The organism is Streptomyces sp. NPDC032091 (assembly GCF_055580265.1).
In genome coordinates, this window is the sequence record NZ_JBVILR010000003.1 from 340,603 (window position 1) to 395,251 (window position 54,649).

Genomic DNA, 54,649 nt, shown 5'->3' on the forward strand with positions numbered 1-54,649 from the left:
TACTGGTCGATGCAGGAGGACACGAACTTCTTGCGGGAGGCGTCGGTCTTCGCCGCGTCGCTGAAGTACTTCGAGTAGGTCCAGCCGCCGATCGATATGTTGATCTTCAGGTTGGGGTACTTGGCCTTCAGCTGCTTGAACTGGTTGAAGACGCCCACGACCGGCTGGTCCCACTTGTCGGCGGTCCCGTTGACGCTGTCGGCCGCGCTGAAGGACTTGCTGTAGTCGGCGTACGAATCGCCCGCCCCGTCACCGGCGTTGGGGTTGTTGTCGTCGCCCGCCGCCTTGTTCGCCTCGAAACAGGTGAGGTCGGTGGGGTGGATGTTGCCGAAGGAGTAGTTGATGACGTCGAGCTTGCCCGCGATGCCCCGGGTGTCCAGGTGCTTGGGGTAGAACGCGTTGCCGTACACGCTCCACTGGTCGTAGTAGGCGATCCGCACACCGCCTGCGGCGGTTCCGGAGGCGGTGGCCGCGCCGGCGGCCTGGGCGGTGCCGATCCCGGCGAAGGCGGCCAGCGCCCCGGCTGCCAGCGCGGCCGTGGCGGCGGCCGCGACGAGGGGTTTACGGATGTGCATGAACTGCCTCCGGGGGGTGGGAGGGGAGGGCATCAGCTTTCGGGTGAGAGAAGTGATAGCGATCACGGCGCACCCCAGTCAATGGTTTGGACCAAAGAAGGACTAGACCACTGGCCCGGTAAATCCCCTCGTCAGAGGCATGGGAGCACAGCAGAAACCGCCCGCCACCCCGGGTGACGAGCGGTTTAAGGCTGCCTTGAGTCATGCTCCGGCAAGCTTTCGGCAACAAACCAGCCAAACCCCGTTCTCCTGGGTCCTGGCGGATCCGGGCCCTCGGACTAGGCCGCCGCGGGCATGCCGTACGCATCTGCGACGAGCCCGTACGAGCGCACCCGGGCGGCCCCGCCGTGCGCGTTGGCGGTCAGCATCAGCTCGTCCGCCCCCGTCCGCTTCACCAGCGCGTCCAGCCCGGAACGGACCTCGTCGGGGGTGCCGTGGACGATGTTCGCGAGCCAGCCGTCCACGAACTCCCGCTCCGGCGGCGTGAAGGGGTACGCGGCCGCCTCCCCGGGCGTCGGCACCAGCCCCGGCCGGCCGCTGCGCAGCCGCAGCATCGACAGCGCACCGGTGAGCACCTGCGCACGGGCCTCCGCCTCCGTGTCGGCGGCGAGCGCCGAGACCCCGATCAGGGCGTACGGGGCGTCCAGCACGGCGGAGGGGCGGAAGCTCTGGCGGTAGAGGTCCAGGGCGGGCAGGGTGCCGGCGGCGGAGAAGTGGTGGGCGTACGCGAACGGCAGCCCGAGCTCCCCCGCGAGGCGGGCGCTGAAGCCGGAGGAGCCCAGGAGCCAGATCGGGGGCCGGGCGGCGGGCCCCTGCACCGGTCCGGGGACGGCGTGCACGCGGGCGTACGGGTGCCCGTCGGGGAAGTCGTCGTCGAGGAAGCGGGTCAGCTCCGCGAGCCGCCGCGGGAACTCGTCCGCCGCCTCGTCCAGCCGCCCGGGCCCGCGCAGCGCGGCGGCCGTGCGGGGGTCGGTGCCCGGCGCCCGGCCGAGCCCGAGGTCCACCCGGCCGGGCGCGAGGGCCTCCAGGGTCCCGAACTGCTCGGCGACGGCCAGCGGGGCGTGGTTGGGCAGCATCACCCCGCCCGAGCCGAGGCGGATGCGGGAGGTGTGCGCGGCCAGGTGGGCCAGGATCACCGCCGGGGAGGAGCTGGCGACCCCGGGCATGGAGTGGTGCTCGGCGACCCAGTGGCGGTGGTAGCCGCGGGACTCGGCGAGCCGGGATATCTCCACGCTGGTGCGCAGGGAGGCGCGGGCGGTGCTGCCCGCGCCGACGGTGACCAGGTCGAGGACCGACAGCGGCACCGGCGCCGCGCCCCGGACGGTCCCGCGGACGGGGCCGTCCGCGGAGCCGTTCGCACCGGAGCCGTTCGCACCGCCACCCGCCGCGCCGGGTCCCGTACCCTCGGGGCCCGTGGCCTCGCTGTCGCTCATCGTCGTCGCTCCCGTTCCGTCCGGCTCGTACGCCCCACACGGCGTCCGTACGGAGAAGGGGAACGGCGGGCGCCCGCGGGGCATTCCCGGCAGACCGGGACAGGTCCATGACCTTGGCATATGCCAGGCGAGTAGACCCAGGCCGAGGGGTCTGATTAAGCCATCAATCTCCTCAACAGACGCTCCACGTGGGCTCCTTGATGGCTATCGTGGTAGAGCAAGCGGTAACAACCTGGTAGGGGGAAACCGTGGCGCTGAAGCCCGAGCCGACCGCGCCGTTCCACTCGGTGCAGTACGCCCTGCGCGTGCTCGAAACGATCTCGCGGCACACCGGCGGTGTGACCGACGTGCAGATCGCGCGTGAGACCGGCCTGCCCGCGGTCCACCTCGCCCCGATGCTGCTCATGCTGCGCCGCGAGGGATACGTCCTCCAGGTCTCCGACGGCGCCTACGCCATAGGGGACTCCCTCGTCCTGCTCGGCTCCGGCAGCGACCGGCAACAGGCCCTCCAGGAGAAGCTCCAGGACACCCTCGACCGGCTGCGCGACTCGGTCGGCGCGGCCGTCTACATCAGCCGCTACGTGGACGGCGAGGTCCGGATCACCCAGTTCGCGGACAGCCCGCGCACCCCGAAGGTCCACGAGTGGGTCGACTTCCGGTCGGCGGCGCACGCCAGCGCGGTCGGCAAGTGCCTGCTCACCCAGCTCGACCAGAACGGGCGCCGCGACCACCTGTCCCGCCACAAGATCGCCCGGCTGACGTCGAAGACGATCGTGAACGAGCGGATCCTGTTCTCGAAACTCGACAGCCAGCCCGCCACCGTTCCCGTGCTGGACCTCCAGGAGTACGCCGTGGGCACGGTCTGCGCGGCGGTCCCGATCACCGCCGGCGCGGCCGTGGGCTGCCTGGCGCTGTCCATGCCCGTCGAGCACGCGCACCGGCTGCGGGCCGCCGCGGACGCGTTGAACCGGAAGGCCGCGCCGCTGCTGCTGTCGCTCACGCTCTGAGGACGGCGAGGCCGGCCGGGGCGGCGAAGGGGGAAGGGGGAAGGGGGAAGGGGGCGAAGGGCCCGGAAAGCACTTCGGGCGGTTCCCGGTGAACCGGAAACCGCCCGAAGATCAGGTGCGCCGCCAGGGACTCGAACCCCGGACCCGCTGATTAAGAGTCAGCTGCTCTAACCAACTGAGCTAGCGGCGCTTGCTGACAGAGAAAATACTACCTGGTCCCGAGGGGTGCTCCAAACCAGCTCCGCCGGTCACCAGGGGAGGGCCGCGATCTCGGTCCCGTCGGGGGTGTGGACCCGGACCGTGCCGGTGTCCCCGTAGACCTCGTGGCGCCACTGGGCGAAGACGTGCGCGAGCCGGCGGGCGTCCTCGGCGAGGCCCTTGCCGACGCTTCCGGTGGTGAAGGAGATCCGGGCCTGCCCGGTCCCGCCGTCCTTGCGGACCCGCACCTCCTGGGCGCCCCTGGAGGGCATCAGCCGGTCCGCGTCGTCGCGGTGGCGGGCGTAGTAGGCGTTGAACTCGCCGGTCATGTCGTACCAGCCGTCCACGACCGGGCAGGGGCGCGCGGGGCCGCCGCCGTCGGTGGGCGGGCCGGGGGTGCCGGTGTCCTGGTCGGTGGGGGGCTGGGGGATGCCGGTGTCCTCCTCCGTGGGGGGCTGGGGCGTGCCGGTGTCCTCCTCCGTGGGGAGGTTCGGGGTGCCCGTGTCCTCGTCCGTGGGCGGCTGCGGGGTGCCCGGGTCCTCCTCCGTGGGGAGGTTCGGGGTGGCCGCGGCGCAGGACGGGGAGAGCGGCGGGGGCGGGGGCGGGGCCGCCCGGCCCGCCGGGTGCGTGCCGCAGGCCGCCAGGGCGAGGCTCAGGAGCAGGGCCGCCGCGGCCGCCCAGGCCTTCGCCGCCGACGGCGTGGCGGGCGGTGTGGCGGGCGGTGTGTTCGTCATGGGCGTCGTCGTCATGGGAACCCCCTCCCGGGGGAAGAGGGTTCCGCGCTCCTTCCGGTTCCGCTCAGCGGCCCAGGAGGTCCCGGCGGCCCTGGGCCCCGTACACCGACAGCAGCGCCTCCAGGGCCGGTGCGTCGAGCGGGCGGTAGGCGCCGGCGACGCGGTGCCAGACGGGCTCGGGGCACAGGAAGCCGGTGCGGCGCAGGGCAGCCCGGTGGACCTTGTTCGTCGCGGTGACGGGCAGGGCGTCGAGGATCCGGACGTAGCGCGGGGCCATCTTCGTCCCCAGGTCCGGCTGCGCGGCGAGGAAGCCGGCGAAGGCGTCCGGGTCGAAGGCCGCGCCCTCGCGCAGGGCCACGGCGGCCATCACCTGGTCCCCCGCCACCTCGTCCGGAACCGCGTGGACGGCGACGGCGGCCGCGGCCTCCCAGCGGGCCAGGATGTTCTCGATCACGGCGGCGGCCAGGTTCTCGCTGTCGACGCGCAGCCGGTCGTCCGTGCGGCCCGCGAAGTAGAGGAAGCCGTCGGGGTCGCGGAAGAACAGGTCGCCGGTCCAGTACCAGCCCTCCCGGGTGCGGGCGGCCTCGGCGTCGGGGTTGCGCCAGTAGCCCTCGAAGTGGCTGCGGCCCCGGTTGACCAGCTCGCCTATCGCCTCGTCGCCGTTGCGCAGGCGGCCCCGGGCGTCCAGGACGGCCGGCGGGCATGCGCGGCCCGTCTCCGGGTCGACGACGGCCAGGTCGTCGCCCGCGCCGGCCCGGCCGAGGGCGCCCGGCGGGGTGTCGGCGGTCCGCTGGACCGAGGCGCCGCCCTCGGTGGCCCCGTACCCCTCGACCAGCCGGACCCCGAACCGCTCGGCGAAGCGGGCCGCGTCCACGGCGCCGGCCTCGGTGCCGAAGCCGAGGCGCAGGGTGTGCTCGCGGTCGTCGGGGCGGGGCGCGGTGGCGAGGAGGTACTGGACGGCGCGGCCCACGTAGGTGAAGTAGGTGGCCCCGTACGCGCGTACGTCGTCCAGGAACCCGGAGGCGGAGAAGCGGCGGCGCAGCGCGACGGGGGCGCCGGCGGCGAGGGCGGGCAGCCAGCAGGCCATGACGGCGTTGCCGTGGAAGAGCGGCATGCAGACGTAGTGGACGTCGTCGGGGGTGACGTGGAAGTGGCGGGCCAGGGAGTGCCCGGCGGCGGCGAGGCGGCCCTGGCTGCAGACGGCGGCCTTGGGGGCGCCGGTGGAGCCGGAGGTGAAGTAGAGGAGCAGCCGGCTGTCGGGGCGGGGGCCGCCGGGGCGGACGCGGGCCTCGCCGGGCTCGGCGGCGGCGTAGGGGGCGAGCAGGGCCTCGTACTCCTCGGTGCCGGTGACGAGGATCCGTACGCCGGGGAGGTCGAGGCCGCGCAGGAGCGGGAGGTGGGCGGGTTCGGTGACGAGGAGGCGGCAGTCGGTGTGGAGGACGTCCCGGGCCAGTTCGGGGCCGCGCCGGGTGGGGTTGATCCCGGCGACGGCGGCTCCGGCGAGGGCCGCCGCGCCGAGCCAGGCGGGGAACTCGGGGGCGTTGTCGAGCAGCACCCCCACGTGCGGTTCCGCTCCGGGCGGCAGGAGGTCGGTGAGCAGCGCGGCGCGGGCGGCGGCCTCCTGGGCGGCCCGGTGGCGGCTGAGGACGGTGGCCGGCGTCCGGGTGGCCCCGGGGCCGGCCTCCGCGCCGTGCTTCAGGCCGGGCCGGTGGTCGCCCCACTGGCGCGCGATGAGCTCCGCGACGGTTCCGGCTTCGGTCGTGGTCGTCGTCCGCATGCCGCCGGAGGGTAACTGACGTTGCGTCAGAACTGAACGTCGGAGCAGGCGTAGAACGCCATCGCGGTGTCGTTGACCGTCCAGACGGCGAGGATCATGTGCCGCCCGGTCTTGCCGCCGGGCATGGTGCCGCGGTGGATGGTGGTCATGTCCGGGCGGCCGCCGTTGTAGGGGACGACGAGGAAGGGCTGGGGGTCGAGGGAGGCCCGGGTGAGGGGCTTGGTGGGGTCCCAGCCGTTCTTGGTGACGTAGTACCTGAAGTCGGTGGTGGAGTGGTTAGCGGTGAACTGCCAGCGGAAGTCGAAGGGCTGGCCGGAATTCACCTTGGTCGCGGGCCAGGTGCCGCCGCGGGGGTCGTCGAGCTGGGCGAATTCGCCGTGGCCGCCGGAACAGATCTGGCCGTCGGCGGGGCCGGCCGCCGGGAAGCCCTTGTAGCCCTCGACGCTCTGCGGCTCCCACTGGATGGGGCCGCAGTCGGGGACGGTCTTGTTGGCGCAGAGCTTCTGGCGGCTGATGGGGGTGTCGGTGTAGCCGTGGCCGCTGGCGGTGGGCGCGGTGAACAGGGTCGCGCCGGCGAGGAGGGCGGCACCGAGCGCGGTGGCGCCGGCGGCGCGTCCGGGTATGCGGAAGGGACGCATGATGCTCCTTGGGTGTGGGGGGAGGCCTGGCGGGGCGTGCGCACGGGTGGGGGGTGCGCTGGGGAGGGTGGCGAGCTGGGGAGGCCCGGGCTTCCGGCGGGGGGCTAGGTCTAGACCAAGTCCCACAGTATTGACGGGAGTTGGCCATGTCTATACCAATGCCGAAACGGGCGGTCCGGTCGTTGCCGGCCGCCCGTTTCGGCTGTTGGGTGTCAGGTACGGCTGTTACTGGTCGGACCTGCCGGTGTAGAAGGCGACGGTGAGGTCCTTCACGAGGGCCTTGCGTTCGTAGTCGTCGAGATCGACGATCCCGCGCGAGGTCAGCCGGTGGACGGTGTCGTCCACGGCGTCGACGACGGCGGTCAGGACGGTGTCCCGGTGCTTGGCGTCGATCGCCGCGATTCGGCGGCGGCGCATCGCCTCCGCGACCTCCGGGGCGTACTCGATGCGGGTGGGCTGGGCGGAGAACACCTCGATGCCGACGGCCTCGGTCTCGGCGGCCAGGGTCCGGGTCAGGGCCTCACCGACGGCCTCGGCGTCGCGCAGGGTCGGGGCGTCGTCGTGGAAGGCGTCGGCCGGGAGCCGGGACAGCACGCGGGCGGTGGCCGATTCGACCTGTTCGGCGAGGTACTCGGTGTGGTCCTCGACGGCCAGGGTGGCGCGGGCGGTGTCCCGGACCTGCCAGACGACCTGGACGACCACCTGGAGGGCGAGCCCGCCGGAGTCGACGGCGGGCATGGGCTCGCTGCGCCAGTGCCGCAGCCGGACGTCCACGCGCCGGCGCAGCAGGAGGGGGCTGATCCAGGTCAGGCCGGTACGGCGGACGGTGCCGCGGTAGCTGCCGAAGAGGGTGAGTACCCAGGCGTGGCCGGCCTTGGCGCGGCCGAGGCCGCCGAGGGCGAGGAGGGTGACGACGCCGAGGAAGGCGAGCGGGGGCCAGTGGGTGACGCGCAGCCCCTGGTAGGGGCGGGGCGGCACCCCGAAGGCGGCGACGAGGGGGGCGGGCACCACCCCGGCCCGCCAGAGCACGGCCGCGCAGCCGGTGAGGGCGAGGCCGCCGACGGCCACGGCGATCCACCCGGGCAGCACCGGGCCGCGGTGCTCCCGCAGCCGGTCGTCCCCGCGGGGCACCCGCCGCCCGCCGGGCACCGCGTGCTCGGCGGCGCGGCGGGCCGGGGCGGCGGCGGGGGCGGGGGCGGGGGCCAGGGGCTGGGCACGGAACGGCAGATGGACGGGAACCTCGGTGACGGCGGCCCCTCGCACGGCGCCGCGCCGCGCGAGGGGCCCGGCCTCCCCGTCCCCCCGCGCCCCGGCCCGGCCCTCGATCCCCCGGGCGACGGCCTGCGCGACGATCTCGGCCACCCCGGGCCCGGGCACCCCGGCCCCCTGCGGCCCCTCCTCCCCCCCGCCCCGCGCGGCGGGCACGTCCGGGCCGCCGAACCGCTGCGGCTCGGGCCGAGGACCGCGGCCGACCGCGGCCTGCGGATCGAGCACCTGAGGCCGGAACCCGGCCCGGACGCCGGGGGCCTGCGGGTCGGCGTACGGGGCGGGCCGGTGAGGCGACTCGACACGGGCAGCGTGGGACGGCGCAGCCGCGCCGGCGGCGGCGAGGGGGTGCGGGGCGGGCCGATCGGGCGACTCGGCACCGACGACGTGGCGCGGCGGAATCGCGCCGACGGCGGCGAGGGACTGCCGGTCGGCATGCGGGGCGGGCCGGTCGGACGACTCGACACCGGCAGCGTGGGACGGCGCAGCCGCGCCGGCGGCGAGGGGGTGCGGGTCCGCGTGCGGGGCCGGCCGGTCGGGCGACTCGGCACCGACGACGTGGCGCGGCGAAATCGTGCCGACGGCGGCGAGGGACTGCCGGTCGGCGCGCGGAGCAGGCCGGTCGGGCGACTCGGCACCGGCAGCGTGGGACGGCAGAGCCGCGCCGACGGCGGCGAGGGCGTGCGGGGCGGGCCGGTCGGGCGACTCGACACCGACGACGTGGTGCGGCGGAATCGTGCCGGCGGCGGCGATGGACGGCAGGTCGGCATGCGGAGCAGGCCGGTCGGACGGCTCGGCACCGACGACGTGGTGCGGCGGAATCGTGCCGACGGCGAGGGACTGCCCATCAACCTGCGGAGCGGGCCCGTGGGGCGACTCGGCACCGGCGGCGAGGGACTGCCGGCCGGCATGCGGGGCGGGCACGCCCCGGTGTGACGGCTCCGCGTGGTGCTGCGGCTCGGCGTGGTGCTGCGGGCCGGTACGGGTGGCGAGGGGGTTCGGCTCGGGGCGGGAGGCCGGGGCGGTCGCGTGCTCCGGCTCGTCCGCGCCCGCCTCCCCGCCCGCGAACCCCGCAGGAATCCGCGGCACCCCGCCAGAGCCAACCCCCGCAGGACGGAAGGCACTCCGGCCGGAGACGGCCACCTCCACCGCGTCCGCCACACCCCGCGCGGAGTCCTCAGCCTCCGGCGGGGCAGCCGCCACCTCCCGCACGGGGACGGCCACACGGGCCGAAGCCGCCGCGTCCCGGACGGGAACAGCCGCGCGGGCCGGGGCCGCCACCCCCGGGACGGAAGCAGTCACACGGCGCTGGGCCCCAGCCTCCGACGCCGGAACGGGCGAGCAAGCGGAGGCCACCGACCCCGGGACGACGGCCGCACGGGCCGGGGCCCCCGCCTCGGGGACGGGAACAGCCGCGTGGGCCGGGGCCGCCGCCTCCGGAATTGGAGCAGTCACACGGCGCGGGGCCACGGCCTCCGATGCCCGAACAGGCGCCACCACATCCGGGGCGACGGCCGCACCGGCTGCCGCCGCCTCCCGCACGGGAAAGGCCGGGCGGCCCGAGACCTCCGCGTCCGGGACCGGAGCAGTCGCACGGCGCGGGGCCGCCGTCTCCGACGCCCGAACGGGCGCCACCACATCCGGGACGACGGCCGTACCGGCCGCCGCCGCCTCCCGCGCGGGAAAGGCCGGGCGGGCCGGGGTCGCTGCCTCCGGGAGGGGAACGGCCGCACGGGCGGGCGCCTCCGCCTCCCGGAGGGGAACAGCCGGGCGGGCCGAGACCTCCGCGTCCGGGACCGGAGCAGTCACACGGCGCGGGGCCACGGCCTCCGACGCCCGAACAGGCGCCACCACATCCGAGGCGACGGCCGCACCGGCCGCCTCCGCCTCCCGCACGGGAAAGGCCGGGCGGGCCGGGGTCGCTGCCTCCGGGAGGGGAACGGCCGCACGGGCGGGCGCCTCCGCCTCCCGGACCGGAACGGAGGTACCGGACGGGGCCGCCGCCTCCGGCGCGGGAACGGGCGTGCCGGCCTGGGCGGGAGGGGCGGCGGGGTGGCCGGGACGGGCCGGGGGTGCTGCGGCTGGGGGTGCCGCCGGGCGGTTCCGGTGCAGGGGGTCGGTCACGCGACCGGGCTCCGGCGCGGCCCGCCCGGGCTCCCCCGCCCCGGCCCGGTCCGGTTCCCCGGCCCGGAGCTGCGCGTCCTGCGGCTGCGGATCCGGCGTCGCGACGCAGGGCTCCGTCCCGGAAGGGGCGGCGGCCCCGGGCGGGGCCGTCAGCCGGCCCGGGGCCTCCGCGGTCTTCGGCCGAGCCATCGGGTCAGCTCCGACGGGGTGCTCCGCCGGCCAGGCCCCGGACATCGCCGCGACATTCGCGGGCGGTGCCTCCCGGGGCGTCCGGGCCGGGCCGGCAGCCTGCGGCTCTTCGCGAGGCGGCCGGAGCGCGGAGGCAGCCTGCGGCCCCGCGTGGGACCCCCGGGACGCGGCCGCAGCCTCCGGCTCCGCGTAGGACGGCCGGGACGCGGAAGCAGCATGCGGCGCCGCGTGGGACATCCGGGACAGGGGGGCAGCCTGCAGCTCCGGGTAGAACGGCCGGGACAAAGCCGCAGCCTCCGGCTCCGAGTAGGACGGCTGGGACGCGGCGGCGGCCTGCGGCTCCGAGTGAGGTGGCCGGGTCACGGAGGCAGCCCGCCGCTCCGAGTAGGACGGCCGGGACAGGGCCGCAGCCTCCGGCTCCGACTGAGGCGGCCGGGACACGGAAGCAGCCTGCGGCTCCGCGGGGGACATCCGGGACGGGGCCGCAGCCTGCGGCTCCGCGTGGGGTGGCTGGGGCCGGGGGCCGGGGTGTGGGGCCGGGTGGGGTGGGGTGGTGGGGGCCGCGGTGTAGGCGGTGGCTCCCGTCGGGTGGGGCGGGCCGGGGCGCGGCCCGGGCGGCTGCTGTCGGGCGGGGTCCATGGCGCGGACCACGCGTGTCGGGTCGGGGGCCCAGGCCGCAGGGGCCCCGTGCGGCCTCGCCGTCCCGGCGCGGGCCGGGAGCGGCGCCGGCCCGTTTCGCTCCGGGGGTACGTCCCCGGAGCGGGCCGCCCGCACCGTGGTCGGAACCGGCGGGGTGCCGGGCGACGCCACCGGGCCGGCGGGAGGGGTCGGGTGCCGGAGGGCGGACGGGGGCAGGGGGTGGAACGTGCCCGTCGTGGACGTGGTGCGGGTGGGGTGGGGGTACATCGTTGCCTCCGTCATGCGAACAGCCGGCGCCAGGTTTCCGGGCCCGGGTAGCCGTCGGCCATGGCGCCGCGCCAGCCCTGCGCGCGCTGGAAGGCCTCGACGTTGCGGCGGTCGGCCTCCGTCCAGGTCAGGCCCGGGCCGGAGGTGTAGTACGTGCCGAAGCCCTTCTTCAGCAGTTGCCGGCCCATCGCGGCGATCGCCGGGTGGGTCCGGCCCGGCCGGAAGACGCTCGCGCCGGGGTAGGCGGGGACCCCGGCGGGGACAGGGTGAGGGGCCGGGTCAGGGGTCGAGTGAGCGCCCGGGTCAGGGGCCGGGTGAGCGCCCGGTCCGGGGACGGGGCGCGGGGCGGGGCGCGGGGCCGGGTGGGGGGCCGGTGGGGGTGTCGTGCGGCCCGTCGGCACGATGTCGTTGCCCTGGCGCTGGACCAGCAGACGCCAGGTGTCCGGCCCCGGGATGCCGTCCGCGTCGGCGCCCGTCCAGCCCTGCGCCAACTGGAACGCCTCCGTGGCCTGCCGGTCGGCCTCGCTCCACTTGGTGCTGGGCCCCTTGGGGTAGAACCGCAGGCCGCCCCGGTCGATCAGCATCCGGCCCAGCTCGGCGACGTACTTGTTGTCCGCGCCGGGCCCGAACTTCGACGCCCCGGGGAAGTCCGCCGCGGGCTGCGGCGCGGGCGGCACCGAGTCGCCCGGGAGGGACGCGCCGGCCACCCCGTTGTACCGGTACGGGACGTACTTGGCGGCGTTGCTCCAGTACCCGTACGGGGTGGCCAGCCGCCGCGTGACCGGCGGGGTCTGCTCGTAGGCGATGTAGTGCGTGTGCGTCTCGTCGCCCCAGCCGCCGAAGAGGACCACGTGCGAGCCCTTGTTGGGGTCCGCGGGGTTGTGGAAGAGGAGCATGTCCCCCGGCAGCAGCTCCTCCTTGGTGATCTTCGTGGCGAAGGTGTCGAGGCTGCCGGTCCACTCGTTCGTCCCCAGGTTCCACGCCATGGAGACGTAGCCCGAACAGTCCTGCCGGTACCCGTCCGTCCAGTACTCGGACATGCTGTACGGGACCTGCGCCTCCAGCCACAGCTTGGCCCGGTTGATGATCGTGGCCCGGTCGATGCGCCGCGCCAGCGAGGGCGCGCCCGGCCGGCCCGGCCCGGACGCCGGGGGGCGCGGGCGGCCGTGCAGCGGGGCCCGGCCGCCCTGCGGGCTGCCGGGGGTGTCGCGGGCGGAGGGACCGGGTCCGGCCGCATGCCCGGCACCCGCCGCATGCCCGGCACCCGCCTCGTGCGCGGGGGCCGCCGCGCGCCCCGGGCCGGGCAGGGGTTCGGACGGCCGGGGCTCCCGCGGGGACGGGTGGTCCGCCGCCAGCGCGGCGGCCGGCCCGCCGCCGCCCAGGACCACCCCGGCCGCCGTGGCCAGGACCAGCGCGCGGCGGGCCCCGCGTACGGCGGGGAGCCCGCATTCCCGCAGCGCTATGGCCCGCCCGCGGACCAGGGTCCGGCGCCGGCGCACGCACCCGGGACAGGCGCAGTCGCCGGCGGGCTCGTACTCCTCGAAGACAGGCATCGGCATCGGCATCTGTACGTGCACCGGAGGCTGCGTCGTCATGCTGTTCCGTCCACTCCCCTGACCGGGCCGGATCGGGCCCGATCGCTCCTGCTCGTCGTCGGTCCGGGCCACCCAGGTATCCGACGGAGCGTCAGATGCGGTTCGGCCCAGACATATCGTGCACGACAAACCCCTCAAACATGGGTTAATCGGACAACGCGGGCGCGGCTGGTCACGAGCACCTCTGGAAGTGGGGTAGAGTTTTCCCTGTCAGCAAGCGCCGCTAGCTCAGTTGGTTAGAGCAGCTGACTCTTAATCAGCGGGTCCGGGGTTCGAGTCCCTGGCGGCGCACAGACAAGGGGAAACCCCCGCAGCGAAAGCTGCGGGGGTTTCTTCGTTCTCCGGGGGCGCCGACGGGCCGGCAACGGGCCGGCAGTGCTACGCCGCCGCGCCCGCCCGGGTCCCCACGCCCGTCAGGTACGCCGAGACCACCACGTTCGCCGAGTACTGCCCGGCGGCCTTGTCGTAGCTCCCCCCGCACGTCACCAGCCTCAGTTCGGCGCGGCCCGCCACCCGCGGCCCGTACGCCACGTGCGGGTCGAAGCCGGCCCGCTCGTGGACCCGTACGTCCTCGACGGTGAACTCGGCGACCGTCCCGTCCGCCCGCGCCACCCGGATCTTCGCCCCCGGCTTGACCGTGCTCAGGCCGAAGAAGACGGCCGGCTTGGACTTCGTGTCCACGTGCCCCACCATCAGCGCCGCCCCGGCCGCGCCGGGCGCGGGGCCCGCGCCCCACCAGCCCACCGTGCCGGGCAGCTCGTACGGCGGCGGCTCCACCGCCCCCTGCCGGTCCAGGCCCCGCGCGATCACCGGCGCCTGCACCCCCAGCGACGGTACGTCGACCCGCGCGGGCATCGCCGCCGTCAGCGGGGCCCGCGCGGCCGGCAGGCCCGGGCCGGACCGGCCGCCGGGCCGGCCGGCGAGCGGGCCCTCCGGCCCCGCGGTGATCTCCTTGCCCCACAGCCAGAGGCCGAGCACCAGCACCGACCAGGCGGTGAAGGTCAGCAGTCGGCCCCCGGCGGCGAACCGGGGCCCGCTCATCCGTCGTTGCGGCGGCGGCGCAGGGCCAGGGCGCGCCCGGCGACGGCCAGGGTGGCCGCGGCGGCCAGGACCGCGCCGATCACGGTCTGCGGCAGGCCGGGGCCGTCGCCGTGGTGGCTCTTCTTCGCGGCGGACGCGGAAGCCAACCGGGTGGTCTCGGCGACCTGGGCGGCCATCGCGCCGCCGCCCGCGTGCACCGGCCAGACGGGCGAGTGGTGGGGGTCGGGGCGGTGGTCGCGGCGGACCTCCACGGCGCCGCGCGGGCCCTCGTCCCGGCCCTCGCACCGGACGCGGACCTCGTGCCAGCCGGGGTCGGCGTGGTGACGGATCTCGGCCTCGCCGAAGAGGGTGCGGGGGTCCTCGTGGCCCTTGCGCAGCCGGACCTCCGAGTCGAAGACGGGGGAACGGGCCACGGCCCAGTCGCCTTCGCAGGCCCGGACGCGGATCTTGACCCGGTCACCCGGTCCGGCCGGGTTCGGCTCGACGGAGACACCGCCGCGGTCCCCTTCGAATCCGAGGGCGGCGGGGGCGGTCACGGCGGTGCAGGCCGCCAGGGTCACGGCCACCGTCGCGGCACGGAGAGCGATCAGAGAACTTCGCATGGTGAACCTCCTCATGAGGAGGTTCACGCGCGGCGCGCCGCTCCGCATCCGGAGCGGCGCTCTCTTGGCCCGTACGTGTCAGCCGTACGCACCAACGGCCACACCGGCGGCCGCACCCACGGCTACACCAGGTCGACCAGGTCCGCGATGGAGTCGACCGTGTGGGTCGGGCGGTAGGGGAACTTCTCGGTGTCCTCCACCGTCGTGAGCCCGGTCAGCACGAGGAAGGTCTCCATGCCCGCCTCCAGGCCGGCCAGCACGTCGGTGTCCATCCGGTCGCCGATCATCGCGCTGCTCTCGGAGTGGGCGCCGATGGCGTTGAGGCCCGTGCGCATCATCAGCGGGTTGGGCTTGCCGGCGAAGTACGGCTGCTTGCCGGTCGCCTTGGTGATCAGCGCGGCGACCGCGCCCGTGGCCGGGAGGGGGCCCTCGGTGGAGGGGCCGGTCTCGTCGGGGTTGGTGCAGATGAAGCGGGCGCCCTCGTTGATCAGGCGGACGGCCTTGGTCATGGCCTCGAAGCTGTAGGTGCGGGTCTCGCCGAGGACGACGTAGTCGGGCTCGTGGTCGGTGAGGATGTAGCCGATGTCGTGCAGGGCGGTGGTCAGGCCCGCCTCGCCGATCACGTACGCCGTGCCGCCGGGGCGCTGGTCGTCGAGGAACTTCGCGGTGGCCAGGGCCGAGGTCCAGATGTTGTCCACGGGCACGTCCAGGCCCATGCGGCTGAGCCGGGCCTGGAGGTCGCGCGGGGTGTAGATGGAGTTGTTGGTCAGGACCAGGAAGGGCTTGCCGGACTCGCGCAGCCGCTTGATGAAGGCATCGGCGCCGGGGATCGGCGTGCCCTCGTGGATGAGGACCCCGTCCATGTCGGTGAGCCAGGATTCGATCGGCTTGCGCTCTGCCACGGATTTCTCTCCGCTCTGGTCGCCTCTGACCTGTGGGTCTGTGGTCTGTACCACCCACCCTAGCGGGCGCGGGCCGTGGGCGCCGGGGGCGTCCACGGCCCGGACGGCCTAGCCGAGGCGGACGTTGTCGACGGTCCAGAACCAGTTGTTGTTCCCGCTGTAGCGGAAGCGGACCTGGACGTCGGTGGCGCCCGCCGGGATCCGCAGCGGGAGGGACTCGGCCCGGGCGACCGCGTCGGCGGTGTACGTCTTCACGACGACGGGGGCGGCGCCGTCGTACGAGACGAGGACCTGGGCGGTCTGGCCGGTCTCGTGGCGGTAGTGCGTCTGGAAGTCCAGGGTGCGCGTGGTGCCGCCGGTGACGGGCCACTTGGGGGTGATCAGGGTGGAGTCGAAGGTGCCGGTGTGGGTCTTGTCGTCCCACTCGTCGGAGTCGGCGACGGCGAACACGTCATGGGAGCGGACGTTCAGCTCGCGCCACTGGTCGCGCTGGGCCTGGCTCCAGAACTCGTCGGTGGCGAAGGCCCATCCGGCCCATTCGGTGACGCCGCCCGTGCCCATCTTCGAGTTGTCCACGGACCAGCCGGCGGGCGGGGTGTGGGTGAAGCCCTTCGTCCCGGCCGGGATGCCGGTCTCGTCGACGCGGGCCTGGAGGGCGGGGCGCAGGGTGTCGAAGGGGTCGTCGTCCGGGCTGTCGAGGGGGACGCCGTCGAGTCCGGTGGTGGGGACGCCGAGCTGGGCGAGGGCGGTGGCGGCGACGTCGACGAGCTTGACGTCGTCGCGGACCGAACCGGCGGGGATGCCTGCGCCCTTGGCGATGACGAAGGTGCCGCGTTCCTGGAGGGTGGAGCCGCCGTGGCCGCCGGCATCGGTGTGGCCGTGGTCGGTGGTGACCAGGATCTTCCAGTTCTCCTGGGCGTACGTGGGGCGGCCCTTGACGGCGGTGAGCAGCTGCCCGACGAGGGTGTCGACGCGGCCGATGGCGTCGAGGTACTGCGGGCTGGCGGCGCCGTAGGAGTGGCCGGCGGAGTCGACCTGGCCGAGGTAGACGAAGGAGGCGTCGGGGTTGCCGTCGCGCAGTTCGGCGGAGGCGGCGGTGGCGATCTTCGGGTCCTCGCTGCCGTAGCCGTCGCGGTCGCCCTTGAGGGAGAGGCGCTTGTCGACCTTGGCGGAGAAGACCGGGCCGCCGGCGTCGGTGGAGGTGAGGGGCTCCCAGTCGGCGGCCGCGTAGGTGTTGAGGGCGGGCTTGGCGTTCTCGACGCGGGTGAGGAAGTCCGGGTAGGCGGCGTGGTTCCCGCCGGTGAAGGTGTTGTCCTTCACGCCGTGCTTGTCGGGCCAGACGCCGGTGGCGATGGTGGACCAGCCGGGGCCGGAGGAGGTGGCGGCCATGGGGCTCGCGTAGAGGGCGCTGCGGGCGGTGAGGCCTTCGGCCATCAGGCCTTTGAGGTTCGGGGCGTCGGCGGCCTCGAGGCGGTCGAGGACCACGCCGTCGAGGCCGATGACGAGGACCTTGTCGGCGGACCCGGCGGTGACCCGGGGGGCGGCCGCCGCGGCCTTGGCGGCGGCTTCCGCGGCGGCCTTGGGGTCGCCGGGGGCGGCGGTGGCCGTGGCGGTGAGGCCGAGGGTGGTGGCGAGCAGGGCCGTGGCGGTGGCGGTCACGGCGAGGGTGCGTCCGCGCAGGACAGGGGACACGTACTCCTCCAGGAGCAAGTGGGTGGGGGTGTGGGTGCGCGTGCGGGCGCCGGCTCAGCTGCCGGTCGCGGACTTCCACGCGTCGACGTAGCCCGTGAGGTTCTTGTCGATGTCGGCCCAGTCCGGCTCGAAGACCTCGACGCCCGTCATCAGCTGGGTGAGCGCGATGGCGTTGGCGTCGGTGGGCTTGACGTCGCTGCGGGCCGGGAAGCCGCCGCCGACCTCGCTGATCAGCTTCTGGGCGTCCTCGCCGAGCAGGTGGTCGAGGAGCTTCTTGCCGTTCTCGCTGTGCGGGGCCTTGGCGACCAGGCCGGCCGCGTAGGGGAGGGCGAAGGTGGTGGGCCTGCCGCCGTCCTTGGCGGGGAACCAGATGCCGAGGTTCGGCATGGACTTGGACTGGGCGAAGTTCATCTGGACGTCGCCGTTGGCGACGAGCAGCTCGCCCTTGTCGGTCTTGGGCGCGAGCTTGCTGGTGGAGGAGGACGGGCCGACGTTGTTGGCCTGGAGCTTCCCCAGGAAGTCCATCGCCTGGTCCTTGCCGCCGAAGTCGTGCACGGCCTTGACGAGGACGGCCGTGCCGTCGCCCGCGACGCCGGGGGTGGAGTACTGGAGCCTGCCCTTGTACTTGGCGTCGAGGAGCTCCTCCCAGGTCTTGGGGGCTGTGGTCAGCTCCTTCTTGTTGTAGACGAAGCCGAAGTAGTTGTTGACGACGGAGGTCCACTTGGCGTCGGCGGACTTGTCGGCGCCGTTGACCTTGTCGGAGCCCTGCGGGGCGTAGGCCTGGAGCAGGCCCTTGCCGTCGGCCTGCTGGATGAAGGGCGGCAGGGTGATCAGCACGTCGGCCTGGGTGTTGGTCTTCTCGCGGACGGCGCGCTGGACCATCTCGCCGGAGCCGCCCTCGACGTACTTGACCTCGATGCCGGTCTTCTTGGTGAAGTCGGCGAAGACCTTGTCGTACCAGCCGTCGCCCTTGTCGCTCTTGAGGCCGTCGGCGCTGTAGACGGTGACGGTCTTCTCGCCGCCGCCCTGGGAGCCGTCGGCGGCGGTGGAGCCGCCGCCGCATGCGGTGAGGGTGGCGGCGAGGACGAGGCCGGTGGTGAGGGCGGTGGCGGTGCGGAGCAGGAGCGCTCTGGACATGGGAGTTCCTTACGGGGAAGGGGGTTCGCGGCGTGGGCGGGGGCGGCGCGGGGGTCAGCGGTGGGAGGCGCGGGTGCGGACGCGGGAGACGGCCAGGAGGACCAGCAGGGTGGTGGCCATCAGCACCACGGCGACGGCGGAGCCGCCGAAGAGCGCGCCGCGGTCGGTGGCGGTGAAGATGCGGACGGGGAGGGGCGTCCAGTCCGGTGGGTAGAGCATCATCGTGGCGCTCAGCTCGCCCATGGACAGGGCGAAGCAGAGTCCGGCGGCCGCTGTGAGGGAAGGCAGCAGGAGGGGGAGCCTGACCCGCCACAGCACGTACGCGGGACGGGCGCCCAGGGAGGCGGCCGCCTGCTCGTACGCGGGGTCGAGACGCACCAGGGCAGCCGAGACCGACTGGTGGGCGAACGCCGTGACGAGGACGGTGTGCGCCAGGACCACGATCGTGCTCGTGCCGTTGAGCAGCAGCGGGGGCCGGCTGAACGCGACGAGGACGGCGAGGCCGACGACCACGGACGGCACGGCCACCGGCAGCATGAACAGGGCGTCCAGGACCCGCTTGCCCCGCTTGCCGAGCGCGGCGGCGGCCAGGGCGGCCCAGGTGCCGGCGGTGAGGGCGAGGAGGCTCGCGACCAGGGCCGTGACCAGGGAGGTCGTCAGGGCCTGGAGGGAGTCGCCCTGTACGGCGGAGGCGTAGTGGGCGGTGGTGGGTCCGGAGGGGAGGGCGCCGGACCAGTGCGTGGCGAAGGAGGCGGCGACGACCACGAGGAGGGGGAGGGCGAAGAGGGGGACGAAGAGGATCCCGAACAGGGTCCAGGCGGCCCAGCGGCCGCCCCTGCTATGCACCAGCACGCTTGCCCACCACCCGGTAGAGGCCGAACAGGCCGAGGGATATGGCGATGTTGACGACGGCGGCCACGCAGGCGGCCGGGTAGTCGGATTCGAGGATGGCCTTGCCGTAGACGAGCATCGGGAGGGTCGTGACGCCCTTGGCGCCGGTGAACAGGACGATCCCGAACTCGTTGAGGCACAGGACCAGGACGAGGCTGCCGCCGGCCGCGAGGGCGGGGAGGGCCTCTGGGAGGATCACCCGCCGGACGATCCGGGCGGGACGGGCGCCGAGGCCGGCGGCCACCTCCAGCTGGGCGGTGTCCAGTTGGGAGAAGGCGGCGAGCAGGGGCCGCACCACGAAGGGGGTGAAGTACGTGATCTCCGCGAGGAGGACGCCCCAGGGGGTGGTGAGGAAGCGGAACGGGCCTTCGGCGCCGCCGAGGAGGTCGGTCCAGAGCCCGTTGGCCATGCCGACGGTGCCGTAGAGGAAGAGGAGGGCGAGGGTGATGAGGAAGGAGGGGAAGGAGAGGAACACGTCGATGAACTTGGCGACGGCCCTGGCTCCGGGGAAGGGCACGAAGGCGATGACCAGGGCGAGGGTGAAGCCGAGGAGGAGGCAGCCGGCGGTGGCGGCGACGGCCAGCCACACGGTGGTGCCGAGGGCCTCGCGGAAGGCGTGGGAGGCGAAGACGGCGGAGTAGGCGTCGAAGGGCCCGCCGCCGCCGTCGGGGGTGAGGGACTGCCGGACGACCAGGGCGAGGGGGTAGAGGAAGACGAGCCCGAGCAGGGCCACGGGGGGCAGCGCCCAGACGGCCCGGGGCAGGCGGCGGGTCCCCTGCGGGGGTGCTTCCCGGTGCGGCCGTGGTTGCTCGGACGGCGTCCGCGGGGCGCCCGGGGCGGGGCCGGCCGGGGCGGGGCCGGCCGGCCGGAGCGCGGCCTCAGGCATCGGTGACCCCCGCCGTCAGGAGCACCGCGTCGCGGGGCTCGAAGTGGAGGGTGACCTGGTCGCCCAGGGCCGGGGTCTCCCTCAGCTCGGGCAGGTCGGCCTTGACGCGGTGCCCGCCGACGTCGACGTACAGCCGGTGCGTGGAGCCGCGCCACTGCACCTCGGCGATGGTGCCGTGCAGGGCGTTGGGGCCCTCGCCGAGTCCCAGCAGGTGCGGCCGTACGCACAGGGTGGCGGTCGAGCCGGGGGCCGCGGGGCCCCGGTCGAGGGTCAGCGGGCGGCCCGCGAAGACGGCGCCGCCGTCGGCGACCGTCACCGGGAGCAGGTTCGCGTTGCCGACGAAGGAGGCGGTGAACTCCGTACGCGGCGCCCGGTACAGCTGCTGCGGAGTGCCGCAGTCCTGGAGGCGGGCGCGGTCCATGACGGCGATCCGGTCGGCCAGGGTGAGGGCCTCGATCTGGTCGTGGGTGACGTACAGGATGGAGACGTCGGGGAGTTCGCGGTGCAGCCGGGCCAGTTCGGCCAGCATCCCGGAGCGCAGCTGCGCGTCGAGCGCCGAGAGGGGCTCGTCCAGCAGGAGGACGCCGGGGCGGATGGCGAGGGCGCGGGCGATGGCCACCCGCTGCTGCTGTCCGCCGGAGAGCTCGCGGGGGTAGCGCCGGGCGTAGGCGGCCATCCCCGTCATCTCCAGCGCCTCGGTGACCCGGTCCGGGATCTCGGCCCTGGGGGTCTTCCGGGCCCGCAGGCCGAAGGCCACGTTGTCCTTGACCCGCATGTGCGGGAAGAGCGCGTACTGCTGGACGACCATCCCGATGCCCCGCTTGTGCGGGGGCAGGGCGGTGACGTCCCGGCCGCCGATCAGGACCCGTCCGGCGACGGGGCGGACGAAGCCGGCGACGGCGCGCAGGGCGGTGGTCTTGCCGGAGCCGGAGGGGCCGAGCAGGGCCATGACCTCGCCGGGTTCGACGGTCAGGTCGAGGGAGTCCAGGACGGTGGTGCCGTGGTAGGCGACCGAGACGGAGTCGAAGCGGATGCCGCTCACGACGAGCCCGGCCGCGTGAGCAGGGCGGGGAGTTCGGCGACGGAGCCGAGGACGTGTGTGGCGCCGTGACCGGTGAGCGCGGCGCGGTCGTGGGCGCCGGTGAGGACTCCGGCGACGATGCCCGCGCCGGCGCGGCGGCCGCTGAGCATGTCGTACGCGGTGTCCCCGGCGACGACGGTCTCGCGGACGTCGGCGACGGCGCCGGTGCGCAGGAACGCGGCCAGCACCATGTCGGGGTAGGGGCGGCCGCGGCCGCCGGCGTCGGCGGGGCAGAGGGTGAGGTCGGCCAGCTCCCGCCAGCCGAGCGCGTCCAGGATGGCGTCCTGGGTGACGCGGGCGAAGCCGGTGGTGAGGGCGACGGTGTGGCCGTCGGCGCGGAGTGCCTCGATGGTCTCGCGGGCTCCGGGGATCCCGGCGACGAGGCCGCCGTCGACGAGTTCCGCGTAGGCCTGCTCGAAGGCGGAGTTGGCGGCCTGCGCGCGGTCCTCCGTACCGAAGAGGTGGCGGAAGACGGAGATCTTCGACTCGCCCATCGTGTCGCGGACGTACCGGAGCTTCTCGGCGTGGGCGGGGGTGCCCGGCTCGACGCCGAGGCGTTCGGCGGCGCGTTCGAAGGCGCGCTCGACGAGGCCGCCGTCGGCGACGGTGGTGCCGGCCATGTCGAGGACGATCAGCTTGCCGGGGGTGCGGGTTTCGGTCATGCGGCTCACCAGCCCAGTTCGTTCGCGGTGGTTTCGGCGATGGCGGGTGAGCAGGTCATGCCCCGGCCGCCCGGTCCGGTGACGAGCCAGACGCCTTCGCCGACCTGCTGGCGGTGGACGACGCGGCTGGTGTCGGTGCACTGCGCGTACACGCCCGCCCAGCGGTGCCTGATCTTCGGCAGCGGGCGGCCCAGGAAGGACTCGACGACCGCGGTGAGGTGGTCGTAGGGGTCTTCGAGGGTGTCGAACGCGAAGGGGTGCTCGTACTCGTGGGTGTCGCCGATGGTCAGGCCGCCGTCTTGGCGCTGGACCATCAGCAGTTGCATCTTGTGCGCGGCGGCGACGGGCGTCTGGGCCTGCTCGGCGTTGAGGGCGTCGAGGGCGTCGCCGCGGTAGGCGGGGTAGTAGCGGAAGCTGTCGGCGTCGGCGACGGAGGTGGTGAGCGGCTCGCCGAGGGGGGCGGTCTGCATCATCTGGAGCCGGACGCGGCGTACGGGCAGGTCGGGGGCGAGCGCGCGGACCAGGCCGGAGAGCCAGGCGCCGGTGGCGAGGACGACGGCGTCGCCGCGGTGGACGTCGCCGTGGTCGTCGCGGACGGCGGCGGGGCCGGCCAGGTCGCGGACCTCGCGGCCGGGCAGGAAGGTGTAGCGGCCACAGGCGCGGAGGGCCTCGCGGAGGTGGAGCTGGGCGGTGCGCGGTTCGACGGCCGCGTCGCGCTCGCACCACAGGGCGGCCTCGAAGGCGCCGCGCAGGGCGGGGTTGATCGCCCGCGCCTCGGCGGCGGTGACCAGCTTGTAGCCGCGGGCGGCGGCGTCGGGGCGGGCGACGGCGGCCTCGGCGACGGCGTACTCGCGGGCGTTGCGGACGGGGGTGAGGGATCCGATCGCACGGAAGCCCAGGCCGGGTACCCGCGCGCCGATCCGCTCCCAGAGCTCGCGGGCCCGCAGGGCGGTGTCGAGCTCCTCGCCCCCGGCCCGGCCGCTGACCCAGATCTGGCCGAAATTGCGCAGCGAGGCGCCGCGGGCCTCGGCCTCGCGCTCGATCTGGACGACCTCGTGGCCGCGTTGGACTGCTTGCCAGGCGTGCATGGTGCCGACCACGCCGCCTCCGACGACTATGACTCTCACGCCGTCCACGCTCGGGTCGGCCGTTGACCCGGGAGGGTCCGGCGGGCATCGGGCCGGTGAACAGCCCTCGACGCTTGGACTAGACCCGTTATCCTTCCGTGATGTGAACTGCTTCCTTTTGTGGCTCTTCTTCCGTTTCGCCGGGGCTATTCGGGTCGCAGGCGGGTCGTGAAGCTGAACCGGTCGCCGCGGTAGAGCGAACGCACCCGTTCCAGCGGCCGGCCGTCCTGGTCCCGCGAGAAGCGGTGGATGAGCAGCATCGGGAGGGCGGGCGGGGTGCCGATCAGCAGGGCCTCGCGGGGGGTGGCCAGGACGGTCTCCAGCTTCTCGTCGGCGTCCCCGAAGGAGATCCCGAGGCTGTCGCGGAGGTATCCGTAGAAGGAGGAGTCCGGCTGGAAATCGACGTCGAGGCGGGGGGCGCGGGCGACCCGGACGTAAGTGCTCTCCAGCCCGACGCGCTCGTCGTCGGCGAGGAGCACCCGCTCCAGGTGCCAGACGGGCTCGCCGGCGTCGGCGCCGATGCCGGCGGCGAGTTCGGGCGGGCAGGGGAAGCGCTCCAGCCCGATGAGGTGGCGTCCGGGGCGGCGGCCCTGGCGGCGCACGCCCTCGGTGTAGCTGGCGAGGGAGAGGGGCTGCTCCAGCTTGGGCCCGGCGACGACGGTACCCCGGCCGGAGCGGCGGAGCCGGCCCTCCAGCAGCAGCTCCCGCAGCGCCTGCCGCACGGTCTCGCGGGCCACCTCGTACCGCTCGGCGAGGTCCCGCTCGGTGGGCAGCGCGCCGCCTTCGCCGAGCTCGTCGAGGAGGTCGGCGATACGGGCCTTGACGGCGTAGTACTTGGGAATGCGCCCATGCTCGGGGATCCCGGACCGCACGGGCGAGCCGGGGCGGTGGGGGACGGGCTGTCGGATCTGTTCTTCCACGGTCGGACTGTACGCGCGGCGGGTGCACGGGCGGTGCGCCCGGCTGGTGGGGGTCGGGGGGTGCCCGGGCTCAGCGTGACGGGCGGGGGGCGTGGGGGCCCCGGCGCAGGCGGCGGGCGCCGAGCAGCAGGCCGCCCCCGACGGCCACGGCGGCGACGGCTCCGGCCCCGTACGCCCACTCCCGGGGCCCGGTGTGCGCCAGTGACCCCGCCGCGGCGGGGTCCTGCGGCTCCTCGGGGCCCTCGACGGAGAACCGGTAGCCGCCGGCCTCGCCGACCCACTCCCCGTCGTCCCCCTTCCGCTGCACCAGCGCGGCGTCGGCGACGACCTCCCCCAAGGGGGCGTCGGGGGCGAAGGCGAGCCGCACCTTGACCGTGGTGGAGCCGCCGGCCGGTACGGAGAAGCCGGGGAAGGCGTCCTTGCCGTCGAACACCGCGATGATCTCGTCGCGGTCGCTGCGCTCCAGGCTGACGGGGAAGGGGCCGCCCGGCGCCTCGAACTCCATGCGGAGGTGCGCGGGGCGCAGGGCCCGGGCGGCGTCGGTGAACACGATGACGGGGTGGATGGCCGTGCAGGTGCCGCCGGTGGTGTTCGTCAGGTCCAGCAGCCAGCTCTGCGGGCCACCGCCGGCCCGGTACACGGCCGGACCGCCGCGGATCCGCGCCCCGATCGGGAAGGCACCGCTCTTGCCGTCTCCGCAGGTGGCACGGGCCCGGGAGGGGAGGGCCGGCGCGGGCATGGCGGGGGCGGGCGCGGGGTGGGGGGCGCCTCCGGTGCCGGTGTCCGCGGTGGCGGGGGGAGCGGAGAGGGCGAGGAGGAGGGCGGTGAGGGCGGGGGCGTTGCGCAGTCGCATGGAAGACCTCGCTGCTCGCCGGACGGAGTAATGATCGGACGAGGCGACAATCACCCCGCCGTGCCCGCACCCTCCCACGACCCCACACCCCCGCCCGACCCCCACGCCCGACGCCTCCCGCTTTCCCCCCGGATGGCCCCGGCCCACCCCGCCCTACCGCGCAGGGTGCCCACCACCCGGGGTGCGAACGCCGGCCGACGGCGGCGACCACCAGCCCGCACGGCACGACCCGGCGCGGGTCGCCCGGGTCAGCCGTGGCCGAACAGCGGTGCCAGGGCCAGCTCCGCCGCCCCCTCCGCGATCCCGGCCGGCGCGAGGTCGACCCCCGGCGGGTCGGCCGTCAGGGCGCGGGCCGCCAGCACCTCCCGGACCCCGCCGACGAACACCTCCGGCGCCCCCGCCACCACCCGGCCCCCCAACAGCACGCGGTCCACGTCCAGGAGCGCCACCAGGTTCGCCGCCCCCTCCCCCAGCACCCGCGCCGCCTCCACGAGGTCGCCCCGGGCCACCGCCTCCAGGCAGAGCACCTCCAGGCAGCCCCGGCCCCCGCACCGGCAGCGCGGGCCGTCCAGCCGCAGCACCTGGTGCCCGAACTCCCCCGCCCCCGACCGTGCGCCCCGGTACACCGCGCCGTCGAGCCGCAGCCCCGCCCCGAGCCCGGTTCCGACGTGCAGGTAGACACAAGAGCCGAACCCCAGCCCACCCGGCCCCGGCCCTGCCGGCCCCGACCCTGCCCCGGGCCCCGGCCCACCCGGCCCCGACCCTCCCGGCCGCGGCCCTGCCCCGGGCCCCGGCCCACCAAGGTCCGGCCCGTCCACGCCCGACCCGCCCGCGCCCGACCCGCCCGGGCCCGACCCGCCCGGCTCCGGCTCAGCCACTTCGTCGACCCCGCTCGGCCGGCCACCCCCGCCGGCCCGGCTCCACTCCCCCGCCGCGACCGCCGCGTTGGTGTCCTTGTCCACCACGACCGCCACGCCCAGCCGCCCCGACAGCGCCTCCCGCAGCGGGAACCCCTCCCATTCCGGGAACCCCGTCACCCGCCCCAGTACCCCGGTCCGCCAGTCCAGCGGGCCGGGCGCGGCCGCGCCCACTCCGGCCAGGGGCGGGGCCCCCGCGCCGCCCGAGACGCGCGCGACCGCCCGTACGGCCGCGTCCACCGCCGCCTCCGGCCCCGCCGCGAAGTCCAGCGGACCGCTCCATTCCGCGACCACGACGCCCGCCAGGTCGACCCGTACGGCCCTCAGCTCGTCGCGGTCCAGGTGCACCCCCACCGCGTGCCGGGCGTCCGGGACCAGCCTCAGCCGGGTCCGCGGCTTGCCGCCGGTCGACGCGTCACGGCCGGCCTCGGCCACCAGGCCCTCCGCCGCGAGCCGGGCGGTGATCTTGCTGACGGCCTGCGGGGTGAGCCCCGTACGCCCGGCCAGCTCGGCGCGCCCGAGCCCCGACGGGCCCGCCGCGCGCAGCAGGTCCAGCAGCAGGGCCTCGTTGTGCCCGCGCAGCGCCGGCAGGTTCACCCCGCCCCTGCCGCCACCGCTCCCGTCGCCCCGACCGCCCCCGGCGTTTCCCCTGTTCACCCCCTCATTGTCCACCCTCCTTGCACTTGCGCAACACTGTTGCCAAAGTGGACGCATGAACGCCTCTCCCCGCACCCCCCTGCGCGTGGCCCTCATCGGCTACGGACTTGCCGGCTCCGTCTTCCACGCCCCGCTCGTGTCCGCGACCGAGGGCCTCGTCCTCGACACCGTCGTCACCTCCGACCCCGGCCGGCAGGCCCAGGCCCGCGCCGCCCACCCCGGTGTCCGCGTCGCCGCCACCGCCGACGCGCTGTGGGAGCGGACGGGCGACGCCGAGGACCCGCTCGGCCTCGTCGTCATCGCCTCGCCCAACAAGACCCACGTCCCCCTCGCCACCGCCGCCCTCACCGCCGGCATTCCCGTGGTGGTGGACAAGCCGCTGGCCGCCACCGCCGCCGAGGCCCGCGAACTGGCCGCCCTCGCCGAGCGCACCGGCACCTTCCTCTCCGTCTTCCAGAACCGCCGCTGGGACAACGACTTCCTCACCGTGCGCCGCCTCCTCGCCGACGGCGAACTCGGCGAGGTCCAGCGCTTCGAGTCCCGCTACGAGCGCTGGCGCCCCCAGCTCAAGGGCGGCTGGCGCGAGTCCGGCGCGCCGGAGGACATCGGCGGGCTGCTGTACGACCTCGGGAGCCACGTCGTCGACCAGGCGCTGGTGCTGTTCGGTCCGGCCGTGCGGGTCTACGCGGAGACCGACGTGCGCCGCCCGGGCGCGGAGACCGACGACGACACGTTCATCGCGCTCACCCATGCGAACGGCGTCCGCTCGCACCTCCACGTCAGCGCCACCGCCGCCCAGCTCGGCCCGCGCTTCCGCGTCCTCGGCTCGCGCGCCGGCTACGTCAAGTACGGACTGGACCCGCAGGAGGCGGCCCTGCGCGAGGGTCTGCGCCCGGGCGGTCCCGACGGGGCGGCGTGGGGCGAGGAGCCGGAGCACCTGTGGGGGCGGCTCGGCTCCGGCGAATCCCCGCTGACGGGCGGCGGGGAGCCGGTGCCGACGGTTCCGGGCGACTACCCGGCCTACTACGCGGCGGTCGCGGAGGCGCTGCGCACGGGCGGCCCGGCCCCGGTCACGGCGGACGAGGCGGCGCACTGCCTGGCGGTCCTGGAGGCGGCGCGCGCTTCGTCCCGGGACGGGTCGGTCGTCGCCCTCTGATCCATCCTGTCGCAAAATCGACGGTTTCAGTGCGAACAAACGATCTATCCTGCACAGGCTGCCGATCATCACGCATGTGAAGAATGGAAACCCCACCTGTGAAGCTGCCCCGGATCGCATCGATCGTGGCCACCGCCGCGATAGCCCCGGCCGTCCTGCTCTCCTCGCCCGCCTTCGCCGCCGACGGCGCGGCGGCCGGGCCGTCCACCCCGTCGTCCCCGACCGCGCCCGACCAGGGTGCCGAGGGGAAGCCGGCGGCGGACAAGCCGGCCGACAAGCCCGCCGAGGACCCCCAGGCGGCGAAGGACCGCGCGGCGATCGAGGCGCTGCTGGCCGACCCGAACCGCGGCCCCGGCGTCCACGAGGCGGCCGCGAGGGCCCTCAAGGGAACGGCCGAGCAGATGCGGCGGTTCCTGACGGTCGAGCTGGCGAAGGAGCAGTTCACCGACGACGAGGTCAAGATCTCCCGGATCCACAACTCCGGCGGCCGCGCCGTCAAGGCGGCCGCGGTCGAGGCCCTCCGCAAGGAGACCCAGGAGGCGTACACCGCGTTCCTGAACGAGGGGCAGCACGCGGCACGCCTCCAGGACGACCGCGTCGAGCTGTTCCGCATGCTCAACGGCGCCGGCCGGGGCGTCACCAAGGCCGTGAACGAGCTGCTGGACCACGGCACGCGCGAGCAGATCCGCGAGTTCGTCGCCACCGGCCAGCACAAGGTCCGCGCCGAGGACGACCGGGTCGCCCTGTTCGGGATGATCAAGGACGCGGGTCCGGGCCTCAAGGAGGGGATCATCAAGCTCCTCGAAGGCAACCCGACCCCGGCGCAGCTGCGCACCTTCGTGACGACCACCCAGCACGAGCTGCGCGACGACGACAACAAGGTGGCGATCGCGTCCATGGTCGCCAAGGCCGGCCCGGAGCTGAAGAAGGCCGCACTGGCCGCCCTCAAGGGCACGCCCGAGGACCGTGCCGCGTTCCTCAAGACCGGCCAGCATGAGGCCCGGGCCAAGGACGAGGGCCACGGCACGGGAACGGGCACGGGCACGGGCACCGGCGGCGCCAAGGACGGCGTCCAGCCGGCCGTCGCCACGGGTACCGGCACCGGCAACGGCAACACCGCCCCGGCCGGCGGCTCCTCCTCCGGCCCGCTCGCGAGCACCGGCGCCGGTTCCGAGACCACCTGGGCCGCGGGCGCGGGCGCGGCCGCCCTCGCCGCGGGCGCCGGCCTGGTCGTGGCCGGCCGCCGCCGCCGCGCGTCCGCCGAAGGCTGACGCCGAGAAGGGGCGGGCCGCCTCGGGCGACCCGCCCCTCCCGTGTGCGGTACGGCGCTACGAGGTCACCCGCGCGTCGCCTACGCGCCCTTGAACTCCTGACGCTGACGCCCGAGCCCCTCGATCTCCAGCTCCACGACGTCACCCGCCCTCAGGTAAGGCTTCGGCTCCGGCTGGCCCATGGCCACGCCCGCCGGGGTGCCCGTGACGATCACGTCACCGGGGTGGAGCGTCATGAACCGGCTCAGGTACCGGACGACCTCGCCCACCGGGAAGATCTGGTCGGCGGTGTTGCCGTCCTGCCTGAGCTCGCCGTTGACCCACAGCTTCACGTCCAGGACCTGCGGGTCCGGGATCTCGTCGGCGGTGACCAGCCAGGGGCCGAGCGGGGTGAACGTCTCGCAGTTCTTGCCCTTGTCCCAGGTGCCGCCGCGCTCGATCTGGAACTCGCGCTCCGACACGTCGTTGACCAGGACGTACCCGCCGACGTGCGCGAGGCCCTCCTCGGCGGAGTCCAGGTAGCGGGCGGTGCTGCCGATGACGACGCCGAGCTCGGCCTCCCAGTCGGTCTTCACGCTGCCGCGCGGGATGAGCACGGTGTCGTCGGGGCCGCCCACGGTGTCCGCGGCCTTCAGGAACAGGATCGGCTCGGCCGGCGGCTCGGCGCCGATCTCGGCCGCGTGCCCGAAGTAGTTCAGGCCGATGCCCACGACCTTGCCGATGCGGCCGACGGGGGAGCCGACGCGCAGCCCCTCCGCGTCGAGCACCGGAAGCTCTCCGCCCGCGGCGGCGTCCCGTACGCGGGACAGCACGGAGTCGTCGGCCAGCAGGGCCCCGTCCACATCCGTGATCAGGCCGGACAGGTCCCGGAGGGTTCCGCTCTCGTCCAGCAGCGCGGGGCGCTCCGACCCTGCGGGTCCGACACGCAGCAGCTTCATGGGCATTCTCCCGTGGTCGTGGGTGGTCGGCCCGCGGGCATGCCCGGGGGCCGGCCGATGGGTTGCGGCCATCGGAGGATTGGCTGATCCTCCAAGATGCCCGCTCCATCCGCAAGACCCTGTTCACGGACTGGAACGCCACCCTCCGGCCCCGGCCCGGGCCATCCCGGCCCCGGGCCGCAGCGCGGACCGCCGCTCAGGCCCCCGCCCCCTCCCTCGCCCCCGTCCCCGTCCCCGTCCCCGTCCCCGCCGTCCGTCGCTGGAGCCAGGCCCGCTCGGCGACCGACCAGGCCGTCGTGGTCAGCAGGTACAGGCCGGCGGCCAGCGGTACGACGGCGGCCGTGACCAGCGTCCCGAACGACAGCAGGGGCAGGACGCCGCCCAGCTTGCGCATCGCCGCCAGCTGCTCGGCGGTCGGCGCGGCCGCCGCCCCGCCCGCACCCTTCACCGCGGGCGGGACGGGCGCCACGGCGGGTGCCGCCGCCGCGGCCCGCCGCCCCCGCACCGCACTCCACGCGGCGACCACCGCGATCGCGGCGAACAGCCCCAGGAACACCAGCCCCTGCGCCCCGAACACGCCGCCCGCCTCCAGCGCCCCGGACCAGCGGGCCCCCAGGGGGGCGGCGAACAAGCGGTGGCCGAGCAGTTCGTCCCCCGAGGAGAACGACCGGTACATCAGGAAGAACACCGGCAGCTGGAGCAGCACCGGCAGGCACCCCGCCACCGGGGTCGCCGCACGGAACGCGGCCCGGCCCAGCGGGAACAGGGCGAGCCGTACGAGCAGGGTGAACAGCACGATCGCGGCAGCGGTCGCGGACTCGGCCAGTACCGGCTCCAGGAGCCGGCCCAGCTCGGCAACGAGATGGGTGAAAACGGACACGCGGGCCCTCCGAGGGGTCTCGTCGAACGTCGAAAGAAAATGCGTTTCGGCGTGACGACCCGCGAGGGGCGACAAACAGCGTTCAGTCGAAGGAAGAGCGGAAGGCAGTGGACACTGCGCGCCCCTACGCGGCCGTCGGGACCGGACGGCCGGGCGCCCGGGGCCGAGACCGGCCCGAAGCGTCGGGATCGCGCTGCGGCAGGAACGCCGTGCGCTGCTCGCGATCACGGATCGCGGTACGTATGCGGTGCGGCGGCACGGGCCGCACGAGCCAGGCGGCCAGCAGGGCCGCGCCCATGGCGACCGCCGCGGCGAGCACGACCACCCCGGCCGCCAGCCCGGACTCCCCGGACAGCAGCCCGAGGACCCCGCCGAGCAGCAGGAGCGCGACGAGCAGGCGGGCGACGCGGGAGCCCTCCTGGAACAGGAAGGAGGAGACACTGAACCGCCGCACCTCACGACGACCCACGCGGACCACCCCCCTCACCTCACCGAACCCACGCTCGGTACCTGATGCCCTGATGGCCGATACCTGCTCCCCACCCTAACGCGCCGTACCGACAACGTTCCTGAGGACCCCCCAGACCACCAGCCGGTACCTGGAGGTGTACTCGGGCGTGCACGTCGTCAGCGTGATGTAGGACCCCGCCTCCCCGTACCCGTATTCCGGTCTGACCGAGCTCCGCGGTACCGGCGCGATGACCCCCACGTCCCCCGGGCCGGTCTCCGCCAGGACCTTCCCCACCACGTACGTGTACCGCCGCCCCCGCAGGTCGACGGAGACCTCGTCCCCCTCGCGCAGCCGGTTCAGGTACCGGAACGGCTCCCCGTGCGTGTTCCGGTGCCCGGCCACCGCGAAGTTCCCCTCCGCCCCCGGCTGGGCCGTCCCCGGGTAGTGCCCGACGTACCCCTTGTCCAGCACGGCCCGCCGGTCGACCCCCTCCGCGACGGGCACGGAGAGCCCGAGCCGCGGGATCCGCAACACGCCGTACGCCTCGTCCCGCGCCGGAGCGGACGCCCCGGACGCCGGCTTCCCGCCCCCCTTCCCCCCGCCACCGCCCCCCACGGACGAACCCCCCGCGGCGCCCGAACCCCCACTCAAACCGCCCTCGGCACCCCCCGCCCCCTCTCCCACCGCAGGCTGCTCACCGACCACCTCACCCCCACCAGCCTCCTCCCTCCCGCTCCCACGGCCACTCCCCTCCCCAACCCCCTCCGCCCATCCCCTCTCCAGAGCCCGCACCCGCTCCTGCGCACCGGCCGCGGCCTGCCGATTCGTCCACCACACCTGGTGCACCACCAGCAACGCCACCACCACCCCCACCGTGGTGATCACCTCGGCGCCCACCCACAGCAGCCGCGCGAGCCCACCCCCGCGGCCCGCCCGCCGACCACTCCCCTGCACCACCACGCGCACCCGATCCCGCACGGCCGGCACCCTAAGACTTCCCCCCTCAACTGACCAGCGGCAGTACGGTGTGAACCATGCGCCCCGACACGCCTGCAGAGCACATCGCCGAAGCCGAGCGCCTCATCCGCACGGCGACCCGCTACCCCGAGGACCAGGAGCCGCTGCTCCTCCAGGCCGCCGCCCACCTCGAACTGGGCGACGCCAGGGACCGCGCGAGCGCGCTCTACGACCGCCTGCTCTCCGCCTCCCCCGCCAACCCCCACCTGATCAAGGCCCGCCAGGCGGCGAACCTGTGGGAGTACGGTCACGAGGCCGAGGCCCGCGCCCTGATCTCCGGCATCCGCGCCGCGGCGCCCACGGACCCGGCCCCCTGGGAGGTGATCGCCGAAGCCCTCGAAGCCCACGACGAGCTGGAGGCCTCCCACGAGTGCTTCACCGAGGCGGCGACCCTCCTCACCTCGGAGGACACCCCCCTCACCCAGGCCACCACCGCGCTCCTGACGGGCCGCCACCGCGTCCGCCGGCTCCTGGCCCTCCCCCACGACGACTGGGACATGGTCGCCGACACCCGCCACATCGGCCCGATCCCGCTGGACGAACTCCACGACCCGAAGCGCATCTGGGCCCTGGGCTCCAACGACCCGGCGGAGCTCCGCGCCGAGATCGCCCGCCTGCGCGCCGAACTCGGCGACCGCCGCGCGGCCCTCTCGCGCCCCTTCCCGGTGGCCATCCTCCACTGGCCCGCCCGCGAACTGTCCGAGCTCCTGACCGGCTACCCCACCCTCACGGCGGAGTACCCCTCCCACGAGGCCCACCTGACGAAGGTCGAATCCTCCCTCCGCGCCCTGGCCGCCTCGGGCACCACGAACCTCGGCATCGTCACGGGCAGCGTCCCCTCGTACGAGGCCTTCGCCGCCTCGGAGAAGTCCTCCCCGGCCTCCCCGTCCCTCCTGGCCGAATACGCCACCACCCTGGCGGCCCGAGGCAAGGCCACCCCCTGGCCCCCCACCCCCACATCCCCCTGCTGGTGCACCTCGGGCAAGCCCTACGCGGAGTGCCACGGGGTCCCCACGCCCTGATCCACCCCGGACGGGTCCGCCCGTACCGCCCCCGCCGAAGGGTGATCAGGCCGCCGTGGTCGCGTCGAGGGGCGTACGGCGCGGCGGTCGGCGACAGTCCGAAGCACGCGCGCCGCCGCCTCGTCGACACTCTCGTGCTCCCAGACGCGCAGCACCAACCAGCCGGCCTCGGCGAAACGGGCATCCGTGTCGATGTCCCGGCGTCGGTTGCCCTCGATCTTCGCGCGCCAGAAGTCCGCGTTGTTCTTGGGCCAGGTGGCGTGGAGGGGGCACCCGTGCCAGAAGCAGCCGTCCACGAAGACCGCCACGCGGGCGGGACCGAAGACGATGTCGGCCTCGCGCCGCACGCCCTTCACCGGCTTGCGGTGAATCCGGTAACGGACCCCGGCCGCATGCAGCGCCCTGCGCAGCGACACCTCCACGGAGGTGTCACGGCTCTTCTGCCTGCTCATCCGGGCGCGTACGGCGGCCGTCGTCGCGAGTTTCTCCACGGCACCATTCTCGCCCGGACCCGCACGGCTCCCTGCGGTCAGAGGGGCAGGGCCAGTTGTTGGTGGCCGCGGGCGGTGAGGGTGGGTGGGGTGCGGCGGGGGGTGGTGAGGGTGAGGAGGGTGCGGAGGGCGTTGAGGACTTCCCTGGGGGTGTCGCGGATCATCGACGGGGTGGCGCTCACCACCAGGACGCCGTGGGCCTCCAGGCGGAGGCGGCGGCGGAGGGTGGCGTGCCAGGCGTCGCGGGTGTAGTGGTACTCCGCCGAGTCGATCTCCAGGGCCACGCCCTCGTCGGGCCAGTAGGCGTCCGGGCTGGCCAGGAAGGTGCCGTCCGGGGTGTAGAGGCGGGCGTTCCAGAGCGGGGTGGGGAGGTCCGTGGTGGTGAGGACGTCGCGGGCCTGCGCCTCGGCGATCGAGCGGACCCCGGCCAGGAGTTCCCCGGCGGCGGCCCGGACCGCCGGGCGGGACAGGAGGCGGGCGCCGCGGAGTTCGGTGTGGAGGTCGTGCGGGTGGCACCAGCCGGACTGGACGACCTGGGCCAGGACGGAGCGGACCCGGTCGGGGTCCGGGCAGCGGGCGGCGAAGTCGGCGGCGGCGCGGACCGGGCGGGCGCTGGGCACGCCGGTGACGGTCAGGGTGCCGGGCCAGCGGGAGGTCGTCGCGGGGCGGACCCCCGGGGTGGCGGTGAGCCGGCGCGGGCTGCGGATCAGGACGTCGGTGGGGGTGTGCGGGGCGTCGCGGACGCCGAGGAGGGCGAGGGCGGCTCCGCCGGTGAGGGCCGCGGTGTCGCCGGTGAGGGGGTCCGCCGTGGGGTCGGCGGCGTACAGGACGGCTGCCAGGGCGCGTTGGCGTGGGTCGGGCGGGCCCGTCTGGAGGAGGTAGACGCGGGGCAGGAGGCGTTGCCAGGGGCCGCCGGGGCGGGTGCGGGAGGTGATGGTGGTGTCGGGGACGCCGGCCGCGGTGAGCTGGTGGCGGGTGGCGAGGTTCAGCTGGCGGCGGGCGAGCGGTGCGGATGCCTTGTGGGTGATCATGGCCCCGGTATGCCCGGCCCGGCGGTGGACAGTCGTCCCGTTCGGGTGGTCCGGGTGCGAGCCGCGGCGGCCCGGGGGCGGCCCAGTGCCCGGGCCCGGGGTGCGAAGGATGCCGGGGTAGTCCGGGGGATCAGGAGCGGCCCGGGGGTCCGGGGGCTCAGGGGCGGTCCGGGTCCCGGGGATCCGGGTGCCCAGGACGGGCCCGGCGGCTCAGGGCGGCCCGGGGGCTCAGGGGCGGCCCGGGTGGTTCGGGGAGAGGAAGACGACCACGTTCGTCTCGGTGCCGGGGAGTGCGGGGACCTCGTGCCAGCCCAGGCGGTGGTAGGTGGCGACGGTGTCCTCGGCCAGGCGTGAGGTCAGGAGCCAGGCCCGGTGCTGCGGGGCGTCCGCGGTGATCTCGCCGAGGAGGGCCCGGCCGGTACCGGTGCCGCGCGCGTGGGCCCGTACGGCCAGTTCGTCTATCTCCAGGGCCCCGATCAGCAGGTCGCGCACCCGGTCCCGGCCGAGCTGCGCGGCGACCTGGGGGTAGCCGCGGCCTGCGGGGAAGGGGGCCTGGGTCAGCCACGCCGTGGCGAAGCCGTCGACGCCGGCGGGGGACTGGGCGAAGGCGGTACGGAAGCCCGGGCGGCGGACGTCGGCCTGGAGGCGGCCCGCGAACTGGCGAATGGTTTCTGCGTCTTCGTTCCAGGGCGGGGCGGAGAAGACGTCGGCGTAGACGTCCTGGAGTTCGTCGGCCAGGTCGAGGACGGTGCGGCCGTAGGAGATCACGAGCGGCTCCGGTGGGCGGGGGGGTGCGGGTGTCGGGGTGGTGGACCGAAGGTAGGTGAGGGAGGGGGTGAACCCCACGGATAGGAGGAACCCGGCGTGTGCCGACAAATCGGCCGCCGGGTGAGCGTGTCGCGGGGCGGCGCCGGGCGTTGAGCAGCCGTGGACAGACTGCTGCGGGTGGTGGGACGGTGCGGGCTCGCCTTCCTGCTCGTCCTCGGGATCGTGGCGCTGCTGCCGCGCGGACTGCGGGAGGCGGTGCCCCATGCCGTGGTCGGCGGGGCGGTGCTCGCCCTCGGGGCGGTGGGGGTCCGCCGGGGTTCCAGGCGTCCGCGTTAGCCTCGTGAACGGTTCGAACGGTTCGAATCGTTCGAACGGTTCGAGTGGTTCATCGCTTGACCTGACTTATGGCGCGTACGTACGCGGTACGCATGACACGACGAGGAGTTCCCATGGCGCGGGTACCGAGTTCCGCGGTGGCGGCGGCCGGGCTGATCGGCGGCTACGCCGTCGCCCGCTGGACGAAGAAGCGGCCCCTGGGCGGTGTGGTGCTCGGCGCCGCCGGGATCGTCGCCGGACGCGAGTGGCACCGCCGCGGCGGGGTCCCGGCGGCGGCCGGCCTCGGGGCGCTGTACCTGGCGGGCTTCGCGGGGGCGCACCCGCTGGCGAAGAAGGTCGGCGCGTGGCCGGCCGTCGTCGGCGCGGCGGGCGTCGTGGCCGCCGCGGCGTGGGCGGTGGCCGACCGGGGGTGACCCCGGGACGCGAGGGGGCCCGGACCCGGACGGGTGTGGGCCCCCGCCCCCGGAGGTGCGCCCGGCGCCCCCCACGCCGGCGGCGCTGTGGATCAACCCCCCAGCGCCCGCGAGACCGCGTAGATCAGCAGGCCCGCCAGGGCGCCCACCACCGTGCCGTTGATGCGGATGAACTGGAGGTCGCGGCCGATGTGGGCCTCGATCTTGCGGGAGGTGTGTTCCGCGTCCCAGGCGGCCACCGTGTCCGTGATCAGCGACGTGATCTCCGTGCGGTACCTCGTGACGACGTGGACCAGCGCGCCCTCGATCCACCCCTCCACCTTCGCCTGCAGCCGCCCGTCCGTCGCCAGCCGGGCGCCCAGTGACATCAGGGACGAGCGGACCCGCAGCCGCAGCTCGCTGCGCTCGTCCTCCGCCGCCGAGATGATCATCGAGCGGACCGCCGACCACGCCGACGCGATCACGTCCTGCACCTCCCCCCGGGCCAGGACCTCGGACTTCAGCCGCTCCACCCGCGCCCGCGTCTCCGTGTCCGACTGGAGGTCCGCCGCGAAGTCCGTCAGGAAGCGGTCCACCGCCCCGCGCGCCGGATGGCCCGGCATGTCGCGCATCTCCGTGACGAAGCGCAGCAGCTCCTTGTACACCCGGTCGCCCACCTTGCGGTCGACGAAGCGCGGGGTCCAGCCGGGGGCGCCGCCCTGGACCGCGTCCATGACCGAGTCCCCGTGGGTGACCAGCCAGTCGTGGGCCTTGGCGCAGATCAGGTCGACCGCGCGGTGGTGGCCGCCGTCGGCGACGACGCGCTCCAGGGTCTTGCCGATGCCCGGCGCGATCTCGGCCGCCTCCGCCCGCCGGGTGATCGCCTCGCCCACCACGGCCTGGACGTCGGAGTCGCGCAGCACGGTCAGGGCGCCGCGCAGGGCGGTGGCCAGTTCCGCCGTCACCCGGTCGGCGTGCTCGGGCTCGGCCAGCCAGGCGCCGAGCCGGCCTCCGATGCCGAGGGCGTGCAGCCGGGCGCGTACGACGTCGGCGGAGAGGAAGTTCTCGCCCACGAACTCCCCCAGCGAGACCCCCAGCTGGTCCTTCTTGGTGGGGATGATCGCCGTATGGGGGATGGGCAGCCCCAGGGGGCGGCGGAAGAGGGCCGTCACGGCGAACCAGTCCGCGAGGGCGCCGACCATGCCGGCCTCCGCCGCGGCGGCGACGTACCCGGCCCAGCCGCCCGCGCCCCAGGCCTGCCGGGCGCACGTGGCCAGGACGTAGACGAGGGCGACGACGATCAGCAGGCCGGTCGCCGTGGTCTTCATCCGGCGGACGCCGCGCCGCCGCTCCTCGTCCGCCTCGTTGAAGACGAACGCGCCGCGGCCGGGCGGGGCCGCGGCCGGTCCCGGTTCCTTCATGTCGTGCTCCTGCCTTCCCCCGATGGCCGGTTTTGTCTGCATAGCATCCGACTCCCGGGAGGCTCCGGGAGTTCCCGGCGCGCCGCCGATCACCTCCGGCGGGGTCCCGTCAGAGCTCCTTGCGGAGCTCCCCGCCGCCCTTGGGCCGCTTCGCCGGCTTCGGCGGCTTCGGCTGCCTGACCTTGACCGCCACCCCGCCCCAGAAGGCGAGGCCGTTCACGACCACCCGCGGCGCGCCCGGCTCCGGGCGGTTCTCGGGGGACCCGCCCTGGTCGAAGCCCCCCATGATGCCGATGCCCCGTACGTCGACTTCGACGCCCGGCGGGACCGTGATCTCGATGCCGCCCATGACGGCCACGCACGTGATGACGACCTCGGGCGCCGCGAAGTCGGCCTCGCGCAGGTCGAGCTCCCCGCCGCCCCAGAAGGCCACGGCGTTGAACCGCGCGGGCACCGTCCAGCGCCCCTTGCGCTGGAACCCCGACATGACCGCGACCGCCGAGGACGAGCCGGCCGTCCCGCCGATCCGGGACTGCCAGGAGGTGGCGGGAGCGGCGGAGAAACGGGAGACGGGGGTCGGTTCGGGGTCGGGGAGGTCCCGGGTCAGGGGTTCGAGTTCCGCGTACGTGCGGGCCTTGTACGCCGCTTCCATCCGCTCCTCGAACTCGTCCATGTCGATCCGGCCCTCGGCGACGGCGTCGCGGAGGCGCTCGACCACGCGCTCCCGGTCGGCGTCGGAGGCCCGCAGGGACGGGGTCGCCCCCACCTCGGGGGCGTGCCGCCGAGGGGCCTTCTCCAGGGATGTCTTCTCGGGCGTCGCCTGCTCCGGGCGCTCGTCGCTCATGCGGGCCAGACTAGGCGGGGAGGGCCCCCGGCAGAACGGCCCGGACCCCGGGCCCGACCCCGACCCCGCCCCTGATTTCCCCCCGACCTCCCCCGGCCCCCGCCCCTACCCCGCATACATCCGCTACCCCCGCCCCGCGTACATCCGCGCGATCACGTCCTCGATGTCCGGCTCCCGCACCGACAGGTCCAGCAGCGGGTACCGCGCCGCCACCGCCGCCACCAGCGGCGCCGCCGACTCCCGGGCCGGGAAGGCCAGCCACTGCCGCGGCCCCTCCACCCGTACGACCCGCGCCCCCGCCACCTCCAGCGGCGGGAGCTCCCGCTCCAGGTCGACCACCAGCGTCCGTTCGCCGCCCTCCCCCAGCGCGTGCAGCCCGCCCAGCGCCCCGTCGTACATCAGCCGGCCGTGGTCGATCACCATCACCCGCTCGCACAGCTGCTCGATGTCCTGGAGGTCGTGGGTGGTGAGCAGCACCGTCGTCCCGAGCTCCTCGTTCAGCTGCCGCAGGAAGCCCCGTACCCGCGCCTTGCTGACCACGTCCAGCCCGATCGTCGGCTCGTCCAGGTACAGCACCTCCGGGTCGTGCAGCAGCGCGGCCGCGATGTCCCCGCGCATCCGCTGCCCCAGCGACAGCTGCCGCACGGGAACGTCCAGCAGCGCGCCCAGGTCCAGGCGGTCCACGCAGCGGTCCAGGTTCTCCCGGAAGCGGGCCTGCGGGATCCGGTACATCCGGCGCATCAGCCCGTACGAGTCCTTCAGCGGGAGGTCCCACCACAGGGTGGTCCGCTGCCCGAACACCACCCCGATCCGGTGCGCGAGCCGCATCCGCTCCCGCGCGGGGTCGACGCCCGCCACGCGCAGCTGGCCGCCGCTGGGGGTGAGGATGCCGGTCAGCATCTTGATCGTGGTGGACTTCCCGGCGCCGTTGGGCCCGATGTAGCCGACGACCTCGCCGCGCGCGATCTCGAATCCGATCCCGTCCACGGCCCTGACCTGGCGTTTCTCCCGGCGCATCAGTCCCGTCCGGCGGCGTACGTCGAAGACCTTCTCGACCGCCTCGACGCGGATGAGGGCATCGGACACGACTAACTCCCCGTGCTTCGGTACGAACGGACCCCCGCGCGCCACGCCAGCGACGCGGGCAGGAACACCGCGAAGGCCACCAGCGGGCTCAGGTACGCGACCCAGCCCGGCAGCCCCAGCGGATCGGGCCGCCCCAGCACGTGCAGCGCGGGCAGCCAGTTGACGAAGGCGAGCGGGACGACGAAGGTCACCCCGCGCAGCAGCTCCTTCGCGAACACCGTCGGCGGGTACTGGAGCATGGTGCAGCCCCCGTACGTGAAGGAGTTCTGCACCTCGGCCGCGTCCCCGGCGGCGAACTGGAAGGCCGCTCCGGCCACCAGCAACCCGCCGAAGATCCCCGCCCCGGCCACCACCATGACCGGCACCAGCAGCACCTTGCCCGGCGTCCACTGCACGTCCAGCACCGAGACCGCCCAGCCCAGCACCCCCAGCCCCTGCGCGATCCGCCCGAGCCGGCGCAGCGCGAACCGGTCGGCGGCGACCTGCGCGAGCAGCGGGACGGGGCGCACCAGCATGGTGTCGAGGGAGCCGTCGCGGATCCGGGCGCCGACCCGCTCGGTGTTGCCGAGGAGCAGGTCCGCCAGGCCCAGGGAGGCCGAGCAGGTTCCGTAGAGGAGCGCGACCTCGGGCAGGGTGAAGCCGCCGAGCGCCTCGACGTGGGAGAACATGATGGTGATCGCGACGAAGTCGAGCACCGTGATCGCCGCGTTCCCCACGGTGGCCAGGAGGAACGAGGCCCGGTACGTCATCGTCGAGCGGATCCACATCCCGACGATCAGCCCGTAGCCGCGCAGCCCCTCCCACAGCCTGCCGCCGGGGCCCGCCGCGGCCCCGTACGGCCACCCGCCCGGCGCGGCCGCACTCGTCCCGCGCTCTGCCGCACCCGGGCGGTCCGCCGTCGCCTCAACCACCCTGGACCACCACCTTCCGGGTCGCCGCCGACTGCACCAGCCGCCCCGCACCCAGCAGGACCAGCGCCCACACGGCCTGGAACCCCAGCGCCCGCACGGCGCCACCGGCTCCGGCGTGGGTGCCGAGCAGCACGTCCAGCGGGACCTGGAGCATCGCCGCCCACGGCAGCAGCCGCACCAACTCCCCGAAGCCGCCGGGGAAGACGGTCAGCGGCAGCAGCATCCCGGAGAAGAAGACGGTCACGACGGTGGCCATCAGGTTCACGCCCCCGCCGTCCAGCAGCCAGAACGCGGCCAGCGCCAGCAGGTACCGCACCCCGAACCCCACCACCAGCCCGAGCCCGACCGACAGCAGGAACAGCAGCCAGCGCAGCGGATCGGACGGCAGCGCGAGGGTGAACGCGAACGCCCCCGCCGTCAGCGGCAGCAGCCCGCGCCCCAGCAGCTGGAAGCCCGCCCGGCCGAGGTCGGCCGCGAGCCACCAGCCCTGGAGGTCGGCCGGGCGGTACAGGTCGACGGCGATGTCGCCCGTACGGATGCGCTCCTGGAGTTCCTCCTGGAAGCCGCCGCCGATGAGCGAGCCGGCCGCCAGGAGGGACTGGCTGACCCAGACGAAGGTGAGGGCCTGCGCCTGGTCGTAGCCGCCGAGGTGGGGGCGCTCGTCCCACAGGGCGATGTACGTGTACGCGACGATGAAACCGAACACGGTGTTGGTGAACACCCCGGCGGCCGTCGCCGTCCCGTAGGCCGCGTAGCGCCGGAACCCACCCGCCGCGACGGCCAGATAGACACGCACCGTATCCCTCCGTATCCCACGTCGTTCCTACGTCGGCCAAAGCGCGCGAGCTTAGTGCGGAGGGGCGAGCCACGCGACCGATTTATGCCCGTCCGGAGCGGAATCAGCGGCCATCGGGTAGACACCATGAGGTACAGATGTGGATATTTCATACGGTCACGAGGAGTCCCGGAGATGAGCGACCAGTCACCACCCCCGGGCTGGACCCCTCGTGACCCGGACACACCGAACGCGCGCGGCCCGCAGGAGGGGAAGAAGAACGGCGGCCGGAACGGCGTCAAGAACGGCGGCCGGAACGGCGGCAAGCGCAAGCGCACCGGATGGCGGCGCCTCGTCCCCACCTGGCGGATGGTCCTGGGCGGGATCCTGCTGCTCCTCCTGCTGATCGGCGGCGCGCTCGTCGCCGGCTATCTGCTGGTCGACATCCCCCCGGCCAACGCCGCCGCCACCGCCCAGTCCAACGTGTTCCTCTACGCCGACGGGTCCCAGCTCGCCCGCGACGGCGAGGTCAACCGCGTCAACGTCCCGCTGTCCCAGATCCCCCGGAGCGTCCAGGAAGCCGTACTGGCCGCCGAGGACCGGGACTTCTACTCCGAACGGGCGGTGGACCCCAAGGCGATGCTCCGCGCCGCCTGGAACACGGCCACCGGCAAGGGCACGCAGTCGGGCTCCACCATCACCCAGCAGTACGTCAAGAACTACTACCTGGGCCAGGAACAGACGATCAAACGCAAGGTCAAGGAGTTCTTCATCGCGATCAAACTCGGCCGCGAGAAGTCGAAGGACTACATCCTCGAGGGCTACCTGAACACCAGTTACTTCGGCCGCAACGCCTACGGCATCCAGGCCGCCGCCCAGGCCTACTACGGCAAGGACGCCAACCGGCTCAGCACCCCCGAGGGCGCCTACCTCGCCACCCTCCTCAACTCCCCCAGCGCCTTCGACGTCGTCTCACACCCCCAGAGCCGCGACCGCGCCCTCGCCCGCTGGAACTACGTACTCGACGGCATGGTCAAGAAGAAGTGGATGACCCCCCAGGAGCGGGTCGCGGCGACCTTCCCCGAGCCCGGCAAGGTACGCCCCGCCGCCGGACTGTCCGGCCAGCGCGGCTACCTGGTCGAGGCCGTCAAGGACTACCTCAGCGACCGCAGGATCCTCGACGAGAAGACCCTCGCCGAGGGCGGCTACCGGATCACCACCACCATCGACAAGCGCCGCGAGAACGCCTTCGTCGACGCCGTCCAGAAGCAGATGGTCGACAAGCTCGACCCGGCGGCCCGCCCGGCCGACAAGGTGGTGCGCGCCGGCGGCGTCTCCATCGACCCGGCCACCGGCAAGGTCGTCGCCCTGTACGGCGGCATCGACTACACCAAGCAGTACGTCAACAACGCGACCCGGCACGACTACCAGGTGGCCTCCACCTTCAAGCCGTTCGTCTTCGCCTCCGCCGTCGAGAACGACTCCCGCACGCAGGACGGCCGCCGGATCACCCCGAACACCGTCTACAACGGCGACAACCGGCGCCGCGTGGTCGGCACCCGCATCCCCTACGCCCCCGAGAACGAGGGCCAGCAGTCGTACGGGCCGATCACCGTCAACACCGCCACCGACCTCTCCGTGAACACCGTCTTCGCCCAGATGGTCGTCGACGTCGGCACGGCGAAGGTCAAGCAGACCGCGATCGACCTCGGCATCCCCGAGGACACCCCGAACTTCGACGCCGTCCCGGCCATGGCCCTGGGCACCATGCAGGCCAGCGTGCTGGACATGACCCAGGCGTACGCGACCCTCGCCGACCACGGCAAGCGCACCCCGTACACCCTCGTGGAGAAGATCAGCAAGGAGGACCACGACCTGCACCTGCCCGACCGCACCCCCCAGCAGGCCGTCTCCCGGGAGGCGGCCGACACGACCACGTCCATGCTGGTCAGCGTGGTGGACAACGGCACCGGCACGGAGGCCCTCGCGGCCGGCCACCCGGCGGCGGGCAAGACCGGCACCGCCGAGCTCGACCGGGCCGCCTGGTTCGCGGCGTACACCCCGGACCTGGTGACGGTCGTCTCGATCATGGGCCAGGACCCGGACACCGGCACCCTCCAGTCCCTGTACGGGGCCCTGGGCGAGCCCCGCCTCGGAGGCGGCGGCTACCCGGCGCGGATCTGGGCCGCGTACACGAAGAAGGCCCTGGAGGGGACCGAGCCGGCGGACTTCGACCTGGACCTCCAGCCGGGCGCGGCCCAGCCCCCGCCACCGGTCCAGCCCAGCACCCCGCAGCAGCCGCAGGGCAGCCGCCCGCCGTGGCTGCCGGACCAGAGCGGCCCGCCCAGCCCGCCGACCCCGCCCGACGGCGGCCGCACGAACGGCGGGCAGAACCAGGGCGGCCAGAACAACGGGGGCCAGAACCAGGGCGGCCAGAACAACGGCGGCCAGACGAACGGCGGCCGGACCACGGGCGGCGAGACGAACGGCGGCCAGACCACCGGCGGGCAGACGAACGGCGGCCAGACCACCGGCGGCCAGACCACCGGGGGCCAGACCACGGGCGGCGACACCACCGGCGGCCAAACCACCACCGGCGGCCTCACCCCGCGCCGCCGCCCGCCCTCGCTGTTCCTCGAATGACCGGCCGGAACGGGACGACCGTCAGTGCCCGGAGGTGGCCTTCAGCCCCACCACCGCGACCAGCAGCAGACAGATGAAGAAGATCCGGGCGGCGGTGACGGGCTCCCCCAGCACCGCCATGCCGAGCACCGCCGCACCGGCCGCGCCGATGCCCACCCACACGCCGTACGCCGTACCGATGGGCAGGGTCTTGGCCGCGTAGGACAGCAGCACCATGCTGGCGACGATCCCGGCACCGGTGAACACGGACGGCCACAGCCGGGTGAAGCCCTCCGTGAACTTCATGCCGATCGACCAGCCGACTTCGAGCAGACCGGCGACGAGAAGAAGAACCCAGGCCATGACGGCACCTCCGGAACGAGAGCGAACGGGGTGCGTCGTCTTTGCGTCCAGCTACCCGGTACGGCGCGTCTCGTCGGGGCGGTTCCCCACCACCGTAGCAAAGGGCGTGCAAAAGGGCCGGTGACCATGGTCACCAGCCCTTCTCCCGGCCCTGCGGAGCCTCAGAGGTACAGCCCGGTGGAGTCCTTCGACCCCTCCAGCCGCTCCGCCGCCACGGCGTGCAGATCCCGCTCGCGCATCAGCACGTACGTCGCCCCGCCCACCTCGACCTCGGCGCGGTCCTCGGGGTCGTACAGCACGCGGTCACCCGGCTCCACGCTCCGCACGTTCTGCCCGACCGCGACCACCTCGGCCCAGGCGAGCCGCTTGCCGACCGCGGCCGTCGCCGGGATCAGGATCCCGCCGCCCGAGCGCCGCTCGCCCTCGGGAGTGTCGGACTTCACGAGCACGCGGTCGTGGAGCATGCGGATGGGCAGCTTGTCGTGGGTGGTGTTCTCGCTCACGCCACGAACCTACCTGCCGGCGCGCGCCGCGCGCTCCTGAGGGTCGCCATCACGCGGGCGTCACCGCTTGCGGCGCGCGGAGACCACGAGCAGCCCCACCACGCCGACCGCGACCAGCGCGACCGGGGCGATCCGCTCGAAGCGCGGGGCGCCGTCCTCGTGGCGCAGGCTGTCCCTCACGTCCGTGATCAACCGGTTCACGGCCGCGACGGCACGCCCGGCGGTGTGGTCGACCGTCGAGGCGACCCTGGCCTTCGCGTCCCCGATGATCGTCTGCGGGTGCATGCGCACGCCGATCTCGTCGAGCGTCTCGGCGAGCTGCTCGCGGCGGCGGACGATGTCCGCCTCGATCTGTGCGGGGGTCCTGGCTTCCGGCACCGCGCTGCCTCCGTCGTCGTGTCTCGTCTGTAAGGGCTTGATCCGTCATGGACAGTCTGTCAGCTCAGTCAGCTTAGGCTCATGCCGTACGGATCCCCTCCCGAGGAGAGCACTGACATGAGCGAGCGACTCCAGCCGGGCGACATCGCCCCCGCCTTCACCCTGCCCGACGCGGACGGCAACGAGGTCTCGCTCGCCGACCACAAGGGCCGCAAGGTCATCGTGTACTTCTACCCGGCGGCCCTGACCCCGGGCTGCACGAAGCAGGCCTGCGACTTCACGGACAACCTGGACGTCCTGGCCACGGCCGGCTACGACGTCATCGGGGTCTCCCCGGACAAGCCGGAGAAGCTCGCGAAGTTCCGCGAGCAGGAGCACCTGAAGGTCACCCTGGTCGGCGACCCGGAGAAGGCGGTCCTGGCGGCGTACGGGGCCTTCGGCGAGAAGAAGCTGTACGGCAAGACGGTGACCGGGGTCATCCGCTCCACGGTGGTCGTCGACGAGGAGGGCAAGGTCGAGCACGCCTTCTACAACGTCAAGGCGACGGGCCACGTAGCGAAGATCATCAAGGACCTGGGCATCTGACCCCCGCCCGGCCCCACGGAACGGCCCGCACCCTCCTGGTGCGGGCCGTTCCGCTTATCGGACGTAACGGCTCGCATATCGATTCGTTACTCCGTACGAGAGCCACGAACACGTGTCCGGGAAACGGAGGGGCCAAGCTGGGCGCTCGACCCGCCACCGGCACCCTGTCTCACATCGGACGCCGCATCGCGGCGGCGGGCATCGACATCAGCCACTTCCCCAGTGCGAAGCGAGTCGGCACCGACCTGTCCTTCACGGCGGCCGAACTTGCCGCTGCGACAGCCTCAGCCGACAGCATCCGGGGCGTTGCGCGCGCCTTGGGCATCTCGGACGACGGCCGGACCCGTGCCTCACTCGGACGCCTGCTCAAGCAGCATCGCATCGACACCGGTCACTTCCGGAACTCCCGATTGGCCATCTCCGAGGAGGCTCTGCGGATCGCCGTACCTGCCGGGTGCGTAGACGCGTGACCCAACTGGGACTCGATGTCGGCCACTTCAAGCGGCGGTCGTGGGCACGCGCATCGACCGCGAAGCCCGTCGCACCCGAAGCGCTGCTCGTACTGCCGGAGGGCTCCCCTCGAACCAACCGCGCCCGGCTCCACCGGGCCTTGCAGGAGGCCGGCGCCCCTTACGCTTGCGCCAACTGCGGGAATCCCGGCGAATGGCCGGGCCGCCCGATGTGCCTCCAGATCGACCACATCAGCGGCGACTGGCGCGACAACCGGCGCGAGAACCTGCGCTACCTGTGCCCCAACTGCCATTCCCTCACCGACACCTGGTGTGGAAGGCGGCGACGGGACCCTGTCGCCCTGCGGGCACCCTCCGCCGTAGACTGAGCGGAGCCAATCAAGGGCAATGTCTGAATTGCCCGAACTGTCGCGGTTGTGGTGGAATAGGCAGTCACGCTGGGTTTAGGTCCCAGTGGGGTAAAACCCGTGGGGGTTCGAGTCCCCCCAACCGCACGCACGCCGAAGGCCCCCCACGCAGCCGCGTGCGGGGCCTTCGGGCTGTCCGGGGGCGCGGGGCGGGTCAGCCCAGGAGGTCCTGGAGGATGGGGATCAGGGCTCGGAAGGCCTGGCCGCGGTGGGAGATGGCGTTCTTTTCCGCCGGGGTGAGTTCCGCGCAGGTGCGGGTGTCGTTCAGCGGCTGGAGGATCGGGTCGTAGCCGAAGCCGCCGCCGCCCGCCGGGGTGTGGCGGAGAGTGCCCAGGAGGCGGCCCTCGACGACGCGTTCGGTGCCGTCCGGGAGGGCCAGGGCGGCCGCGCAGAAGAAGTGGGCGCCGCGGTGGCCGTCGGCGATGTCGCCGAGCTGGTTCAGGAGGAGTTCCAGGTTCGCCCGGTCGTCGCCGTGGGCGCCGGCCCAGCGGGCCGAGAAGATGCCGGGGGCGCCGCCCAGGACGTCGACGCACAGGCCGGAGTCGTCCGCGATGGCGGGGTGGCCGGTGGCCTGCGCCAGGGCGTGTGCCTTGAGGAGGGCGTTCTCGGCGAAGGTGACGCCGGTTTCCTTGACGTCCGGGACCTCGGGGTACGCGTCGGCGCCGACCAGCTCGTGCGGCAGGCCGGCGTCGGCGAGGATGGCGCGGAGTTCGGTGACTTTGCCCGCGTTGCGGGTGGCGAGGATCAGGCGGGTCATGCCGTCATTATCCCGGGGTGCAGACCTTGGAGATCTCCGCCGCCGCGTCCGCGACCGGCTTGATGTCGGGCGCGGCGTTGCCCTGCTCGACGGAGGTGCGGACGTTCTTGACGGCCGTGGTCATGGAGTCGACGGCCTTGCCGAGGTCGGCGTTGCCGGTCTGGTCCTTGATCTTCTTCAGGTCGGTGTCGATCTGGTTCAGCGCGTTCTGGGTGTCCTGGACGCTGTTGCCGGCGTTGGAGACGGCCTGCTGGAGGTTGTTGACGCCGTTGGTTATGGCCACGGCCGTGTTGGCGCAGTCCATCGCGGTGGAGAGGGCGTCGCAGGAGGTGAGCGCCGGGACGGTGAGGGTGGCCGTGAGGGCCAGGGCCGCGAGCCGGAGTCTGGGCTGGGTGAGGTTCACGTGGGTCCCCCGGGGGTCTGGATACGGGCACGGGCACGGCACGGCACGGGCACGGGCGCGCGGCCGTGTGACCGTGCGCCCGTACCGGCGTAGACGCGGGCCCGCCGCGCGCGGTTGCTACGGGAGCTGGAGGTCCAGTGCGCCGAGCTGGAGGGCTTCGAGGTCGGCGCAGCCGCCGGCGGCGAGGTCGAGGAGGGCGTTGAGCTCCTTGCGGTCGAAGGGCTCGCCCTCGGCGGTGCCCTGGACCTCGACGAAGCGGCCGTCGCCGGTGCAGACGACGTTCATGTCGGTCTCGGCGCGGACGTCCTCCTCGTAGCAGAGGTCGAGGAGGGGGACGCCGTCGACGATGCCGACGCTGACGGCGGCGACGGTGCCGGTCAGGGGCTTGCGGCCGGCCTTGATGAGCTTCTTCTTCTGGCCCCAGGCGATGGCGTCGGCGAGGGCGACGTAGGCGCCGGTGATGGCGGCGGTGCGGGTGCCGCCGTCGGCCTGGAGGACGTCGCAGTCGAGGACGACGGTGTTCTCGCCGAGGGCCTTGTAGTCGATGACGGCGCGCAGCGAGCGGCCGATGAGGCGGGAGATCTCGTGGGTGCGGCCGCCGATCTTGCCGCGGACGGATTCGCGGTCGCCGCGGGTGTTGGTGGAGCGGGGGAGCATCGAGTACTCGGAGGTGACCCAGCCTTCGCCGCTGCCCTTGCGCCAGCGCGGGACGCCTTCGGTGAAGGAGGCGGTGCAGAAGACCTTGGTGTCTCCGAAGGAGATGAGGACGGAGCCCTCGGCGTGCTTGCTCCATCCGCGTTCGATGGTGACCGGGCGGAGCTGTTCGGGCGTGCGGCCGTCGATGCGAGACATGGTGGTGAGCCTAGTCGAGTGGGGGTACGGCTGGACCCCGTCCGGTCGGGCCGGTACGGGGTCCTGGTCATGCTCGGCGGGGGCGGTTCACATCATGTCTTCGATTTCGCCGGCGATCGGGTCGGCGTCGGTGCCGATGACGACCTGGACGGCGGTGCCCATGCGGACGACGCCGTGGGCGCCGGCGGCCTTCAGGGCGGCTTCGTCGACGAGGTCGGGGTTGACGACCTCGGTGCGCAGGCGGGTGATGCAGCCCTCGACCTCTTCGATGTTCTCGATTCCGCCGAGCCCGGCGACGATCTTCTCAGCCTTGGTGGCCATGTGTTTCTCCCTGAGTGTGGCGAAGAACGAGTCTCGGCGGCCGTGACCAGCCGCGCCCGCTTCGTCACGGTAGCTCACGGTTGGCCTATCTACGCGAGCAGGAGCGGGGCGTCTGCCGAATGATGACGATCAGCAGCAGCCTGCCCACAACTGGTCTACACCAGTGTGCCGCACGTACTGCGACTGCCAAAACGGGCCGGCCCAGGGAGGACGCGGATGAGCGCGAGCAGTGCCGAGGCGGCGCCGCAGCCGAAGTGGTGGAGCGGCCTGTACCCGGGGTTGCAGAAGATGGGGCGCAGCCTCCAGCTGCCGATCGCAGTGCTGCCGGCGGCGGGCATCCTCAACCGGCTGGGGCAGCCGGACGTGTTCGGCAGGGACGGGCTGGACTGGGCGTCGGTGGCGAAGGTGATGGCGGGGGCGGGCGGGGCGCTGCTCGACCCGGATCTGGGGCTGCCGCTGCTGTTCTGCGTGGGTGTGGCGATCGGGATGGCCAAGAAGGCGGACGGGTCGACCGCGCTGGCGGCGGTGGCGGGGTTCCTCGTCTACCGGGGGGTGTTGCACGCGTTCCCGAAGAAGTGTCCGGAGGGGACCCGGGACATCGGGGGCGGGTGCCTGACGTCGGCGGACACCTTCGCGGGGTACACGTACCAGAATCCGGGGGTGTTCGGCGGGATCGTGATGGGGCTGCTGGCGGCGTGGTTCTGGCAGCGGTACCACCGGGTGAAGCTGGTGGACTGGCTGGGGTTCTTCAACGGGCGCCGGCTGGTCCCGATCATCATGGCGTTCGTGGCGATCGCGTTCGCGGTGGTGTGCCTGTGGGTCTGGCCGCCGGTGGGTGCCGGGCTGGAGCACTTCTCGGACTGGCTGATCGGTCTGGGCGCGTGGGGTGCGGGGATCTTCGGTGTGGCGAACCGGGCGCTGTTGGTGATCGGGCTGCACCAGTTCCTGAACGTGCCGGTGTGGTTCCAGTTCGGTTCGTTCACCACGCCGGAGGGGGTGGTGAAGCACGGGGACATCAACATGTTCCTGGCGGGTGACCCGGATGCGGGGCTGTTCCTGAGCGGGTTCTTCCCGATCATGATGTTCGCGTTGCCGGCGGCGGCGCTGGCGATCACGCACTGCGCGAAGCCGCTGCGGCGCAAGGAGGTCGGGGGGCTGATGCTGTCGGTGGGCCTGACCTCGTTCGTCACGGGGATCACGGAGCCGCTGGAGTACTCCTTTCTCTTCGTGGCGCCGCTGCTGTACGCGGTGCACGCGGTGCTGACGGGGGTGTCGATGGCGGTGACGTGGGCGCTGGGGGTGCACGACGGGTTCAGCTTCTCGGCGGGTCTGATCGACTACGTCATCAACTGGGGGCTGGCGACGAAGCCGTGGCTGATCGTCCCGATCGGGCTGTGCTTCGCGGTCGTGTACTACGCGGTGTTCCGTTTCGCGATCACGGCGTTCGACATCCCGACGCCGGGGCGGGAGTCGGACGAGGAGATCGCGGCGATGCAGGCGGAGAACACCAGGGCGTAGAGCCGACGGGTAGACCTCGGCGCGAACCGCCTTGTGACACAAGGCCCGGGCCTTCGGATCCAGCGATCCGGAGGCCCTTCTTCCTGTGGCGTAGGCCACACAAAATCGAAGGTTCCTTATCTAACCCCGACCGTGCTACAACTGGTCTACACCACCTAATGGTGTAGACCATGCCGCTGCCGAGCAGCCAGTGGTCTCTTCCGAGACGCCGCCACCCCATTTTCCCCTGTCCCCTGGCTGCGCCTTGCCCACTGGAGGAAGCCCATGTCCACAGCGATCGCTGCGGAGAAGAAGAAGGGCGCTGGCGTGATGGCCGTCATGCAGCGCATCGGCCGGAGCCTCATGCTCCCCGTCGCGGTGCTGCCGGCCGCCGCACTGCTCGTCCGTCTCGGCGACAAGGACATGCTGGGCTCGGCCTCCATGCCGGAGTTCATCAACAAGATCGCCGGCTACATGTCCGCGGGCGGCGGCGCGATCCTGGACAACATGGCGCTGCTGTTCGCCGTGGGCATCGCGATCGGCTACGCGAAGAAGTCGGACGGCTCGACGGCCCTCGCCGCCGTCACCGGCTACCTGGTCTTCAAGAACGTGCTCGCCACGTTCACCGACTCCAACCTCCCCAAGGTCGCCAAGGTGATCGACGGGAAGATCGTGAACGTCGAGGCCCCGGTCGACGCCAAGGTCCTCGGCGGCGTCGTGATGGGCCTCGTGGTCGCCCTGATCTACCAGAAGTTCTACCGGACCAAGCTGCCCGAGTGGGCGGGCTTCTTCGGCGGCCGCCGCCTCGTCCCGATCCTCTCGGCCTTCGCCGGCCTGCTGATCGGCATCGTCTTCGGTCTCATCTGGCCGGTCCTCGGCACCGGTCTGCACAACTTCGGTGAGTGGCTCGTCGGTTCCGGTGCCGTCGGCGCGGGCATCTTCGGCGTCGCCAACCGCGGTCTGATCGCGGTCGGCATGCACCACCTGCTCAACTCCTTCCCGTGGTTCCAGGCGGGCGAGTACAACGGCAAGAGCGGCGACATCGCCCGCTTCCTCGCCGGCGACCCGAGCGCCGGACAGTTCATGACCGGCTTCTTCCCGATCATGATGTTCGCCCTGCCGGCCGCGTGCCTGGCGATCGTCCACTGCGCCCGCCCCGAGCGCCGCAAGGTCGTCGGCGGCATGATGTTCTCCCTCGCCCTGACCTCGTTCGTCACCGGCGTGACCGAGCCCATCGAGTTCACCTTCATGTTCATCGCGCCGGTGCTCTACGCCGTCCACGCGGTCCTGACCGGTGTCTCCATGGCCCTGACCTGGGCGCTCGGCATGAAGGACGGCTTCGGCTTCTCCGCCGGCGCCATCGACTACCTGCTGAACCTCGGCAAGGCCACCAACCCGGCCGGCCTGGCACTGGTCGGCCTGTGCTTCGCGGCGCTCTACTACGTGATCTTCCGCTTCGCGATCACCAAGTGGAACCTGCCGACGCCGGGCCGCGAGTCCGACGAGGAGCTCGCCGAGCTGGCGAAGGCCGAGGCGAAGTAGGTCCCGCGGCAGCTCTCGAAGTTTCGTAGGCGGCAACTACGCGACGGAGCCCCCGCTCTCCCGGAAGGGAGGCGGGGGCTCCGTCGTTCTCAGACCTCGTAGACGGCCCCGGCGTACGCGAGGTCGACGCGGCCGTCGTAGACCGCGCGGGCGTCCGCGAGGTTCTGCCCGGCGTCCGTCCACGGCGGGATGTGCGTCAGCACGAGCCGTCCGACCCGGCCGGCGCGCGCGTACTCGCCGGCCTCGCGGCCGTTGAGGTGGAGGTCCGGGATGGCCTCCTTGCCGTGCGTGAAGGAGGCCTCGCACAGGAACAGGTCCGCATCCTCGGCCAGCATCCCCAGCTCGGGGCAGACTCCGGTGTCCCCGGAGTACGCCAGCACCCGACCGCCGTGCTCGACGCGGATCCCGTACGACTCGACCGGGTGGCGGACCCGCTCGGTGCGGACCGTGAACGGGCCGATCTCGAACGCGGCGGACTTCAGGGTCCGGAAGTCGAAGACCTCGCTCATCGACCGCTCGTCCGGGACGTCCTCGTAGGCCGTCGTCAGGCGCTGCTCGGTGCCCTCCGGCCCGTACACCGGGAGGGCGCCGCAGCGGCCGCCTTCGTGCCGGTAGTAGCGGGCGACGAAGTAGGCGCACATGTCGATGCAGTGGTCGGCGTGCAGATGGCTCAGGAAGATCGCGTCGAGGTCGTAGAGACCGCAGTGGCGCTGGAGCGCGCCGAGGGAGCCGTTGCCCATGTCGAGGAGCAGCCGGAAGCCGTCGGCCTCGACGAGATAGCTCGAACAAGCCGAATCCGCGGACGGGAACGATCCCGAACAGCCGACGACGGTGAGCTTCATGGAGCGTGAACCTCCGTGGACGGTCCGTGGACGGAGTGCGGGCCGTGCGTGCGTCGAGCGTAAGGCGCGAAACCTCCGGTCGCTCCTCCGCGGCAGGCCGTTGTGGGAGGAATCACCTGTGCTGTCACCCAGGGGAGCGACGAGGGGTACGGGCGTTGCCGCGTCGCTGCCGCGCCGGAGGCGGCCGTCGCCGCTACGGTCGGTCCATGGACACGTCCTGGTGGTTCGCCGTGGTGGCGGCGGTCGCCGTGGTGGGGGTGGTGCTGCTCCCCCGGCACGTCAGGAGACGGGCGGGCGCACCCCCCGCGCCGCCGCACGGGCTCGGGCCGCCGCCGCGGGTGCGGGCCGGCGAGCTGTGGAGCCTGGCCGACGGGCGCCCCTGCCTGGTGCTGTCGGCGCGGCCGCACCGGGAGTCGGCGCGGGTGGCGTGGATCGTGGGCAAGTACGACGACCGGCGGCCCGGGGTCATCCCGCTGCCGCCGGGCATGGTGGGCGTCGGGGGCCGCGGCGGCTTCCTGGAGGCGGACCGGCAGGAGGAGGTCTCGGTGTGGGAGTTCCGGCGCAGGCTGGGGACGCTGGACCCGGTGCTGTGGGACGAGGCCAAGGGGCTGGGAGGCGGCGGCGGATGAGGAACGTCAGGCTGCGGCGCGTCTACGATCCGCCCGAGCCGGGGGCGGACGGCGTCAGGGTCCTCGTGGACCGGCTGTGGCCGCGCGGGCTGTCGAAGGCGGCGGCGGCGGCCGAGTGGCCGAAGGCGGTGACCCCGTCCGCGGAGCTGCGGAAGTGGTTCCACGACGGGGGCCCGGCGGAGGAGTTCCGGGCGCGGTACGAGGCGGAGCTGGCGGAGCCGGGGGCGGTGGCGGAGCTGGAGCGGCTGCGCGTCCTCGCCGGGGCGGGGCCGATGACGCTGCTCACGGCGGTCCGCGACCCGGCGGCGAGCCACGCCGCGATCCTGGCGGAGCACCTGGCGCAGTGACGCCGTCGGGCGGCTGCCGCCGGGCGGAGCCGGTCCCCTCCCCGCCCTTCCCCCGTTCCCTGCGGCTCCGCCCCGGAACGCGGTATCCGGCCTAGGCCGTCTCTTTTGGATCTTGCCGGTCAAGCCCGCGTCGTCCGGTGCCGTGCATCGGCGCCTTGGCGGGGCGCCGCCGTACCGGACGTACTTGGTGCCCCGCCAAGGCGGCGAGGTGCGGTGCCGGGCGGCGCGGGCCTGGGGGCACCTCCCAGCGGTAGCTGGGGGAGCAAGATCCGGAAGAGACGGCCTAAGCCCAGAGCTGGCCCTGGAGGACCTGGATCGCTTCCTCCGTCGTCGCCGCCGTGTAGACGCCGGTGGAGAGGTACTTCCAGCCCCCGTCGGCCACGACGAACACGATGTCGGCGGACTCCCCGGCCGCGGCCGCCTTGCGGCCCACGCCGATCGCCGCGTGCAGGGCGGCGCCCGTGGAGACGCCCGCGAAGATGCCCTCCTGCTGGAGGAGTTCCCGGGTGCGGGTCACCGCGTCGGCCGAGCCCACCGAGTAGCGGGTCGTCAGGACCGACGCGTCGTACAGCTCGGGGACGAAGCCCTCGTCGAGGTTGCGCAGGCCGTAGACGAGGTCGTCGTACCGCGGCTCGGCGGCCACGATCTTCACCCCGGGCACGTGCTCGCGCAGGTAGCGGCCGACGCCCATCAGGGTGCCCGTGGTGCCCAGGCCCGCCACGAAGTGGGTGACCGAGGGGAGGTCCGCGAGGATCTCGGGGCCGGTCGTGGCGTAGTGGGCGCCCGCGTTGTCCGGGTTGCCGTACTGGTAGAGCATCACCCAGTCGGGGTGCTCGGCGGCCAGTTCCTTCGCCACCCGTACCGCGGTGTTGGAACCGCCCGCGGCCGGTGACGGGACGATCTCGGCTCCCCACATCGCGAGAAGGTCCCGGCGCTCCTGAGAGGTGTTCTCCGGCATGACGCACACGATCCGGTAGCCCTTGAGCTTCGCGGCCATCGCGAGCGAGATGCCCGTGTTGCCGGAGGTGGGTTCCAGGATGGTGCAGCCGGGGAAGAGGCGGCCGTCCTTCTCCGCCTGCTCGATCATGTGGAGCGCCGGGCGGTCCTTGATCGAGCCGGTCGGGTTGCGGTCCTCCAGCTTGGCCCAGATCCGGACGTCCTCCGAGGGGGACAGCCGCGGGAGGCGGACCAGCGGGGTGTTGCCGACCGCCGCGAGCGGGGAGTCGTACCGCATTACTTCGAGCCGCCGGCCACGGCCGGGAGGATGGTGACGCTGTCGCCGTCCTTGAGGGCGGTGGCGATGCCGTCGATGAAGCGGACGTCCTCGTCGTTGAGGTAGACGTTCACGAAGCGGCGCAGCTGGCCGCCCTCGACGATGCGCTCCTCGATGCCCTTGTGTCGGGTCTCCAGGTCCGCGAACAGCTCGGAGAGCGTGGCGCCCTGACCGGTCACGGCCTTCTCGCCGTCGGTGTAGGTGCGGAGGATGGTGGGGATGCGGACCTCGATGGCCATGGCAGCGGGCTCCAGTGTC

At 73.7% G+C, this 54,649-nt stretch carries 55 protein-coding genes, 3 tRNA genes and 1 riboswitch (1 of these 59 cut by a window edge); of the genes, 15 read left to right on the top strand and 43 right to left on the bottom strand.

Translation table 11 applies throughout. The features are described 5' to 3' along the window. Together ACZ5NJ_RS07310 and ACZ5NJ_RS07315 are read right to left on the bottom strand one after the other, a co-directional pair. On the bottom strand, positions 1-575 hold the 5' portion of the coding sequence (locus ACZ5NJ_RS07310; RefSeq protein ID WP_468763716.1) for a glycosyl hydrolase family 18 protein. The gene continues 1,129 nt to the left of window position 1, outside the view; 575 of the gene's 1,704 nt are visible here — the first part of the coding sequence; its start codon is at positions 573-575; its stop codon lies beyond the left edge, outside the window. Positions 576-853: 278 nt separating this feature from the next. Continuing rightward, entirely contained in the window at positions 854-2,008 is a 1,155-nt protein-coding gene (locus tag ACZ5NJ_RS07315) for an LLM class flavin-dependent oxidoreductase (RefSeq protein ID WP_468763717.1), read from the bottom strand. A gap of 248 nt (positions 2,009-2,256) precedes the next feature. On the opposite strand from ACZ5NJ_RS07315, the gene ACZ5NJ_RS07320 reads away from it, so the two are divergent. Next, positions 2,257-3,015, top strand: coding sequence for an IclR family transcriptional regulator (locus ACZ5NJ_RS07320; protein WP_344156590.1), 759 nt, complete (start codon positions 2,257-2,259; stop codon positions 3,013-3,015). Between the two features lie 116 nt (positions 3,016-3,131). On the opposite strand, the gene ACZ5NJ_RS07325 is transcribed toward ACZ5NJ_RS07320, so the two are convergent. The 6 genes from ACZ5NJ_RS07325 to ACZ5NJ_RS07350 form a co-directional block, all read right to left on the bottom strand. Continuing rightward, positions 3,132-3,205: transfer RNA gene (locus tag ACZ5NJ_RS07325), tRNA-Lys, on the bottom strand. A gap of 58 nt (positions 3,206-3,263) precedes the next feature. Beyond that, the gene (locus ACZ5NJ_RS07330; protein WP_468763718.1) at positions 3,264-3,962 is read right to left on the bottom strand and encodes a hypothetical protein; all 699 of its coding nucleotides are present in this window, start codon (positions 3,960-3,962) and stop codon (positions 3,264-3,266) included. A gap of 49 nt (positions 3,963-4,011) precedes the next feature. Next, a complete protein-coding gene (locus tag ACZ5NJ_RS07335) occupies positions 4,012-5,724 on the bottom strand; it encodes an AMP-binding protein (protein WP_468763719.1) in 1,713 nt (570 codons plus the stop codon). A gap of 26 nt (positions 5,725-5,750) precedes the next feature. After that, entirely contained in the window at positions 5,751-6,362 is a 612-nt protein-coding gene (locus ACZ5NJ_RS07340; protein WP_468763720.1) for a lytic polysaccharide monooxygenase auxiliary activity family 9 protein, read from the bottom strand. Between the two features lie 225 nt (positions 6,363-6,587). Further along, on the bottom strand, positions 6,588-8,717 hold the full coding sequence (locus ACZ5NJ_RS07345) for an SPFH domain-containing protein (protein WP_468763721.1): 2,130 nt from the start codon (positions 8,715-8,717) through the stop codon (positions 6,588-6,590). Between the two features lie 2,141 nt (positions 8,718-10,858). Then, positions 10,859-12,406 (bottom strand): peptidoglycan-binding protein, encoded by a 1,548-nt coding sequence (locus tag ACZ5NJ_RS07350; protein ID WP_468763884.1) that lies wholly within the window; start codon positions 12,404-12,406, stop codon positions 10,859-10,861. Positions 12,407-12,659: 253 nt separating this feature from the next. On the opposite strand from ACZ5NJ_RS07350, the gene ACZ5NJ_RS07355 reads away from it, so the two are divergent. Further along, a tRNA-Lys gene (locus ACZ5NJ_RS07355) sits at positions 12,660-12,733 on the top strand. 87 nt (positions 12,734-12,820) lie between these two features. On the opposite strand, the gene ACZ5NJ_RS07360 is transcribed toward ACZ5NJ_RS07355, so the two are convergent. The 13 genes from ACZ5NJ_RS07360 to ACZ5NJ_RS07420 form a co-directional block, all read right to left on the bottom strand. Next, entirely contained in the window at positions 12,821-13,483 is a 663-nt protein-coding gene (locus ACZ5NJ_RS07360; RefSeq protein ID WP_468763722.1) for a class F sortase, read from the bottom strand. Then, complete coding sequence (locus ACZ5NJ_RS07365) at positions 13,480-14,085, bottom strand: hypothetical protein (RefSeq protein WP_468763723.1); 606 nt, start codon at positions 14,083-14,085, stop codon at positions 13,480-13,482. Before ACZ5NJ_RS07365 ends, ACZ5NJ_RS07360 begins: the two co-directional genes overlap by 4 nt. Positions 14,086-14,207: 122 nt before the next feature. Beyond that, the gene (locus ACZ5NJ_RS07370; protein WP_468763724.1) at positions 14,208-14,987 is read right to left on the bottom strand and encodes an HAD-IIA family hydrolase; all 780 of its coding nucleotides are present in this window, start codon (positions 14,985-14,987) and stop codon (positions 14,208-14,210) included. Positions 14,988-15,095: 108 nt separating this feature from the next. Next, positions 15,096-16,679 (bottom strand): alkaline phosphatase family protein, encoded by a 1,584-nt coding sequence (locus ACZ5NJ_RS07375; protein WP_468763725.1) that lies wholly within the window; start codon positions 16,677-16,679, stop codon positions 15,096-15,098. A gap of 54 nt (positions 16,680-16,733) precedes the next feature. Continuing rightward, the gene (locus tag ACZ5NJ_RS07380) at positions 16,734-17,816 is read right to left on the bottom strand and encodes a 2-aminoethylphosphonate ABC transporter substrate-binding protein (RefSeq protein WP_468763726.1); all 1,083 of its coding nucleotides are present in this window, start codon (positions 17,814-17,816) and stop codon (positions 16,734-16,736) included. 54 nt (positions 17,817-17,870) lie between these two features. Then, positions 17,871-18,668 (bottom strand): ABC transporter permease, encoded by a 798-nt coding sequence (locus ACZ5NJ_RS07385; protein ID WP_468763727.1) that lies wholly within the window; start codon positions 18,666-18,668, stop codon positions 17,871-17,873. Further along, positions 18,655-19,593 carry a 2-aminoethylphosphonate ABC transporter permease subunit gene (locus ACZ5NJ_RS07390; protein WP_468763728.1) on the bottom strand — a complete coding sequence of 313 codons (939 nt, stop codon included), beginning with the start codon at positions 19,591-19,593 and terminating at the stop codon, positions 18,655-18,657. Before ACZ5NJ_RS07390 ends, ACZ5NJ_RS07385 begins: the two co-directional genes overlap by 14 nt. Beyond that, positions 19,586-20,635, bottom strand: coding sequence for an ABC transporter ATP-binding protein (locus ACZ5NJ_RS07395; protein WP_468763729.1), 1,050 nt, complete (start codon positions 20,633-20,635; stop codon positions 19,586-19,588). Before ACZ5NJ_RS07395 ends, ACZ5NJ_RS07390 begins: the two co-directional genes overlap by 8 nt. Continuing rightward, positions 20,632-21,336, bottom strand: a complete 705-nt coding sequence (locus tag ACZ5NJ_RS07400; RefSeq protein WP_468763730.1) for a phosphonatase-like hydrolase — start codon at positions 21,334-21,336, stop codon at positions 20,632-20,634. The genes ACZ5NJ_RS07395 and ACZ5NJ_RS07400 overlap by 4 nt, the downstream gene beginning before the upstream one ends. A gap of 5 nt (positions 21,337-21,341) precedes the next feature. Beyond that, positions 21,342-22,463 (bottom strand): TIGR03364 family FAD-dependent oxidoreductase, encoded by a 1,122-nt coding sequence (locus ACZ5NJ_RS07405; RefSeq protein ID WP_468763731.1) that lies wholly within the window; start codon positions 22,461-22,463, stop codon positions 21,342-21,344. A 146-nt stretch (positions 22,464-22,609) separates the two neighbouring features. Beyond that, positions 22,610-23,383, bottom strand: a complete 774-nt coding sequence (locus ACZ5NJ_RS07410; protein ID WP_468763732.1) for a GntR family transcriptional regulator — start codon at positions 23,381-23,383, stop codon at positions 22,610-22,612. 70 nt (positions 23,384-23,453) lie between these two features. Beyond that, the gene (locus ACZ5NJ_RS07415) at positions 23,454-24,236 is read right to left on the bottom strand and encodes a hypothetical protein (RefSeq protein WP_468763733.1); all 783 of its coding nucleotides are present in this window, start codon (positions 24,234-24,236) and stop codon (positions 23,454-23,456) included. Positions 24,237-24,484: 248 nt separating this feature from the next. After that, positions 24,485-25,810 carry an ROK family transcriptional regulator gene (locus tag ACZ5NJ_RS07420; RefSeq protein WP_468763734.1) on the bottom strand — a complete coding sequence of 442 codons (1,326 nt, stop codon included), beginning with the start codon at positions 25,808-25,810 and terminating at the stop codon, positions 24,485-24,487. A gap of 55 nt (positions 25,811-25,865) precedes the next feature. Here ACZ5NJ_RS07420 and ACZ5NJ_RS07425 point away from each other — a divergent pair, with 55 nt between their 5' ends. Both ACZ5NJ_RS07425 and ACZ5NJ_RS07430 read left to right on the top strand, forming a co-directional pair. After that, positions 25,866-26,966: a Gfo/Idh/MocA family oxidoreductase gene (locus ACZ5NJ_RS07425; protein WP_468763735.1), complete on the top strand. Its 1,101-nt coding sequence runs from the start codon at positions 25,866-25,868 to the stop codon at positions 26,964-26,966. A 98-nt stretch (positions 26,967-27,064) separates the two neighbouring features. Continuing rightward, positions 27,065-28,237, top strand: a complete 1,173-nt coding sequence (locus ACZ5NJ_RS07430; protein WP_468763736.1) for an ALF repeat-containing protein — start codon at positions 27,065-27,067, stop codon at positions 28,235-28,237. Between the two features lie 80 nt (positions 28,238-28,317). On the opposite strand, the gene ACZ5NJ_RS07435 is transcribed toward ACZ5NJ_RS07430, so the two are convergent. The 4 genes from ACZ5NJ_RS07435 to ACZ5NJ_RS07450 all read right to left on the bottom strand — a co-directional run bounded on the left by ACZ5NJ_RS07435 (position 28,318) and on the right by ACZ5NJ_RS07450 (position 31,493). Next, positions 28,318-29,175 carry a fumarylacetoacetate hydrolase family protein gene (locus ACZ5NJ_RS07435; protein ID WP_468763737.1) on the bottom strand — a complete coding sequence of 286 codons (858 nt, stop codon included), beginning with the start codon at positions 29,173-29,175 and terminating at the stop codon, positions 28,318-28,320. A 196-nt stretch (positions 29,176-29,371) separates the two neighbouring features. Continuing rightward, on the bottom strand, positions 29,372-30,055 hold the full coding sequence (locus tag ACZ5NJ_RS07440; protein ID WP_468763738.1) for a YidC/Oxa1 family membrane protein insertase: 684 nt from the start codon (positions 30,053-30,055) through the stop codon (positions 29,372-29,374). A gap of 124 nt (positions 30,056-30,179) precedes the next feature. Next, positions 30,180-30,452: a DUF6412 domain-containing protein gene (locus tag ACZ5NJ_RS07445; protein WP_468763885.1), complete on the bottom strand. Its 273-nt coding sequence runs from the start codon at positions 30,450-30,452 to the stop codon at positions 30,180-30,182. A 147-nt stretch (positions 30,453-30,599) separates the two neighbouring features. Next, the gene (locus ACZ5NJ_RS07450) at positions 30,600-31,493 is read right to left on the bottom strand and encodes a class E sortase (protein WP_468763739.1); all 894 of its coding nucleotides are present in this window, start codon (positions 31,491-31,493) and stop codon (positions 30,600-30,602) included. A gap of 47 nt (positions 31,494-31,540) precedes the next feature. Here ACZ5NJ_RS07450 and ACZ5NJ_RS07455 point away from each other — a divergent pair, with 47 nt between their 5' ends. Further along, on the top strand, positions 31,541-32,545 hold the full coding sequence (locus tag ACZ5NJ_RS07455; RefSeq protein WP_468763740.1) for an SEC-C metal-binding domain-containing protein: 1,005 nt from the start codon (positions 31,541-31,543) through the stop codon (positions 32,543-32,545). Here ACZ5NJ_RS07455 and ACZ5NJ_RS07460 read toward each other — a convergent pair. From ACZ5NJ_RS07460 to ACZ5NJ_RS07470, 3 genes are all read right to left on the bottom strand, one after another. Next, the gene (locus ACZ5NJ_RS07460; RefSeq protein WP_468763741.1) at positions 32,512-33,036 is read right to left on the bottom strand and encodes a very short patch repair endonuclease; all 525 of its coding nucleotides are present in this window, start codon (positions 33,034-33,036) and stop codon (positions 32,512-32,514) included. The two genes, ACZ5NJ_RS07455 and ACZ5NJ_RS07460, sit on opposite strands and share 34 nt — an antisense overlap. Positions 33,037-33,074: 38 nt before the next feature. Then, the gene (locus tag ACZ5NJ_RS07465; RefSeq protein ID WP_468763742.1) at positions 33,075-34,067 is read right to left on the bottom strand and encodes a hypothetical protein; all 993 of its coding nucleotides are present in this window, start codon (positions 34,065-34,067) and stop codon (positions 33,075-33,077) included. A gap of 228 nt (positions 34,068-34,295) precedes the next feature. Continuing rightward, complete coding sequence (locus ACZ5NJ_RS07470) at positions 34,296-34,835, bottom strand: GNAT family N-acetyltransferase (RefSeq protein WP_468763743.1); 540 nt, start codon at positions 34,833-34,835, stop codon at positions 34,296-34,298. 159 nt (positions 34,836-34,994) lie between these two features. Here ACZ5NJ_RS07470 and ACZ5NJ_RS07475 point away from each other — a divergent pair, with 159 nt between their 5' ends. Continuing rightward, positions 34,995-35,171 carry a hypothetical protein gene (locus ACZ5NJ_RS07475; protein ID WP_468763744.1) on the top strand — a complete coding sequence of 59 codons (177 nt, stop codon included), beginning with the start codon at positions 34,995-34,997 and terminating at the stop codon, positions 35,169-35,171. A gap of 113 nt (positions 35,172-35,284) precedes the next feature. Then, the gene (locus ACZ5NJ_RS07480; protein ID WP_468763745.1) at positions 35,285-35,584 is read left to right on the top strand and encodes a hypothetical protein; all 300 of its coding nucleotides are present in this window, start codon (positions 35,285-35,287) and stop codon (positions 35,582-35,584) included. 92 nt (positions 35,585-35,676) lie between these two features. Here ACZ5NJ_RS07480 and ACZ5NJ_RS07485 read toward each other — a convergent pair whose 3' ends face one another. The 5 genes from ACZ5NJ_RS07485 to ACZ5NJ_RS07505 all read right to left on the bottom strand — a co-directional run bounded on the left by ACZ5NJ_RS07485 (position 35,677) and on the right by ACZ5NJ_RS07505 (position 40,621). Beyond that, a complete protein-coding gene (locus ACZ5NJ_RS07485) occupies positions 35,677-36,984 on the bottom strand; it encodes a DUF445 domain-containing protein (protein ID WP_468763746.1) in 1,308 nt (435 codons plus the stop codon). A 109-nt stretch (positions 36,985-37,093) separates the two neighbouring features. Next, a complete protein-coding gene (locus ACZ5NJ_RS07490; RefSeq protein ID WP_468763747.1) occupies positions 37,094-37,828 on the bottom strand; it encodes a DUF1707 SHOCT-like domain-containing protein in 735 nt (244 codons plus the stop codon). A gap of 123 nt (positions 37,829-37,951) precedes the next feature. After that, the gene (locus ACZ5NJ_RS07495; protein WP_468763748.1) at positions 37,952-38,914 is read right to left on the bottom strand and encodes an ABC transporter ATP-binding protein; all 963 of its coding nucleotides are present in this window, start codon (positions 38,912-38,914) and stop codon (positions 37,952-37,954) included. Positions 38,915-38,916: 2 nt separating this feature from the next. Next, a complete protein-coding gene (locus ACZ5NJ_RS07500; protein ID WP_468763749.1) occupies positions 38,917-39,825 on the bottom strand; it encodes an ABC transporter permease in 909 nt (302 codons plus the stop codon). Further along, a complete protein-coding gene (locus ACZ5NJ_RS07505; RefSeq protein WP_468763750.1) occupies positions 39,818-40,621 on the bottom strand; it encodes an ABC transporter permease in 804 nt (267 codons plus the stop codon). Before ACZ5NJ_RS07505 ends, ACZ5NJ_RS07500 begins: the two co-directional genes overlap by 8 nt. Before the next feature lie 174 nt (positions 40,622-40,795). Here ACZ5NJ_RS07505 and ACZ5NJ_RS07510 point away from each other — a divergent pair, with 174 nt between their 5' ends. Further along, the gene (locus ACZ5NJ_RS07510) at positions 40,796-43,243 is read left to right on the top strand and encodes a transglycosylase domain-containing protein (RefSeq protein WP_468763751.1); all 2,448 of its coding nucleotides are present in this window, start codon (positions 40,796-40,798) and stop codon (positions 43,241-43,243) included. 21 nt (positions 43,244-43,264) lie between these two features. Here ACZ5NJ_RS07510 and ACZ5NJ_RS07515 read toward each other — a convergent pair whose 3' ends face one another. From ACZ5NJ_RS07515 to ACZ5NJ_RS07525, 3 genes are all read right to left on the bottom strand, one after another. Beyond that, a complete protein-coding gene (locus ACZ5NJ_RS07515; protein WP_030158619.1) occupies positions 43,265-43,585 on the bottom strand; it encodes a DMT family transporter in 321 nt (106 codons plus the stop codon). A 29-nt stretch (positions 43,586-43,614) separates the two neighbouring features. Beyond that, positions 43,615-43,681, bottom strand: a riboswitch (guanidine-III (ykkC-III) riboswitch). 65 nt (positions 43,682-43,746) lie between these two features. Then, on the bottom strand, positions 43,747-44,088 hold the full coding sequence (locus tag ACZ5NJ_RS07520; RefSeq protein ID WP_468763752.1) for a GroES family chaperonin: 342 nt from the start codon (positions 44,086-44,088) through the stop codon (positions 43,747-43,749). Positions 44,089-44,148: 60 nt separating this feature from the next. Beyond that, positions 44,149-44,466, bottom strand: coding sequence for a DUF3618 domain-containing protein (locus ACZ5NJ_RS07525; RefSeq protein ID WP_468763753.1), 318 nt, complete (start codon positions 44,464-44,466; stop codon positions 44,149-44,151). A 117-nt stretch (positions 44,467-44,583) separates the two neighbouring features. On the opposite strand from ACZ5NJ_RS07525, the gene bcp reads away from it, so the two are divergent. The 3 genes from bcp (at position 44,584) to ACZ5NJ_RS07540 (ending at position 46,015) form a co-directional block, all read left to right on the top strand. Continuing rightward, positions 44,584-45,051 carry a thioredoxin-dependent thiol peroxidase gene (gene bcp / locus ACZ5NJ_RS07530; RefSeq protein ID WP_468763754.1) on the top strand — a complete coding sequence of 156 codons (468 nt, stop codon included), beginning with the start codon at positions 44,584-44,586 and terminating at the stop codon, positions 45,049-45,051. Positions 45,052-45,730: 679 nt separating this feature from the next. Next, positions 45,731-45,889, top strand: a complete 159-nt coding sequence (locus ACZ5NJ_RS07535; protein ID WP_468763886.1) for a hypothetical protein — start codon at positions 45,731-45,733, stop codon at positions 45,887-45,889. Positions 45,890-45,931: 42 nt separating this feature from the next. After that, positions 45,932-46,015, top strand: a tRNA-Leu gene (locus ACZ5NJ_RS07540). A gap of 67 nt (positions 46,016-46,082) precedes the next feature. Here the strand turns inward: ACZ5NJ_RS07540 and rdgB are convergent. The 4 genes from rdgB to ACZ5NJ_RS07560 all read right to left on the bottom strand — a co-directional run bounded on the left by rdgB (position 46,083) and on the right by ACZ5NJ_RS07560 (position 48,339). Continuing rightward, positions 46,083-46,685: an RdgB/HAM1 family non-canonical purine NTP pyrophosphatase gene (gene rdgB, locus ACZ5NJ_RS07545; protein WP_468763755.1), complete on the bottom strand. Its 603-nt coding sequence runs from the start codon at positions 46,683-46,685 to the stop codon at positions 46,083-46,085. 7 nt (positions 46,686-46,692) lie between these two features. Beyond that, the gene (locus ACZ5NJ_RS07550; RefSeq protein ID WP_468763756.1) at positions 46,693-47,088 is read right to left on the bottom strand and encodes a hypothetical protein; all 396 of its coding nucleotides are present in this window, start codon (positions 47,086-47,088) and stop codon (positions 46,693-46,695) included. Between the two features lie 117 nt (positions 47,089-47,205). Further along, on the bottom strand, positions 47,206-47,940 hold the full coding sequence (rph, locus tag ACZ5NJ_RS07555; protein ID WP_100863588.1) for a ribonuclease PH: 735 nt from the start codon (positions 47,938-47,940) through the stop codon (positions 47,206-47,208). Positions 47,941-48,027: 87 nt separating this feature from the next. Next, positions 48,028-48,339, bottom strand: a complete 312-nt coding sequence (locus ACZ5NJ_RS07560; protein ID WP_468763757.1) for a PTS sugar transporter subunit IIB — start codon at positions 48,337-48,339, stop codon at positions 48,028-48,030. 138 nt (positions 48,340-48,477) lie between these two features. Here ACZ5NJ_RS07560 and ACZ5NJ_RS07565 point away from each other — a divergent pair, with 138 nt between their 5' ends. Together ACZ5NJ_RS07565 and ACZ5NJ_RS07570 are read left to right on the top strand one after the other, a co-directional pair. Beyond that, on the top strand, positions 48,478-49,779 hold the full coding sequence (locus ACZ5NJ_RS07565; protein WP_468763758.1) for a PTS transporter subunit EIIC: 1,302 nt from the start codon (positions 48,478-48,480) through the stop codon (positions 49,777-49,779). 264 nt (positions 49,780-50,043) lie between these two features. After that, positions 50,044-51,300 (top strand): PTS transporter subunit EIIC, encoded by a 1,257-nt coding sequence (locus tag ACZ5NJ_RS07570; protein ID WP_468763759.1) that lies wholly within the window; start codon positions 50,044-50,046, stop codon positions 51,298-51,300. 89 nt (positions 51,301-51,389) lie between these two features. Here ACZ5NJ_RS07570 and ACZ5NJ_RS07575 read toward each other — a convergent pair whose 3' ends face one another. Continuing rightward, positions 51,390-52,142: an MBL fold metallo-hydrolase gene (locus ACZ5NJ_RS07575; protein ID WP_468763760.1), complete on the bottom strand. Its 753-nt coding sequence runs from the start codon at positions 52,140-52,142 to the stop codon at positions 51,390-51,392. A gap of 206 nt (positions 52,143-52,348) precedes the next feature. Here ACZ5NJ_RS07575 and ACZ5NJ_RS07580 point away from each other — a divergent pair, with 206 nt between their 5' ends. After that, positions 52,349-52,771 (top strand): hypothetical protein, encoded by a 423-nt coding sequence (locus ACZ5NJ_RS07580; protein WP_468763761.1) that lies wholly within the window; start codon positions 52,349-52,351, stop codon positions 52,769-52,771. Then, entirely contained in the window at positions 52,768-53,118 is a 351-nt protein-coding gene (locus ACZ5NJ_RS07585; RefSeq protein ID WP_468763762.1) for a DUF488 domain-containing protein, read from the top strand. Before ACZ5NJ_RS07580 ends, ACZ5NJ_RS07585 begins: the two co-directional genes overlap by 4 nt. Before the next feature lie 283 nt (positions 53,119-53,401). On the opposite strand, the gene ACZ5NJ_RS07590 is transcribed toward ACZ5NJ_RS07585, so the two are convergent. Together ACZ5NJ_RS07590 and ACZ5NJ_RS07595 are read right to left on the bottom strand one after the other, a co-directional pair. After that, the gene (locus tag ACZ5NJ_RS07590) at positions 53,402-54,352 is read right to left on the bottom strand and encodes a PLP-dependent cysteine synthase family protein (protein WP_468763763.1); all 951 of its coding nucleotides are present in this window, start codon (positions 54,350-54,352) and stop codon (positions 53,402-53,404) included. Further along, on the bottom strand, positions 54,352-54,630 hold the full coding sequence (locus tag ACZ5NJ_RS07595) for a MoaD/ThiS family protein (RefSeq protein WP_079427320.1): 279 nt from the start codon (positions 54,628-54,630) through the stop codon (positions 54,352-54,354). The genes ACZ5NJ_RS07590 and ACZ5NJ_RS07595 overlap by 1 nt, the downstream gene beginning before the upstream one ends. Positions 54,631-54,649 lie beyond the last annotated feature (19 nt).

Excerpts from the sequence above, each read along its gene's own strand:
- ACZ5NJ_RS07315 (WP_468763717.1), bottom strand. The coding sequence starts at position 2,008 with ATGAGCGACAGCGAGGCCACGGGCCCCGAGGGTACGGGACCCGGCGCG.
- ACZ5NJ_RS07330 (WP_468763718.1), bottom strand. The coding sequence starts at position 3,962 with ATGACGACGACGCCCATGACGAACACACCGCCCGCCACACCGCCCGCC.
- ACZ5NJ_RS07335 (WP_468763719.1), bottom strand. The coding sequence starts at position 5,724 with ATGCGGACGACGACCACGACCGAAGCCGGAACCGTCGCGGAGCTCATC.
- ACZ5NJ_RS07340 (WP_468763720.1), bottom strand. The coding sequence starts at position 6,362 with ATGCGTCCCTTCCGCATACCCGGACGCGCCGCCGGCGCCACCGCGCTC.
- ACZ5NJ_RS07350 (WP_468763884.1), bottom strand. The coding sequence starts at position 12,406 with ATGCCGATGCCTGTCTTCGAGGAGTACGAGCCCGCCGGCGACTGCGCC.
- ACZ5NJ_RS07360 (WP_468763722.1), bottom strand. The coding sequence starts at position 13,483 with ATGAGCGGGCCCCGGTTCGCCGCCGGGGGCCGACTGCTGACCTTCACC.
- ACZ5NJ_RS07365 (WP_468763723.1), bottom strand. The coding sequence starts at position 14,085 with ATGCGAAGTTCTCTGATCGCTCTCCGTGCCGCGACGGTGGCCGTGACC.
- ACZ5NJ_RS07380 (WP_468763726.1), bottom strand. The coding sequence starts at position 17,816 with ATGTCCAGAGCGCTCCTGCTCCGCACCGCCACCGCCCTCACCACCGGC.
- ACZ5NJ_RS07390 (WP_468763728.1), bottom strand. The coding sequence starts at position 19,593 with ATGCCTGAGGCCGCGCTCCGGCCGGCCGGCCCCGCCCCGGCCGGCCCC.
- ACZ5NJ_RS07400 (WP_468763730.1), bottom strand. The coding sequence starts at position 21,336 with ATGACCGAAACCCGCACCCCCGGCAAGCTGATCGTCCTCGACATGGCC.
- ACZ5NJ_RS07415 (WP_468763733.1), bottom strand. The coding sequence starts at position 24,236 with ATGCGACTGCGCAACGCCCCCGCCCTCACCGCCCTCCTCCTCGCCCTC.
- ACZ5NJ_RS07425 (WP_468763735.1), top strand. The coding sequence starts at position 25,866 with ATGAACGCCTCTCCCCGCACCCCCCTGCGCGTGGCCCTCATCGGCTAC.
- ACZ5NJ_RS07435 (WP_468763737.1), bottom strand. The coding sequence starts at position 29,175 with ATGAAGCTGCTGCGTGTCGGACCCGCAGGGTCGGAGCGCCCCGCGCTG.
- ACZ5NJ_RS07455 (WP_468763740.1), top strand. The coding sequence starts at position 31,541 with ATGCGCCCCGACACGCCTGCAGAGCACATCGCCGAAGCCGAGCGCCTC.
- ACZ5NJ_RS07465 (WP_468763742.1), bottom strand. The coding sequence starts at position 34,067 with ATGATCACCCACAAGGCATCCGCACCGCTCGCCCGCCGCCAGCTGAAC.
- ACZ5NJ_RS07480 (WP_468763745.1), top strand. The coding sequence starts at position 35,285 with ATGGCGCGGGTACCGAGTTCCGCGGTGGCGGCGGCCGGGCTGATCGGC.
- ACZ5NJ_RS07485 (WP_468763746.1), bottom strand. The coding sequence starts at position 36,984 with ATGAAGGAACCGGGACCGGCCGCGGCCCCGCCCGGCCGCGGCGCGTTC.
- ACZ5NJ_RS07490 (WP_468763747.1), bottom strand. The coding sequence starts at position 37,828 with ATGAGCGACGAGCGCCCGGAGCAGGCGACGCCCGAGAAGACATCCCTG.
- ACZ5NJ_RS07510 (WP_468763751.1), top strand. The coding sequence starts at position 40,796 with ATGAGCGACCAGTCACCACCCCCGGGCTGGACCCCTCGTGACCCGGAC.
- ACZ5NJ_RS07515 (WP_030158619.1), bottom strand. The coding sequence starts at position 43,585 with ATGGCCTGGGTTCTTCTTCTCGTCGCCGGTCTGCTCGAAGTCGGCTGG.
- bcp (WP_468763754.1), top strand. The coding sequence starts at position 44,584 with ATGAGCGAGCGACTCCAGCCGGGCGACATCGCCCCCGCCTTCACCCTG.
- ACZ5NJ_RS07535 (WP_468763886.1), top strand. The coding sequence starts at position 45,731 with ATGTGCCTCCAGATCGACCACATCAGCGGCGACTGGCGCGACAACCGG.
- rdgB (WP_468763755.1), bottom strand. The coding sequence starts at position 46,685 with ATGACCCGCCTGATCCTCGCCACCCGCAACGCGGGCAAAGTCACCGAA.
- rph (WP_100863588.1), bottom strand. The coding sequence starts at position 47,940 with ATGTCTCGCATCGACGGCCGCACGCCCGAACAGCTCCGCCCGGTCACC.
- ACZ5NJ_RS07565 (WP_468763758.1), top strand. The coding sequence starts at position 48,478 with ATGAGCGCGAGCAGTGCCGAGGCGGCGCCGCAGCCGAAGTGGTGGAGC.
- ACZ5NJ_RS07570 (WP_468763759.1), top strand. The coding sequence starts at position 50,044 with ATGTCCACAGCGATCGCTGCGGAGAAGAAGAAGGGCGCTGGCGTGATG.
- ACZ5NJ_RS07575 (WP_468763760.1), bottom strand. The coding sequence starts at position 52,142 with ATGAAGCTCACCGTCGTCGGCTGTTCGGGATCGTTCCCGTCCGCGGAT.
- ACZ5NJ_RS07580 (WP_468763761.1), top strand. The coding sequence starts at position 52,349 with ATGGACACGTCCTGGTGGTTCGCCGTGGTGGCGGCGGTCGCCGTGGTG.
- ACZ5NJ_RS07585 (WP_468763762.1), top strand. The coding sequence starts at position 52,768 with ATGAGGAACGTCAGGCTGCGGCGCGTCTACGATCCGCCCGAGCCGGGG.
- ACZ5NJ_RS07590 (WP_468763763.1), bottom strand. The coding sequence starts at position 54,352 with ATGCGGTACGACTCCCCGCTCGCGGCGGTCGGCAACACCCCGCTGGTC.
- ACZ5NJ_RS07595 (WP_079427320.1), bottom strand. The coding sequence starts at position 54,630 with ATGGCCATCGAGGTCCGCATCCCCACCATCCTCCGCACCTACACCGAC.